This window comes from Butyricimonas muris, assembly GCF_046365375.1.
GTDB classification, from domain to species: Bacteria; Bacteroidota; Bacteroidia; order Bacteroidales; family Marinifilaceae; genus Butyricimonas; species Butyricimonas muris.
The window spans coordinates 57672-115342 of record NZ_JBKEIT010000013.1 but is presented as its reverse complement, the minus strand read 5'-3'; the positions used below and the strand labels follow the sequence as shown (position 1 = coordinate 115342).

At 44.4% G+C, this 57671-nt stretch carries 39 protein-coding genes (2 of these 39 cut by a window edge); 38 read left to right on the top strand and 1 reads right to left on the bottom strand.

Features of this window, described 5'->3' with window-relative positions; genetic code table 11:
- On the bottom strand, window positions 1-420 hold the start of the coding sequence (locus ACK8P8_RS19310; protein WP_292270182.1) for a DMT family transporter. Its footprint begins 498 nt before the window's first position; the window shows 420 of its 918 coding nt (coding positions 1-420); it begins with the start codon at window positions 418-420; the stop codon falls past the left edge of the window.
- 131 nt (window positions 421-551) lie between these two features.
- Between ACK8P8_RS19310 and ACK8P8_RS19305 the strand changes: the two genes are divergently transcribed.
- From ACK8P8_RS19305 to ACK8P8_RS19120, 38 genes are all read left to right on the top strand, one after another.
- Window positions 552-1130 (top strand): RNA polymerase sigma-70 factor, encoded by a 579-nt coding sequence (locus ACK8P8_RS19305; protein WP_099291748.1) that lies wholly within the window; start codon window positions 552-554, stop codon window positions 1128-1130.
- Window positions 1131-1219: 89 nt separating this feature from the next.
- Entirely contained in the window at window positions 1220-2386 is a 1167-nt protein-coding gene (locus ACK8P8_RS19300) for a FecR family protein (RefSeq protein WP_369860218.1), read from the top strand.
- 109 nt (window positions 2387-2495) lie between these two features.
- A complete protein-coding gene (locus tag ACK8P8_RS19295) occupies window positions 2496-5834 on the top strand; it encodes a SusC/RagA family TonB-linked outer membrane protein (RefSeq protein WP_410026154.1) in 3339 nt (1112 codons plus the stop codon).
- 16 nt (window positions 5835-5850) lie between these two features.
- The gene (locus tag ACK8P8_RS19290) at window positions 5851-7245 is read left to right on the top strand and encodes a RagB/SusD family nutrient uptake outer membrane protein (protein WP_369860216.1); all 1395 of its coding nucleotides are present in this window, start codon (window positions 5851-5853) and stop codon (window positions 7243-7245) included.
- Between the two features lie 18 nt (window positions 7246-7263).
- On the top strand, window positions 7264-8088 hold the full coding sequence (locus ACK8P8_RS19285) for a DUF4843 domain-containing protein (protein ID WP_369860215.1): 825 nt from the start codon (window positions 7264-7266) through the stop codon (window positions 8086-8088).
- 18 nt (window positions 8089-8106) lie between these two features.
- A complete protein-coding gene (locus ACK8P8_RS19280) occupies window positions 8107-9690 on the top strand; it encodes a PKD-like family lipoprotein (protein ID WP_369860214.1) in 1584 nt (527 codons plus the stop codon).
- A 61-nt stretch (window positions 9691-9751) separates the two neighbouring features.
- The gene (locus tag ACK8P8_RS19275; protein WP_369860213.1) at window positions 9752-10843 is read left to right on the top strand and encodes a thioredoxin family protein; all 1092 of its coding nucleotides are present in this window, start codon (window positions 9752-9754) and stop codon (window positions 10841-10843) included.
- 4 nt (window positions 10844-10847) lie between these two features.
- A complete protein-coding gene (locus tag ACK8P8_RS19270) occupies window positions 10848-12209 on the top strand; it encodes a trypsin-like peptidase domain-containing protein (protein ID WP_369860212.1) in 1362 nt (453 codons plus the stop codon).
- Between the two features lie 69 nt (window positions 12210-12278).
- On the top strand, window positions 12279-12908 hold the full coding sequence (locus ACK8P8_RS19265) for a class II aldolase/adducin family protein (protein ID WP_369860211.1): 630 nt from the start codon (window positions 12279-12281) through the stop codon (window positions 12906-12908).
- Between the two features lie 58 nt (window positions 12909-12966).
- On the top strand, window positions 12967-13554 hold the full coding sequence (locus ACK8P8_RS19260) for an RNA polymerase sigma factor (protein ID WP_410026153.1): 588 nt from the start codon (window positions 12967-12969) through the stop codon (window positions 13552-13554).
- Between the two features lie 17 nt (window positions 13555-13571).
- Window positions 13572-14732, top strand: coding sequence for a FecR family protein (locus tag ACK8P8_RS19255; protein ID WP_410026152.1), 1161 nt, complete (start codon window positions 13572-13574; stop codon window positions 14730-14732).
- Window positions 14733-14880: 148 nt separating this feature from the next.
- The gene (locus ACK8P8_RS19250) at window positions 14881-18381 is read left to right on the top strand and encodes a SusC/RagA family TonB-linked outer membrane protein (protein WP_255469495.1); all 3501 of its coding nucleotides are present in this window, start codon (window positions 14881-14883) and stop codon (window positions 18379-18381) included.
- Window positions 18382-18406: 25 nt separating this feature from the next.
- Window positions 18407-19843, top strand: coding sequence for a RagB/SusD family nutrient uptake outer membrane protein (locus tag ACK8P8_RS19245; protein WP_186975876.1), 1437 nt, complete (start codon window positions 18407-18409; stop codon window positions 19841-19843).
- Window positions 19844-19864: 21 nt separating this feature from the next.
- Window positions 19865-20782 carry a hypothetical protein gene (locus ACK8P8_RS19240; protein ID WP_410026151.1) on the top strand — a complete coding sequence of 306 codons (918 nt, stop codon included), beginning with the start codon at window positions 19865-19867 and terminating at the stop codon, window positions 20780-20782.
- A 124-nt stretch (window positions 20783-20906) separates the two neighbouring features.
- On the top strand, window positions 20907-21842 hold the full coding sequence (locus tag ACK8P8_RS19235) for an ABC transporter ATP-binding protein (RefSeq protein ID WP_227217078.1): 936 nt from the start codon (window positions 20907-20909) through the stop codon (window positions 21840-21842).
- A gap of 27 nt (window positions 21843-21869) precedes the next feature.
- A complete protein-coding gene (locus tag ACK8P8_RS19230; RefSeq protein WP_410026150.1) occupies window positions 21870-24176 on the top strand; it encodes a Gldg family protein in 2307 nt (768 codons plus the stop codon).
- Between the two features lie 18 nt (window positions 24177-24194).
- Entirely contained in the window at window positions 24195-25523 is a 1329-nt protein-coding gene (locus ACK8P8_RS19225) for a MutS-related protein (protein ID WP_410026149.1), read from the top strand.
- Window positions 25520-26848: a MutS-related protein gene (locus tag ACK8P8_RS19220; RefSeq protein WP_369860202.1), complete on the top strand. Its 1329-nt coding sequence runs from the start codon at window positions 25520-25522 to the stop codon at window positions 26846-26848. Before ACK8P8_RS19225 ends, ACK8P8_RS19220 begins: the two co-directional genes overlap by 4 nt.
- A gap of 135 nt (window positions 26849-26983) precedes the next feature.
- On the top strand, window positions 26984-27547 hold the full coding sequence (locus ACK8P8_RS19215) for an RNA polymerase sigma-70 factor (RefSeq protein WP_227217074.1): 564 nt from the start codon (window positions 26984-26986) through the stop codon (window positions 27545-27547).
- Window positions 27548-27643: 96 nt separating this feature from the next.
- On the top strand, window positions 27644-28795 hold the full coding sequence (locus tag ACK8P8_RS19210; protein WP_369860201.1) for a FecR family protein: 1152 nt from the start codon (window positions 27644-27646) through the stop codon (window positions 28793-28795).
- A gap of 88 nt (window positions 28796-28883) precedes the next feature.
- Window positions 28884-32531: a SusC/RagA family TonB-linked outer membrane protein gene (locus ACK8P8_RS19205; protein WP_369860200.1), complete on the top strand. Its 3648-nt coding sequence runs from the start codon at window positions 28884-28886 to the stop codon at window positions 32529-32531.
- Between the two features lie 10 nt (window positions 32532-32541).
- The gene (locus ACK8P8_RS19200) at window positions 32542-34134 is read left to right on the top strand and encodes a RagB/SusD family nutrient uptake outer membrane protein (RefSeq protein WP_369860199.1); all 1593 of its coding nucleotides are present in this window, start codon (window positions 32542-32544) and stop codon (window positions 34132-34134) included.
- 2 nt (window positions 34135-34136) lie between these two features.
- A complete protein-coding gene (locus ACK8P8_RS19195) occupies window positions 34137-35033 on the top strand; it encodes a hypothetical protein (RefSeq protein WP_099291767.1) in 897 nt (298 codons plus the stop codon).
- A gap of 119 nt (window positions 35034-35152) precedes the next feature.
- On the top strand, window positions 35153-36259 hold the full coding sequence (locus ACK8P8_RS19190) for a thioredoxin family protein (RefSeq protein ID WP_369860198.1): 1107 nt from the start codon (window positions 35153-35155) through the stop codon (window positions 36257-36259).
- Between the two features lie 18 nt (window positions 36260-36277).
- Window positions 36278-38362 carry a thioredoxin family protein gene (locus ACK8P8_RS19185; RefSeq protein WP_369860197.1) on the top strand — a complete coding sequence of 695 codons (2085 nt, stop codon included), beginning with the start codon at window positions 36278-36280 and terminating at the stop codon, window positions 38360-38362.
- Window positions 38363-38822: 460 nt separating this feature from the next.
- On the top strand, window positions 38823-40055 hold the full coding sequence (locus tag ACK8P8_RS19180; RefSeq protein ID WP_369860196.1) for an alpha/beta hydrolase: 1233 nt from the start codon (window positions 38823-38825) through the stop codon (window positions 40053-40055).
- Window positions 40056-40234: 179 nt separating this feature from the next.
- A complete protein-coding gene (locus tag ACK8P8_RS19175; RefSeq protein WP_369860195.1) occupies window positions 40235-40789 on the top strand; it encodes an RNA polymerase sigma-70 factor in 555 nt (184 codons plus the stop codon).
- 99 nt (window positions 40790-40888) lie between these two features.
- On the top strand, window positions 40889-42061 hold the full coding sequence (locus ACK8P8_RS19170) for a FecR family protein (protein WP_369860194.1): 1173 nt from the start codon (window positions 40889-40891) through the stop codon (window positions 42059-42061).
- Window positions 42062-42227: 166 nt separating this feature from the next.
- Window positions 42228-45782 carry a SusC/RagA family TonB-linked outer membrane protein gene (locus tag ACK8P8_RS19165; RefSeq protein WP_369860193.1) on the top strand — a complete coding sequence of 1185 codons (3555 nt, stop codon included), beginning with the start codon at window positions 42228-42230 and terminating at the stop codon, window positions 45780-45782.
- 19 nt (window positions 45783-45801) lie between these two features.
- Window positions 45802-47316, top strand: a complete 1515-nt coding sequence (locus ACK8P8_RS19160; protein ID WP_369860192.1) for a RagB/SusD family nutrient uptake outer membrane protein — start codon at window positions 45802-45804, stop codon at window positions 47314-47316.
- A gap of 19 nt (window positions 47317-47335) precedes the next feature.
- Window positions 47336-48247, top strand: coding sequence for a hypothetical protein (locus ACK8P8_RS19155; protein ID WP_369860191.1), 912 nt, complete (start codon window positions 47336-47338; stop codon window positions 48245-48247).
- Between the two features lie 243 nt (window positions 48248-48490).
- Window positions 48491-49411, top strand: coding sequence for an ABC transporter ATP-binding protein (locus ACK8P8_RS19150; RefSeq protein WP_369860190.1), 921 nt, complete (start codon window positions 48491-48493; stop codon window positions 49409-49411).
- A gap of 17 nt (window positions 49412-49428) precedes the next feature.
- Entirely contained in the window at window positions 49429-51720 is a 2292-nt protein-coding gene (locus ACK8P8_RS19145; RefSeq protein ID WP_369860189.1) for a Gldg family protein, read from the top strand.
- A 242-nt stretch (window positions 51721-51962) separates the two neighbouring features.
- On the top strand, window positions 51963-53663 hold the full coding sequence (locus tag ACK8P8_RS19140; RefSeq protein ID WP_369860188.1) for a TldD/PmbA family protein: 1701 nt from the start codon (window positions 51963-51965) through the stop codon (window positions 53661-53663).
- An 85-nt stretch (window positions 53664-53748) separates the two neighbouring features.
- The gene (locus ACK8P8_RS19135; protein ID WP_369860187.1) at window positions 53749-55401 is read left to right on the top strand and encodes a hypothetical protein; all 1653 of its coding nucleotides are present in this window, start codon (window positions 53749-53751) and stop codon (window positions 55399-55401) included.
- A gap of 129 nt (window positions 55402-55530) precedes the next feature.
- Window positions 55531-56685, top strand: a complete 1155-nt coding sequence (locus ACK8P8_RS19130; protein ID WP_186975863.1) for an AAA family ATPase — start codon at window positions 55531-55533, stop codon at window positions 56683-56685.
- Window positions 56686-56706: 21 nt separating this feature from the next.
- Window positions 56707-57252, top strand: coding sequence for an RNA polymerase sigma factor (locus tag ACK8P8_RS19125; protein WP_186975862.1), 546 nt, complete (start codon window positions 56707-56709; stop codon window positions 57250-57252).
- Window positions 57253-57347: 95 nt separating this feature from the next.
- On the top strand, window positions 57348-57671 hold the beginning of the coding sequence (locus ACK8P8_RS19120; RefSeq protein ID WP_186975861.1) for a FecR domain-containing protein. It continues 855 nt past the right edge of the window; 324 of the gene's 1179 nt are visible here — the first part of the coding sequence; its start codon is at window positions 57348-57350; the stop codon falls past the right edge of the window.

Sequence of the window (57671 nt, the reverse complement as noted above, 5' to 3'; positions counted from 1 at the left end):
TATTAATAACAATGCCCCGCAAGCCCCGATAAATACTCCGGTTGCTTTTTTGCCGGTGATAGGTTCTTTCAGGAACACGGCTGCCATGAGCATAACGATGACGGGAGTCATGGCGGCGATAAGGGAGATGTTGACGGGCGAGGAGTATTGCAAGGCGACGGCAAAGGACAATTGTGCCCCGATAAGCCCGAAGAGGGCGGCGAAGAAGAGTATTGTCAAATCTTTAAAACTTACTTTTTCTCGTGGCAAAAACAAGGAAATACTCCAGAAAATCAAGGTGGCACATGACATCCTGACCAGCGTGAGGGCAAACGGGTGAATCCATTCCGGGACTAATGTTTTGGCGATAGGGGTGTTCAATCCGAAGATGACGTTTGTCATTAGAATAGCGATGTGTCCTTGCCATTTTTCTCTGGTCATGTGAACTTGAATTAAATGTTCGTTACAAAAGTAGGACTAAAATCAGAGATTTGTTCCGGGATTTTATTAATTTTGAAAATCAATTTCGGATGTGGATTTTTGAGAGTGTCGAGTTTAATTGATGCAAGCGAATGGAAGAGAATTTGAAATATCGGGACATGGCGATTTTGACGAGAGATTTGAAAGCGGGAGAAGAGGCTGCTTTCGATTTTCTCTTCCGTACTCGTTACAAGAATTTGTGTCGGTTTGCCGCTACGTTTGTCGTGCATTTCGATGTGGCGGAGGATATCGTGCAGGAGATTTTCGAGAAGATATGGCAGAAGAGTGCCCGAATCGCAGAAGGTGAATCCATTGATAGTTATTTGTTTGTTGCCACGCGTAACGCTTGCTTCACGTTCTTGAAAGATAGGCGGGAACGTGTTGATTTGGAGGGGTTGAAACAGGAGTTGGAGGCTCCCGAAGAGGTTGTCGAGTTCGAAAGTGCGGAGTTGAATCGTTTGTGGGGGGAGATCGAGAAATTGCCTTTGCAGTGTAAGACCGTTTTTAAATTGGTGGTGTTGGAAGATATGAAGTACAGGGAGGTGGCTGAGGCTTTGGATATTTCGGTGAACACGGTGAAGACTCAGGTTAAGATTGCCTATAAGACTTTGAGGGAAAGTTTACAACGGGGACAGTTTACTCTTTTCTTGTTGCTTTACGGGAGGAGGTAATTATATTCGGATATTTTTTTCAAAAAAAATCATTTTTTTCTTCACCCTGTTTTCGTGTTTTGCAGTACTCTATGTAAAAACCATAGAGAATGAAAATTGAAGACAGGGTATATGAATTGATTTCCGGTAAACTCGATGACGTGTTGTCAGAAGAGGAAGAGAGGGAATTGTCGGGTTGGTTGGAAGCTGACGGGGAGCATCGGGTGATTTTCGATGAGATGCGGAGATTGCACGAGCAAGCGAAATTGTTGCGGCGGGAGTTTAACCCGGACGTGGAGGGTACGCTAAGGAGATTGAAAGTACGCGGGGGAAAACGGATCGGGTTGCACGCGTGGTGGAAGTACGCGGCGATGTTTGTTTTGCCGTTGGGTATTGCTTTTGCTTTGTGGCAGGGGTTGAAAGAAGAAAAGATTGTTTTGCATCGGCAATTCGGCGAGGTGGCTCGCCCGGGGGCGGAGCGTGCCGTGTTGAAGCTTTTTGACGGGAAAACCGTGGTGTTGGATAGTACGTCCGGGAATATGTTGATCGCACGAGGCGAGAATGTTCGTGTGGAAGTGGATTCGAATCGCTTGTTACGTTATTCCCGGGAGGATACTGTTGTGACTTCGCGGGAAGAGAGGAAGAACGAGTTGATTGTTCCGAGAGGGGGGGAGTATCAGATCGTGTTGGCTGACGGGACGCGGGTATGGTTGAATTCCGCTACCAAGTTGATATTCCCTCAAAATTTCACGGGAAAGGAGAGAAGGGTGATGCTATCGGGTGAAGCATTTTTCGATGTGGCACGGGACGAGAGTAAACCTTTTATCGTGGAGACTTCCCGAATGGACGTGAAGGTGCTGGGAACCCGGTTTAACGTGAATGCTTACACGGATAACGAGGTGGTTTCGACTACGTTGGTGGATGGTAGCGTGGAAGTGGCTTCCGGTACACAGAAACCCATTACGCTGGTTCCGGGAGAGCAGGCGTACGGGGAAGCGGGTGAGCTAGAGAAACGGGAGGTGAATATACGGTTGTACACGTCATGGATAGATGGCAGGTTCATGTTTAATAACGTGGAGTTGGAGGAGATTGCGAAACAGATTTCTCGTTGGTATGATGTGGAGATATTTTTCACGAACGAGAACGTGAAACGGACTCGTTTCACGGGTGGCATGGTGAAATTCAAGCCGTTGGATGATTTGATACGGATGATAGAGAGCACGAGTCCGGTACGTTTCAGCGTGAAGGGAAAAACGATTGTTATTTCGGAAGGATGAATAAATACCGGGAATGTATAGCGACATTCCCGGCACTTGATAAATAAGCGTCTTGTCCGACGTTTGGCGATGGAGGACAAGACAAATTATAAACCTTAAAAACAAATGTATGAAAAAAAATTGTGATTTGGGGATTAATCCCCCCAGATGGCTAAAAAAATTTTTATTGGTCATGCGAATAACAGGTATTTTATGTTTGGTGTGCGTGATGCATTTGTCGGCGGCGGTGTATTCGCAAACGGCACGCATCAACTTGAAAATGAGGGATGCCACGATCGAGCAGGTACTGAACAAAATCGCAGAGTCGACGAAGATGGATTTCTTTTACAGCAATTCCAAGATTGACGTGGCGAAACGAGTGAATGTCAATTTTTTTGATGCGACACTGGAAGAAGCTTTGCGGACAATTTTCAAGGGAAGCGACGTGAAGTTCGAGATTTCGGACAACTTCGTGGTGATTCATTACGTGCGGGCACTGGTGGCTACCGATACGCTGAAGAAAATCACGGTGACGGGTACGGTGAAGGATTCGGACGGAATGACGTTACCGGGGGTGACGATTCAGGTGAAAGGTACGATGCTTGGGTTTACTACAAATTTGGAGGGTAAGTTTAATTTTGATTTGCCGAAACGGGATTCTTTAGTTTTGATTTTCTCGTATGTCGGCTTTCAGAAGCAGGAAGTACGTGTGCGAGATAATAATAAGCCCATGAATATTACGCTGAAAAATGATTTGGCGGAGATTGACGAGGTGGTGGTGACCGGTATCTTTAATAAGCCGAAAGAGAGTTTCACGGGAGCGGTGACGCATATCACGAAGGAGGATATTATGAATTACGGGAACCGGAATTTGTTGCAGACGTTGAATAATATCGATCCGGCTTTCGTGATTCGGGAGAATAACACGTACGGGTCAAACCCGAATATCTTGCCGGAGATTCAGATCCGGGGTATTTCCGGTTTGCCGGATATCACGAATTTGCAGTCGTATGCCCGGGCAGAGTTGAACCAACCGTTGTTCGTGCTGGATGGTTTCGAGGTGACTTTGGAGCGGGTGATGGACTTGAACCCGTCGGACGTGGAGTCGGTAACGATATTGAAAGACGCTAGTTCTACGGCACTTTACGGTTCGCGGGGGGCGAACGGGGTGGTAGTGATCACTTCGACGAAACCACGTCAAGGGAAGTTGCGGGTTTCTGTTTCTGCCGGCTTGAACGTGGAGATTCCCGATTTGTCAAGTTATAATTTGTTGAACGCGGAAGAGAAGTTGGATCTGGAGGTACGCGCGGGATTGTATAATAGCGCGGCACGTATGGAATTGTACAGGCAGAACGTGCGGGCAATTGCCGAGGGTGTGGATACTTATTGGATTGGTAAACCGGTGCGTACGGGTATCGGACAGAATTATAATCTGGATTTCGGGGGTGGTGACGAGCAATTCCGTTACACGATGAATTTGTCTTACAATAGTGTGGCAGGAGCCATGAAAGGATCTTGCAGGAATAATTTCAACGGGACGTTGAGCATCAGTTATTTGCTTAAACAATTCCGTTTTATGAATACTTTTTCCTTGGGGTTGAATAATTCCGAGGAGAGTCCGTACGGGACTTTTTCTGATTACGTGACGTTGAATCCTTATTGGTATCCTTACGATGAGGAAGGGCGGCTCGTGCAATTTTTTAGTACTTTTGGTTCGGAAACGAATGTTGTCCCTCAAGCAAATCCTTTGTGGGAGGCTTCCATTAATAAATTTGATAAGACTAAATATACTAATATCCGAAATACTTTCCGTGTCGAGTGGGATGTGGTGAAGGGAGTGAAATTATCCACGAATTTCGGGTATACCAGTCAAACTGACCGTGATGACCGTTTCGTCCCGAAATCCAGTAATGATTTTATTAATACGACCGATCCTGACGCGGCGGGAAGTTACACGTGGGGATATCGCGAGATGCATTCATGGCAATTGGGATTTACGGGCAGTTACGGGAATACGTTCGGGCGGCATAGTGTATTTTTGGGTTTAGACGGGAGTTTGTTCGATACGAAAAATTTAGGTTATTCTTTGTGGGTACGGGGATTTGCCAACGATAAACTGACAGATATTTCCAACGCGGCGGGATTTGCCACGGAACGTCCGTCTGCCACGGATACTCAGAGTCGTCGGGTTGGTTTCACGATGACGGGTAATTATAATTTTGACAGTCGTTATTTTGTCGATTTCTCTTATCGTTTGGACGGATCTTCTTCTTTCGGTTCACAAAATCGTTTCGCGCCGTTCTGGTCATTGGGTTTTGGCTACACGGTCAGTCAGGAGAATTTTATTCAGGAGAATCTTCCTTGGATGAATTTGTTGCGTTTGCGTTACTCTTACGGGGTGACCAGTGCTTTGCCCAGTGATCCTTACAAGGCTTTGACGACATACGAGTATGACCGGGATCAACGATATAATGGCGATATGGGTGCCACGCTGAAAGGGATCGGAAACGCGAATTTACGTTGGCAGGATACCTACCAGCATAATATCGGCGTGGACTTGACTTTGTTCAACGAGATTTTGTCTATTCAGGGAAACTATTATCGCAAAGAAACAAAAAATTATATTTCAGACGTGGGATTGACCTATTCACATGGATTCCAGAATTATGCGGAAAATGTCGGGACTCTTCGGAATGTCGGGGGAGAATTAAATCTTTCCGTGAATTTGTTGCGTAACCAGAATATCATGTGGTCGGTGCGGGGAGCCATGTCGTGGAACGAGAACAAGATCGTGTCGCTTTCCGATGAGATGAAACGGCAGATCGAGGAGCAGGTAAATCACCAGAGTGCGGCTGATACTTATTTACAATACCGGGAAGGAGAGTCGATGGATGCCATATACGTGCATATTTCACCGGGAGTGGATGCTGCCACGGGGGAAGTACTTTACGTGGACCGTTACGGGCGGGTTTCTTCGACTTTGGATATACGTGCCAAGTATAAGGTGGGTAATGAGACGCCGAAGGTGAACGCTCGTTTCAGTACGATGTTCCGTTATAAATCCTTCTCGGTGAATACCGGTTTCGAGTTACGGTTGGGCGGACAGAAGCTTAATTCGACGTTGTTGAATAAAGTGGAGAATGCTTGTGCGCGGGTGAATGTCGATAAGCGTGTGTTGTCCGAGCGTTGGGAGAAGCCGGGTGACGTGACACGTTATAAAGGACTGGCAAATACCCGGAATACTCCGGCTATTGACCGGTTTGTGATGGATGAATCGACTTTTATCTGGAGAAATATTAATATACAATACGATTTTCCCCGGCGGATTTGTAAATACATGGGAATGGAGCGGTTAAGTTTGTCTGCCAGTATGATGGATTTGTGGTATCTTTCCACGATTGAGCAGGAGCGAGGGACAGCCTATCCGTTTTCCGTGAAACCATCGTTTTCAATATCATGTACATTCTAACTAATTTGAACGCGTTATGAAAAAAATGAGAAATTTATTAATACTGTCCTGTGTGTTATTCGGGTTGTCGGGTTGTTCGGATTGGTTGACGATTCAGCCGGAAACACAGATAACGGAGGAGGATATGTTCAAGACACAAGGGGGATTTTATGATGCCCTTATCGGATGTTATACTTTGATGCGGAATAATTATTCCCCGGACGGACCTATGGTACTGGGAGCCACGGAATATATGGCTAATTTATGGTACACGAACGCAGAGAGCGGTACGGCTTACGAGTACGTGGTGCATGACTACCGTGCTGATTTGGTGGAGAATACATTGTCGAGGCTGTTTCTGAATCAATACGAGATTATAGCTAATTTGAATAATTTGTTGAGGCATATAGACGGGCAAGATAACGTGTTGTCGAGCGGAGAGCGGGATTTATACCGGGGAGAGGCTTTGGGAATGCGGGCTTTTATTCACTTTGATCTGATCCGCCTGTGGGGACCGATGCCGGGGCAGGTGAACGAGAATTATTTGTATTTGCCTTACGTGTTGAACGTGCAACTGGAGAACTATTCGTATTCGAATTACCGGAATTATATGGCTCAACTTCGCACGGATTTGGATTCCGCCGAGTTATTATTGCAACGAGTGGATCCCGCGGTTGCCGGGAACGCGTATCAGTCTACTTACGGTGCTAATCGTAAAAATCGGATGAATTATTATGCCGTGTTGGGTTTGCAGGCCCGGGTGCATTTGTGGTTGGGTGAACGGGAGGAAGCTTTGCGTTATGCCCGGTTGGTTCGGGATGCTGTCAACGAGAGTGGCGTGGGCGTGTTTGTTTTAGGTACGCAAGAGGATTTTAACCGGTATGACCGCGTGTTGTATTCTTCGGAACAGTTATTCGGGTTGAGTCTTGAAGAATTTGCCGATAATATGATCGCGGACGGAAATAGTCCGGCTTTTTCACAGACTTCGGCTAGAATAGCAGCTTTGTATTCCTCGTCGGATATTCGTTCTCAATTGTGGTACGCCGCGAGGGGGGATTATCGCTCGCCGAATAAATACGGTAATATGGCTTCTTACGACACGGAAAATCCTGCCCCGTATTCGAGTGTACCGTTGCTTCGTCTGGCTGAAATGTATCTGATTATTGCCGAGTGTGCCGACTTGACGGAAGCGAACACGATGTACACGGATTTTTTGGCGTCCAGAGGGGTGGAAACAACCGAGTTGACGGAGGCTAACCGGGGAGAGGTTATTCAATTGGAATATTTGAAAGAGTTCTTGGCCGAGGGACAGATGTTTTTCGTGTATAAACGTTTGGGGGCTGTGACTATGCGTTGGTCAAACCGGGAGAACGGGGTAGATGATTACGTTTTGCCTTTGCCTTTGCGTGAGTTAAGTACGACCGAAAATTAATAAAGAAAGGAGTAATTTATGATACGTGTATTAATATTATCCTTGTGTGTGGCTTTTTGTTGTGTTGCCTGCGAGGAGACGTTGCCCGGTTACGGTAGTGGCTGGAGGGGAGTGCAGTTTGTTTTGAATGAAAGTTCTCTTAATCCTAATGTTTACAGTTATTCGTTCGTCGGGAAAGACGAGAATCTGGCGTTGGATACGGTGTGGTTTACCGTGCGTCCGCAGGGGATGTTGCCAAAGGAGAGTAGCCGGATTAAATTGGAACAGTACGAGGGGCAGGAATGGGTATATATTTATGGAAATGATGGTTTGGTAACAGACTCTGTTTTACGGGTACTTCCTCGTCAGGCGGAAGCAGGCGTGCATTATGTTTCTTTTGATGACGAGCGAATGGCTGAACATTTGGTTTTAGAACCGGGGCAATTGGAAGCCCGGATTCCGGTGATTGTGTTGCGGGACGAGTCTTTGCGCGACACGACGTACACGCTTTTTTTCCGTATCGCGGATTCCGAGGATTTGACGGCGGGAGACGAGGCGCATAGTAATATCGTGTTACGGATAGCGGATTGTATATCAAGACCGAGCGCGTGGGATGATTGGTTTTTTGCCGGGTCGTGGAGTCGTGTGAGGCATGAGTTTATGATTCGAGTGACCGGAGAAAATTGGGATAATACATTCATCGAGTCGTTGACTAGAGAAGATCGGAATTATTATTTGTATGTTTTTAACCGGGAGTTGAGGTTGGAAAATGCCGAGCGGGCAGAACAGGGATTGCCGCCTTTGAGGGAAGATCCCGATGATCCCGATTCGGAATTGGTATTCCCTACTGTGGCTTATTGGTAAATGATAAAAAGAAAAGATATGAAATATATATATATTCTGGTGATAGTCTTGATGGCGGGACTCTTGTTGACGGGTTGTTATGACAAGGAAAACACCATTCATCGTTTGCCGAATCTGGCGATCGGAAATATAGCTAACGGTTCAGTGAAAACCGGGGAGCCGATTCGTGTTTCTCCCACGTGTACGATGGGAGGAGAGGAGGTCGAGTGTACTTATAACTGGTATCGTTATCACGGTTCGGAGGCGGAATTGATTTCGGAGGATTCCCGGTTGGAGTGGCGGGTAGATACGATCGGTTCTGTCACATTGCAAGTGGAAGCGACTCACGTGGAAACGGGGATTCAAGCGCTTCTTTCGTTTTCGTACACGATTGTTCCCCGAATTGACAGGGGATGGTTGATTCTGAAGGAAACTGTCGACGGGAACACGGATATGGATCTTTCGCTGGTACAAGCGGATGGGACAGAGTTCGCCACGGATGTGTTGTCGTTGGCTTTGGGCGAGCCGATGCGGGGGCGTCCGGTATCGTTGCTCAGTACGGATAATTACCTGTGGTATAACCCGGAAACGGGAAGTGCGGAAAGGAATCAAGTGTGTTTGACTCCCGTGAGCGAAAAGGAGATTTTGATGTATCGGGTAGCTGACGAGAATATATTGGCGAGGAACGAGGATTTGTTTTACGAAGTTCCGGATTTTACATCCGGAAATATGGAGGCTTATATGAAATTGTCCGGTTCGGCGAGTTTAATATATGGCGGTCAGGCTTATTTGATGCAGGGGGGGGCGGCTGCTTTTATGCCCTCACTTTTGGGGAATTACCATCTTGCTCCTTATCTGGTGTGTTATGGATATAGTAATCCGATGTTGGTGTATGATGAATTGAGTTCTTCTTTCGGGTTACTTCAGGCTTCCGGTAATATGTCGACGACGATGGAGATAAAATATTTCGATAATGCTTATCGTGATCTTGATGAATTACGAATTTCCCCGAGCGGAATGAATGCCGATTTGATTTATATGGGGCAGACGGACGGGAGTGTAGACCCGGAACACTTGACAAATTATGGAACGGCTTACGCTTTGATGCGGAAGAAGGATGATCGAGAAAATTTGTTGTTGTACGGATTGACTTCCTATGAGTGGTATAGTGGGACTCACGGACCTATTCGATTTGCCCGGGAGATACCGGTATCCCGTTGCGAGGCTTTTGCCTCGGCTGATTTTTACACGATGCATCAGACAAGAAATCAAATCTATTTTATCAAGGATAACCGACTTTCTTACTATGATATTGATAATGATTCGTTCGTGATGGATGTGCATACTTTCGAGGGAGAGGTGACTTATTGCAAGTATATCGCTAATAATTATGACTACAATGAATCTACGTGGAGTCCGCCCGTGTATGATAGCCGTTTTGACCGATTGGTAGTGGCAACCTCTTCGGGGACGGGCTACACGATATATTCATTCAATTGGTCAGTGAACGGCGGTTTGACCTTAGTGCCGGATTTGGAGATGAGGGGCGAGGGGAAGGTACGTTTTATGTTCTGGTATACTTCCAATTGGAGGCTTTTTAATAATATTTACAGGTATAGTTAATCTTGTCAAGACGGTTCCCGCGGGTGCGTGCGGGTGCCGTTTTTATTTAATTTTTACGGTAATGAAAAAGATTTTATATGTCATTGCAGCATGTTTTATGCTGCAAACGGGGGCTTTTGCCCAAACGAATTTTGAGGAGTTGGCGCTGGATAAGGCTTTGGAGAAAGCGAAAACGGAGAAAAAGTTGGTGTTTGTAGATATGTACACCTCGTGGTGTATGCCCTGCAAGTATATGGCGAACACGATATTCCCGAAGGTGGAAATGGGGGAGTATTTGAATCCCCGTTTCGTGTGTTTAAAGATAAATGCAGAGGAAGGGGAAGGCGTGGATGTTGCTAAGAGATACGAGATTGCGGCTTTCCCGACATTTTTGATTTTGAATACAGGTGGGGAGGTGCAACACCGGATTGTCGGGGGAAGTGAAACGGCTGCCGATTTTATCAAACGGGTTGCCGAGGGGTTGGATGAGGATACGGCTATCGGGGTGCTTGCCAAGAAATACGAGGCAGGAGATCGGGAGTCGATGTTTTTGGCAAAGTACGCTAAGGCTTTACTGGCGGTAGATGATCAGAAGGTGTTTGAGGTAGCGGATTTGTTGCTTAAAAATTTGAGTGATGCTCAGCGGGTGGATACGGCTTATTGGTTCGTGTACGAGCATCCGGCATTGACCCCGGTAGGTTCCCCGAACATGGAGTATTTGTTGGCGAATGCCGTTCGTTTCCAAAAGAGCGTGGGAGAGGAACGGGTGAACGAGAAGATCGCGACAGCTTTTGATGTAAAGTTGACAAATATGATTACGGGACGGGACAAACAGAGCGGAGTGGAGGCTATTGACGCTATCGAGAAAGAGATGGAAGGGTATAAGTTCCCGAGTAAACCCCGTTTGAAGATGTTTGCCGAGATTGCCCGGGCCCAGCGGAGCGGGGATATAGAGAAGTTGTTGACAACTTGCGAGAAGAATCTTCCGCGGATTGAACATGAACATTTATTGGCGGCTTTTTTCCCGTTAGCATTGACGATCAAAGGTAAAGGGGATGCCGGGCAGCAGGAACGAATGCTGGCGTTGGCTAAAAAGCTTTTGGCGGAAACGACGAATGATAAGTTTAAGTTTGCACTAGGGAATTTTATCCCGTATGCATTAGAGAAAAAGTAATCGGATGGAAAGACGTTATTTTAAATGGTTAGGCTTTAGTTTGTTTGTCCTTTTTTGGGGAATGAGTGGAAGTCAGGCGCAAAAGGTGGTTTACCGGGATTATGGCCGGTTGGGGTGGACGATACTCGATTCGTTGAAACGCCCGGGGGCAACTTCTTTGTTCAAGGGGATGAGTACGTTAAAGCAGGAGTGTCAAACGTTGGCGGAGGGCACACCGGTGGATATGAAGGCTTGTCCTGCCGGGAAACGGGAATTGAAGCCGGGGGAGATTGTCGAGAAGAGGCGGGAGAGTGTGTTGATGATGTTCAAGTATTTGCGTGCCACGACACGTCCGGAGGCGATTGAGCCGTGGGCAACAGCGGTGGTGTTGTCGGAAGACGGGGTGTGCGTGACGAATTGGCACGTGTTTTGGCAATTGATTGATACTGCGGCACGGTTGGATTTGCGGGATAGTCTTCTTTTCGTGGCGACGGAGGCGGGAAAAGTATATTCGATAACCTCGATTCTCAGTTATAGCCGGAGCGGGGATTTGGCTTTTTTCAAGATTGATACCCGGGGTGACAGATTGGTGCCGATGCCGATAGGACAGGATATCGCGGTAGGGGAGAACGTGCATGCTTTAACGAATCCGGCAGGGTATCCCTACGTGTACACGACCGGGGTAGTATCCCGCACGTTTACAAAGGAGGCGGGCAATCCCTTTGGAAACCGGGTGGAGATTACGGCGGATTTTGCAAAGGGTTCCAGCGGGGGACCGATTATGGATGACCGGGGAAATATGATTGCCATAGTGTCGTGCCTTCATCCGATATATTATGTAGACCAACAGCCGACGGATAGACAGATGGGGATAAAGGAGTGTATCCCGGTGAGTTCGATCGTGCGGTTGATGGGAAAAGAGCAAGTTGTGAAAGCCGGGAATGGAGTGGATACGACAGAATTGAAAAAAGGGGATAAATGTCCGGAGTTCGTGTTTAAGGATGCTCAAGGGAAAGAGCATACGTTGTCGGAGTTGAAGGGGAAGTATGTTTTTATAGACGTGTGGGCGTCGTGGTGTTACCCGTGTCGGAAGGAGTATCCCTATTTGCAGGAGTTGGAGAAAAAGATGGAGGGGAAGAATATTGTCTTTATCGGAATCTCTTGTGATCATATAGAATGGCGTTGGACGGGGGCTTTGGAAATGGGAAAGATGGGAGGTGTACAGTGGTGGATTGCCGGTAATGAGTCGTTTTTAAAGGCGTTCAGGGCAGACCGGATTCCCCGCTTTATATTGTTGGATCCCAAGGGACGGGTGTTGGAGTTGAATATGACACGTCCTTCGGATTCGGAAACGGAAAAGTATTTGTTGAAATTAAAAAAGATATAACGCGTGCTTTTTTGACACCTTCTCCCTTGCTTGTTTTTTTTGAATTAATTCACGTTATTTGCGCTTGTTATGATCACAGAAGAGAATATAGAGTACTTTGTGACCCAAGCGCACCGGTATGGTGAGGCAGGGTTGATGCTTTGCAGTAGCGGGAATTTGTCATGGAGAGTCGGGGAGAAGGCTCTCGTTTCGGGGACGGGTTCATGGTTGCCTGTTTTGACGGGGGAGCGGGTGGCAGTATGTGATGTGGTGAGCGGGCTGTCGGAAAACGGGGTAAGACCTTCCATGGAGAGTGTTTTTCATTTGGGGGTTATGCGGGAGCGGGCGGACGTGAACGTGGTGTTGCATTTCCAATCGGAGTACGCGACTGTTGTGGCGTGCATGAAGGAGAAACCGGAAAGTTTTAACGTGACATTGGAGGTGCCTTATCACGTGGGGGAGATTGCTGTTATTCCTTATTATTGTCCCGGCTCACCGGAATTGGCGCAAGCGGTGATTGACGGTATGCGGGAACACGATGCGGTGCTGATGAGTAATCACGGGCAGGTGGTGTGCGGGAAGGATTTTGACGATGTGCTTCAACGGGCGTTATTTTTCGAGATGGCGTGCCGGATTATCGTTCAAAGTAGAGGTAGATATGAGGTACTTGGAAAAAAAGATGTCGAGAATTTGAAGAGATTACGTTTAAATTCTCGATAATTATTTGCATCTTTGTATTAAGGTGATGGGATCTGAATTAGAATTGGATATTGTAATTATGGATCATTTTATTGAAAATGTGAACAAGAAGCGAGAGGGAGCGTGGAGAGAGTTGTACAGGAGATTTTATCCTGCACTCTGTAACTATGCCTTGAAAATCGTGAAAGATACGGATGTTGCGGAGGATGTTGTTCAGGATTGTTTCATTAAAATATGGGATTCATCTATCCGGTTTGAAGATGGGTCTTCATTAACAGCTTATTTGTACCGGGCGGTATATACCCGTTCATTAAATCTGGTACGGGATCAAGGGTACGCTCAAGGACTTTACGAGAAATGGGGAGAGAAAGTGCTGGAGGAGCAGGAAGAGTTTGATCCAGTGATCGAGATTGCGGTGGAGGAAGATGTCGTGAACAGGTTCTACGCGATAGTGGACGAGTTGTCCGGGCAGCAGAAGGATGTGCTGTTGATGAGTATGAATGGCGATAAAGTGAAAGAGATTGCCGAAAAATTGCAGATAAGCGAAAATTCCGTTAAGACGCAGAAAAAGAGGGCGTATGCTTATGTTCGTGAACGTTTGGGTGAGGGGTGGTTCATTTTTTTGATTTTTTTTGTCACCCGTTTTTTAAAGTCATGTGTTCTTTAAATGAGAAGAAACATGAAATGATACGAGATTGGAAAAATATAGCGAATAGATCCAAGCGGGTTACGGATTATCTAAAAGGACTTTTTTTAGAAGAGGAAAGTTCTGACAGAGAATTTGTCGGTGATTCGATGGAGGAACGGATCGCCGGGAGGCTTTCCCGACCGGATTATCTAAAACAAAAGTATGAGGAACAGCGACGTTTTGATGCTGACGCGGCTTTCGGGAAATTGAGAAGGCGTAATCGTCGCCGGGTGATGATTCGGGTAAGTTCGGTAGCGGCTTCGGTAGCTGTTCTTTTAGGGGTGGTTTGGATGTTCCAAGTGGAACCGGAGCAACGGGGGAATGTGCCTTCAGTGAAAAAGGTGATTACTCCCGGGGAACGGAAAGCGGTGCTCGTGTTGAATGACGGGCGGACGCTTGACCTGAAAGAGGCTCGTTCCTCGAGGATAGAAACCACGGAAGGAGTTATCCATATTGATTCCGCGGGAGTGATACGCGGAGAGGAGGCAAGTGAAGTTGTCATGACGGAAAAGAGTTATAATAAATTGATTATTCCCCGTGGAGGAGAGTATCATCTGGTTTTGTCGGACGGTACGAACGTGTGGTTAAATTCCGAGACGGAGTTACATTTCCCGCTTCAGTTCAAGGGGGATTCCCGGCAGGTTTATTTGAAGGGGGAGGCTTATTTTGACGTGAAAAGTAATCCGGATAAACCTTTTATCGTGAACACGGCTGCCGGTGACGTGAAAGTATTGGGTACGGGATTCGACGTGGCTGTCTACGACTCGACCACGATGATCGCGACTTTGGAACGAGGGGCAATCAGTTACGTGCATGAGTCGCAACCGGAAATCGTGTTGCGTCCCGGGGAACAATTAACTTACAAGATAGGGAATGAATTACCTCGGGTCTGTAAGGTGAATACAAGATTGTACACGGCATGGAAAGATCATCTTTTCTGTTTCGAGGAACAGCGTTTATCGGAGATTATGGTCGTTTTAGCGCGTTGGTACGATTTGAAAGTGCAGTTTGATTCGGAGGATTTGAAAAACGTGGAGTTATCCGGAACGCTGGATAAATATTCGGATGTAAGACCGTTATTGAATTTATTCGAGTTAGGAACAAACGTGAAATTTGAAATAGAAGATAATGTTGTGATAGTGAGAAAAGCAAAATAAAAAAAGGGCTCGAAACAGAGCGACCAAACCATGTATCGAATCCCTTTTTGTTCTAAGTGTTAAACTTATAAAATCAAACAAAGTTATGAAAAAAAATCCACCCGAAGTGTGGGTACGACCACATTGTGTCAAAAAAATTTTTCAAGTGATGAAACTGACGTTATTTTTTGTGATGTTTTTCTTTATTTCAGCCAGTGCATTTACCCAAAAGGTGAATATCTCGGTAAAGTCCGATATGAATTTGAACGAGGTGCTGAAGCAAATAAAGAATCAGTCGGGAATCCGTATTCTGTATGATGCGGGTAAGACGAAACAAGTGCAGTGCCGTGAGATGAAAATCACGGAAATGGATGTAGTCGAAGCGTTGCGACAAGTGCTGAAAGATACTCGTTTCGAGTTTTTCGAAGAGGGAGGAGTGTATATTGTTCGGGAACTTGCCGTGCAACAGGCAAAGGTTATTCGTATTGTCGGAAAAGTGACGGACGCGAAGAAGCAACCTCTACCCGGTGTTACCGTTCAATTGAAGGGATTCCCGATAGGAACGGCAACGAATAGCACGGGAGATTATCAACTTTCGATACCGAATGCCCCGGAGAAGTTTTCTCTCGTGTTTTCTTTTATCGGTATGGAAGCGCAAGAGATTGTCTATGCCGGGAAGGATACGATCAACGTGGTGATGAAGGAGGATGTGGCGACATTGGATGATGTTGTCGTGACGGGATATATGACAGTAAATAGAGGTAGTTACGTGGGAGCCGTGACCACGGTAAAAGTGGACGATATCAAAATTGCGGGTATGACTTCTATTGATCAAATGTTGCAAGGTGTGGTTCCCGGTATGACAGTTCGGATGAGTACCGGGCAGGTCGGTGCTTCTCCGAAAATTAGGGTAAGAGGAACTTCCACGTTGTTAGGAAATAAGGAACCTGTCTGGGTGGTCGACGGCGTGATTCAGCGTGAGCCGATTCCAATGCAGGATGAGTTGTCCGGGGATATCGAGGATTTACGTTTGATTGTATCGAATGCTATCTCTTGGTTGAATCCGAATGATATTGAGACTTTGACAGTGTTAAAAGACGCTTCCGCCACGGCAATTTACGGCTCGCAAGCAGCAAACGGCGTGATCGTGATAACCACGAAAAAAGCAGAAACGGGAAGACTTTCCGTGTCTTACAGTGGGAGTGTGACTGTAGGTCAACGTCCTAAATACGGGATGTACGACCGGATGACTTCACAAGAAAGAATGCAATTATCCCAAGAAATCTACGAGGAACGGGTATCGTTCCCTAATTCGATATTGCCTATCGGGTACGAGGGACTTGTAGAGAAATTGAACAATAAGGAAATCACGGAGAGTGAAATGAAAGAGGAGTTCCGGAAAATGGAGCGGATGAATACGGATTGGTTTAGTATTTTATTCCGTAATTCTGTCAGTCACCAGCATTCGCTTAGCGTGACCGGAGGGTCGGAGAAAATTTCAAACCGGACTTCAATCAATATCTCCGAAACGCTCGGAGAGGCTATCGGGAATGAAATGTCGAATTTTTCCGTGAGTTCAAATACAACGATGAAGTTCCTGCCTACTTTACAAGCCAGTTTTTTGGTTAACGGGAGTTTGCGGAACACGGAGGGATTTGCTTATAATGTTAGTCCGTTTGATTATGCTTATAATACATCTCGGGTGATTCCTGCTTATAATGAGGACGGAACGTTGTTTTATCATGAAAAGGTAGGTGCCTCGAGTAATTCTATACCTTTGAAAAATCGGTATAATTATAATATTCTTAATGAACGGAATAATACGGGGAATGAAAACACGACGAAAAAGCTTTCTACTTCTTTGGATTTGAATTGGACGATTCTTCCGGGATTACAGTATCAAGGCGTGTTCTCCTATGGGCTGTCTTCTTCCAATATTAAATCGTGGGCTACGGAACAATCATTCTATATCACGAGTATGAGGGGATATGAGTTTGGTTCCGTGTTGGCGAATCAGGCGGAAGAGAAAGGTTCTCGTTTGCCTTGGGGGGGATTGTTGTACACGGAGGAATCATCTGTAAGGGATTATACTTTCCGGAATAGTTTGGTGTATGACAAGACGTTTAAGGATGTTCATCGTATGACTCTGCAAGCTGGAATCGAGATCGCATCGGCAAAAACGACAGGAACGAGAAACAAGAATTACGGTTACTTGAAATACCGGGGAGAGTCGTTTGCAAGTGTTCCGCTGATGTATACTCCTGTTGGGGCGTCGGCTAAAAATAATGAGCTTTATGAAGAGATGCGAACGAACCGGAAAGTGGTAAATCGTAAATCAAATTCTTTGAGTGAATATTTCACGGGTATATACTCGTATGATAATCGTTATGTGGTGAATTTTAACGCTCGTTTGGATGCTTCTAACCGATTCGGACAGGATCCGGATAAGAAATTCAGACCTACTTGGTCAGTCGGGGCTAAATGGAGAGTTGCTAATGAGCCTTTCACCCGGGGATGGAATTGGATTGATGGGTTGGATATATCGGCTTCATATGGTTATCAAGGGAATGCCGTGGAAAATGTTTCTCCTTATCTGATAGCGTCAGATGGTGGTTTCCATGAACAATATAAACAATATACGTTGAATATTAAAGGCTTGCCTTACGATAATCTGGGTTGGGAGAAGACGAAGAGTTGGAATTTCAGCGTGGATTTAGCTTTCTTGAATGGACGGTTGAACGTGTTGGCAAATGTTTTCGGTAAGAATAGCGACGTGCTTTCTTCCCGGGATGTACCGGCGGAGAATGGTATGTTGAATTCCGTGATTTTCGGTTCTAAAATGGAAAATAAGGGGTACGAATTAACAGTCAATGTCGTGCCTGTCCGGACAAAGGATTTCTTGTGGCAATTTTCCGTGAATACGGGTGTTACGAAAAATAAACAGACGAATAACGAGCGGGTGAATACCGTGGACGATTTTCTGAACGGAACTTGTATTGTCAACGGTGAGGCTTACTCGGCATTTTATTCATTTGAATTTGACGGGCTTGACCCGGAGAACGGAACACCGTTGTTTAAAAATCTGGATATAGATGACACGGAAGATTTCACGAAATTTTTGGTGTTGAGCGGTAAGGATGAACCGGACTTCAGTGGTGGTCTTTCCACTTCGTTCAGGTATAAGAATTTCCGTTTCCAAGCTAATTTCTCCATGCAGTTCGGGGGACAGGGGCGTATTCCGGACTTCTATAATACTTCCAGCCAGAAGGGACTTCCTTCTCCGGAACAAAATGCTTCCCGAAAATTGTTGAACCGTTGGAGAAATCCCGGGGATGAAACAATATATCCTTCTTTACCCGGGCGAGGCAGTACCACGGAACTGCGTTTGCCGACAAGCGGAGGAACATATAAGTCTCCTTATCAAATGTATAATATGGCGAATATTCGGGTAGCCGATACGGACTTGATCCGGTGTACTCAATTGTCGTTGTCTTATCAGTTTGGTGAGCAAGTGTTACGGGTGCTTCACGTGAGGAACTTGAACCTGAGCGCAAGTATGGCAAATCCGTTTATGATCGTGTTCGATAAAAAATGGAAAGGCATTGATCCGGAAACGGGAGGATGGCCTACCCGGCGTACGATGTCACTCTCGTTGAGTGCTGCATTCTGATGTTGAAATTGAAAAAAAAGAAGATATGAAGAAAAGAGATATATTAAGATTGGCTGTTGTTACAGTGGGATTATTTTTGAGCGGGGGATGTTCCGATTTTTTGGAAGAAGAATCCCAAGATGAAGTTATCCCGAAAACAGTGACGGATTTTAGTGAATTGCTCATGGGATCCGGTTATCCTTCCACGGCATATTATCCGGGCTCGATACTTGCCCAATTGGATGATGACAAGATGCTTGACAGGGATGGAGAAAATGTGCTTGGAAGTACTGGTGCCGAGGAGTGGTTTCCTGCCTTTACATGGCAACCGGATTTGTACCGGAGAGATGAGGGGACGCCTTTGGCCTCAACGGAATACTATATGTGGTACGAGCGGATCAAGGGATGTAATGCCGTGCTGGATTATATTGACGATGCTATCGGTACGCAGTCAGAACGTGAGCAAGTGAAAGCGGAGGCTTTGGCGTTAAGGGCTTATTATTATTTCTGGTTGGTAAACCTGTACGGGGAACCGTATAATTATAATAAAGAAGCGTTGGGAGTTCCTTTGAAATTAACTTCTACGGTGCAGGAGGAAGTCGGGGGAGTCCGCAACACGGTGAAAGAGGTGTACGAACAGATATTGAAAGACTTGGATGCTTCTGCCAAGTTGTTTGAAAAATATAACGTGGTGATTGGGAATTACCGGATGAATCTCCCTGCCGTGAAGATTTTGTTGTCCCGGGTATATCTTTACATGGAGGAATGGCAGAATGCGGTTAACGCGGCAAATGATGCGATAGAATTAGGACGGGGATTAACGGATCTTACTTTAGTGGATGAAAACGTGAACTATTGCATGAACAGTTATGATGTGAATGAGACGGTTTGTATTTTCGGTGCAAGAATAGATAATTATAGCATGGCTTACGTGGTTAGTTCAGATTTATTGAAGTTGTTTAATAGTAAAGACAGAAGGATAGGGATTTATATTATTGCTCAATATTCTGGGGGTGGAGATTTTACGGGTTGGCTAATAAATAAAAATGCTGCAGCCGGAGAGCCGGGACAGTGTTTGCGTCTGGCGGAAGCTTATTTAAACCGTGCAGAAGCTTATTCGCGGTTGACCGGAAAGCAATCCGATGCGTTGGCTGATTTGAATACGCTTCGTAAGCATCGTATTATGGATTACAGGGATGTATCGATTGCCGATCCGACGGCTTTGTTGGATACCATCCGGAAAGAACGCCGTTTGGAACTTTGTTACGAGGGACACCGCTGGTTTGATTTGCGTCGTTACGGGATGCCGGAGATTACGCATATTTATCAAGAGAGTACAACCAGTCCGGCTATGGTGTACACGTTGAAGGAGAAAGATCCGATGTACACGTTGCCATTACCGAGTAGCGTGATGGATAAAAATAAGGAATTGGTACAGAATGCTTCCGACAAGGAACCGCTGAGAGTGGGTGTTAGTATGTAATGATTTTAAAAATAAGACGTTATGCGAAAGATATTTATATTTGTGATTGTAGCTTTGAGTTCGTGGACTGCCTGCACGGACAATGATAATGACTTGGGACCGGATATCCCGTTTGGCGAGAGTTATAAATTGCCGCAGGGGAAATCTCCGGCAGACGATCGGGTGGTGGCTTTGTTCGAGAAGTATGGTTCTTATTTCTTGTACGAATATTCGCAAAAGGATTTTAACTGGACGCAGGTTGCGGTCTCTACCGGTAATAATATATTCGGGACGATATTGGGGGATCCGCAGTATTTGGGAGGGATGTTGGATTTGCTGGAAGAAGTTTGGTTGAATTATTATCCGGATGATTTTTTAGAAAAGAATCTTCCTTACCGGATACTTCTTGCTGATTCCGTGAAACAGACCTATACTTACGAGAGGCCTGCAACTTACCTTAAGTTATATCTGACGACGAATACGTTGGCTATTGCGGGATTAAATGAAGATGTGGGTTCTATGTCGCTTGCTGACAAAAAGTCGACAAAGAATTGGATACAACAGGCTTTCTTGGATCATTTATTAAATATTAATGCTATTGAAGCTCCCAATGAATTTTATCAAGTTAGCGATTACACGAAAGCTACTGAACGAGATCCGACGAATGCCCGGGAGCGAGGTTTTATTCCTAATATAGACAGTGAGGAGCAATACGGATACGCGAGTGAATGGTGTTATTTCGTGGATTATTACACGAAGATGTTATCAAAAGACACTGATTTCAAGCAGTACGTGAAAAATATGATTAGTCATGCCGTGACAGAGGAGAATTCATGGGCAACTTATCTGACTTTTCCGTTGGTAAAGAAGAAACATGACATTTTGCAAGCGTATTTCCTCGAAAAGTACGGCATTGATTTACAAGCGATCGGGAATGCCAACTCCGGTTATGTCGAGTAGTTTTTATTAGTTTATAAATTATACTGAAAGTCACTTGTGCTATCGCCGAAAGGCGATAGCATGGGACGACTATGTCTTTTGAATTTGGTGTTCGTTGTATGGAATAATTTAAATAAATCACTAAATGGAAAATTCAATTGTAAAAGTAGAGCATTTATCTCATCGTTACAGTGTCCAATGGGCTATCCGGGATATTAATTTCGAGATTAATCAACGGGGTATCATGGGACTTCTCGGCTCCAACGGGGCGGGAAAATCAACGACGATGAATATTATATGCGGGGTGTTAAAGCAGACAGAAGGAAATGTGTTTATTGACGGGATTAACCTGCGGGAGAATCCGGTGGAGGCGAAGAAGAATATCGGATTCTTGCCTCAAAAGGCTCCCTTGCATTTAGATTTCACGGTAGACGAGTATCTGACGTATTGTGCGGATCTTCACATGGTGGATAAGAAGCAGATTAAGGCGGCGGTGGATGAGGCGAAGGCTCGTTGCGGGATTACACATTTCAGCAAACGGGTGTTGCGGAATCTTTCCGGGGGATACCAGCAACGTGTGGGTATCGCGCAGGCTATCGTGCATAAGCCGAAATTCGTCGTGTTGGATGAACCGACGAATGGATTGGATCCGAACCAAATCACTGAAGTACGCCATTTGATAAAGGAAATAGCGGAAGAGCGTTCGGTGTTGTTGTCTACCCATATTCTTTCCGAAGTACAGGCTACTTGCCGGGATATTAAGATGATCGAGAACGGACAGATGATATTTTCGGGCAGTATCGAGGAATTTGATAATTATATCCAACCGAATACCCTGCTAGTGGAATTGGATACGCCGCCGATGGAGTGCGATCTGCTTATGCCGGGAATCTCCAAGGTGGAAACCTTGTCGGAAAGACGATTCCGTTTGCGGTATGACGGTGATCAGGATACGGCTAAGCGTGTGGCTGAAACTTGTGTCACGAGAGGATGGGGATTGATCGAGCTGGTGATCGAGAAGAGTTCGCTGGACGCGATATTTGCCCAATTATCAAAAAGTGCTTCCAAGGGGAGAAAGTAGTATGTGAATTTATACGAGAAGAATATTATGAGAAGAATATATAAAATTGCAAAAGCGGAGTTGGCTACCTTGTTTTATTCTCCGGTAGCATGGTTTATTTTGGTCGTGTTTGCGTTTCAAGTAGGGATGACGTTTGTCGGGTTGATGGAAGAAAAGGCGCAGGCGAATACCTTAGGTTACGCGTGGGGGATGCAAACGGCTTCGTTATTAGGTGGTATGCGCGGCTTGTACACGATCGTGCAACAATATCTTTACCTGTATATGCCTTTGTTGACGATGTCGTTGATGAGCCGGGAATATAGCAGTGGTTCCATTAAGTTGCTTTACGCGTCGCCGGTGACTTCTACCCATATCATTCTGGGAAAATTCCTTTCCATGATGCTTTACGGGTTGGTGTTGATGGGAGTGTTGTTTATCATGGTGTTGTTTGCCGGTTGTGTTATTGATAATTTCGGATTCAAGGAAGCTTTGGTCGGTTTGCTGGGACTTTACTTGTTACTGTGTGCTTACGCGTCTATCGGTCTGTTCGTATCTTCGCTGACTTCCTATCAGGTAGTTGCCGGTATCGGGACCTTGGTGATTCTGGCCGCGTTAAACTACGTGAACCAAGTAGGACAGAGTTATGATTTTGTGCGTGATATTACCTATTGGCTTTGTATTTCAGGACGTTCGGGAGAGATGATTGCCGGATTGATTTGCAGCGAGGATATAATCTATTTTATCGTGGTGTCGGCAATGTTCTTGTCACTAGCTATTTTGAGATTGAATTCAACCCGTCAGTACGCCCCGAAGGGTGTCATGTGGGGAAAGTATCTGGGAGTGATTGCGGGAACTTGTCTGATCGGTTATATCACTTCCCGCCCGATGATGATGTGTTTCTATGATTCGACGGAAACGAAACGGATGACACTGACGCCTGTAAGTCAGGAAATCATGAACTCGCTGGAGGATGGAATGACGATAACGACTTATGTGAATTATTTGGATCGAGATGCTTATTACGGGTGGCCCGAGATGGTGAACGATGATAAAAGGCGTTTCAAGCAATATCTTCGCTTCAAGCCGGATATTAAGATGAAATATGTTTATTATTATGATACGGTGACTACTAATCCTTGGCTGATGAGTCGCTATCCGGGAAAAACAATTGACGAAATCGCAAAAGAGGAGTCTGAAAAAAGGGACTGGGATATCAAAAAAATGCTGACACCGAAACAGATTAAAAAGATAATCGATTTGGAACCGGAAGGGAATGCTTTTGTGCGGTTGGTAGAACGGAAAAACGGACAAAAGGCTTTCCTGCGGCTGTTTAACGATATGGAAAAACACCCGAGTGAGGCGGAAATCGGAGTAATGTTCAAACGTTTTGTAATGGATATGCCCAAAGTGGGATTCCTTACCGGACACGGGGAACCTTCCATCACCGGAGAGCGGAAACGGGATTATTTGTTGTTTGCCGGGGAGAAAACATTCCGCCATTCATTGCTGAATCAAGGATTCGATACGGAAGAGGTTTCTATTTCGGGTGATGCTGATATTCCCGGTTATATAAATATTTTGGTTATTGCCGATATGTCAGAACTTTTGACTCCGGGAGAGATGACGAAATTGAACAAGTATATCGAGCGTGGCGGCAATTTGTTGATTGCGGGGGGAGCCGGGAAACAGAGCGTGATGAACCCGATCGTGGAACCGTTAGGTGTACGTTTGTTACCGGGAACATTGGTACAGAAAAAGGTGGATATTCTTCCGAATTCCATGATGGTGAATGCCGTGCCCGAAACGGTGAAAGAGCTTTCGTATCATTACGAGTTCATGTGGCTGGTACGTAGGTTTAAAGTGAACATGAAGGATGCCGTGGGACTGGATTACACGACGGATAAGGGCTTTACCGTGCGGGAGTTATTGCGAACCGATTCTACCGGATGTTGGAATGAGATGGAAACACGGGATTTCGTGAATGATTCCGTGGTATTGAATCCCGCGGCGGGAGAGATCGAACGAATGTACCCGACGGCTTTGGCTCTATCCCGTAAAATAGGTGATCGCGAACAACGAATCATGATCTTGGGAAATGCCAGTTGTATCAGTAATGACGGGGTAGCTGGAGAACGAGGGGTAGCCGTGGCGAATTATCCGTTGGTAACCGGGACGTTCCATTGGTTCTCTTACGGGGAGGCGCCTTTGGATGTACGCCGTCCGAATGGGTCGGATGTCGGGATTCATCTGAAACGTCCGGATATGCCGTACGTGAAGATTGCCTTCATGGGTGTTGTTCCCGTGATTCTGTTGTTGTGGGGTACGATATTGTGGATTCGTAGAAAGAGAAATTAATAAAAAGAAATTGAAATAATGGGATTTCGGATAGATAAACAAACTTTGAACGACTTGGTGATATTGAGCGCCGGGGCTAACAAATCGGTGTACGAAATCTTCAACAGGACGCATACGCGAGGAGGGGCAAAAGTACTGGAAGAGATGTTCCAGTACCCCCTTTCCGAATACGATTTGATTGCTAACCGGAGTGCGGCGATACGTTACTATCAAGAGTGCGGGATGGAATTTCCGTTTAGAGCGGCTATTTTCGATGCCATCGAGTTTTATCTGGATAACACGGATACCCGTAGTCAATTGATGAGTCAGAATAATACGCTGGAATGGAAAGTGAAAAATCTGATGGGAGCCGAAACGGGATATACATGGATACAAAACGGTATTCTGGGATGTCTTGAATTGTTGAATACCTTGAATGATTTTCTGAATAAAACCGGAAGCACGGACAGTAAAGACGTGACCGAGGTAAATGTGAACTTGAAGAATTTGTTGGACAATGAAAAGTGGGCATGGTATGCGGGTAAGAAAAAGATAAATTACGAGGAAGCCGTCGTCTATGACCGGATTCTTCGGTTCGAGGAACGGGAGAATTTCCGAAAGATACTTCATTACGTTTATTTGATGGATGTATATATCGCCGTGGCACGGGTCGCTAAGGAACGAGGGTTTGCTTTTGCTTCCGTGCTTCCTGCCGAGCGCAACGTGTTGAAGATAAAAGGTGCTTTCCATCCGTTTTTGGCGAAACCGATAGGCAACACGATCGATGTGGACGAGAATAGCAATATCATTTTTCTCACGGGAGCCAATATGGCGGGGAAATCCACGTTTATGAAAACTTTTTCCATCGCGATATTCCTTGCGCACGTGGGGTTCCCCGTTCCGGCGGAAGCGATGGAGTTCTCCGTGCGCAACGGGATGTTCACGACTATTAATCTGCCCGATAACCTAAGCATGGGATATAGCCATTTTTACGCGGAGGTATTACGTTTGAAGAAAGTCGTGATGCAATTGCAACAGACCAAGAATCTCGTGATCGTGTTCGACGAACTTTTCCGGGGTACGAATGTCAAGGATGCTTATGATGCCACGCTTGCCGTGACGGAAGCCTTCGCGGGTGTTCCCAATTGCTTGTTTTTGATTTCTACACATATCATAGAAGTCGGTTTAGTTTTGAAAGAACGGTGTAAGAATATTCGTTTTGTTTATCTTCCGACTAAAATGGAGGGGAGCAAACCGGTTTATACTTATCGGCTGGCAGAGGGGATCACGAATGACCGACACGGAATGATTATCATCAATAACGAGAGAATCATTGATATTATAAACGGGGAAGGAGGAAAATCATGAGTTTTGAAACGGATAAACAGACTTTGGACGATTTGAACATATTGGGTAAGTATAGCAGTAATTCGGTTTATAGCTTGTTTGGCGGATTGGTAACCAGAGGGGCGGAACGATTGATGGATCAGATGTTTGCCCACCCCTTGACGGATGCTGATGAGATAAACCGGAGAACAGCGATTTTCCGTTATTTTAAAACGCATGCCCTTGAATTTCCCGGTGATTCCGAGGAACTGGAAGAGATCGACCAGTACATAGGGAATGCCGATCGTACATCTTGGTTTGTCAATTTGTTGTTGCTGTGCAAAATGAAGTCTTTGGAGTTGATTAGTAAAGACGAGCATTTTGGCATCTGGCGTGCCGGCATGGAAGCGACTATTCATTTCTTGCGTGAAAGCAAAGCGTTTCTCGAGCGGGTGAATGAAGATATAGCGGACAATCCATTGGAAGAACGAGTGAAGTGGGGATTGGATTTGTTGGATAATAAGGCTTTTGCCCGGTTGTTGGAAGATACGACACGACCTTTGAGTTTCGGTCAGATGTTTTCTGTCGACCGTTTGTTGCGGAGCGTATGGCTCAAGCCGTTGCAGGAGTTACTCGGCCTTTTCTGCGAGATAGACCTTTACATAGTGGTCGGACGAGTGGCTCGTGAATATGACTTCTGTTTCGCGGAAGCCATGAAAGAGGGAGAGGTATCTATCGAGATAAAAGGTTTGCATCATCCCTGCATCCGTAAGGCTGTTTCCAACGATCTTTCCATAACCCGCCAGAAGAATATCTTTTTCCTGACAGGAGCGAATATGGCGGGGAAGTCCACGCTGATGAAATCTTTCGGTATCGCGGTGTATATGGCACACATGGGATTCCCCGTGGCTGCCCGTGAAATGCGTTTTGCCGTGCAGGACGGGATGTATACCTCTATCAATGTGCCGGATAATATAAACATGGGATACAGTCATTTTTACGCGGAAGTGCTTCGGGTGAAGAAAGTAGCTATCGAGGTGAGCCTTTCCAAACGACTCGTGGTGATCTTCGATGAACTTTTCAAGGGTACGAATGTCAAGGATGCTTATGATGCCACGTATGCCGTGACCTCGGCTTTGGCAAAGCGCCACGCTTGTTCCTTTATGATCTCGACGCATATCATCGAGGTCGGTCATGAGTTGGGTAAAAATTGCGATAATGCAACCTTTGCTTACTTGCCCACGGTGATGAACGGGAGTGTACCGACTTACACCTATAAGTTGGAACCGGGAATAACCAATGATAAGCACGGTATGATTATCATTAATAATGAGCGGATTGTCGAGCTGATTCGGGAAGTGAAGTAAAGGGGATATTCCGGATGATATAATTACCTCGTCGATGATTAATTGTCGATGAGGTAATTTGTTTTATAGCTAATTACTGGTGTGGTTGTTTTTCTCGATTATATCGTTTATTTTTGCTGTGATAGTAATATGTACATGGAAGATAAGGAAATCGATATTTTAATTCGTCTGCAGAAGCGTGACCGGGAAGCGTTTCGGTTTCTTTACGAGCAGTATTTTGCTAAAATGGTTTTATTTGCCGAGAGTTACTTGTATGACGAGGAGGAGGCGAAAGATCTGGTACAGGATTTATTTTTTTATATCTGGGATCACGCGAAGACCTTGCAGGTGATGACCTCTTTGAAAGCATATCTTTATACCTCTTTGCGGAATCGCTGTCTGAATGTGTTGCGTGATCGTAAAATCCGGGATGAGCATAACGATAAGTTATTTGAAGCACAATTGTTTTCCGGGACGGAAGATGTTGTGATTGATGAAGAAGTACAGCGGCGTCTGCAAGAAGCCTTAGACTCATTGCCGGATCGGTGCAAAGAGATTATCTTGTTGAAGGTGGTGGAAGGAAAGAAGAATCGGGAAATAGCCGAGCAATTGGATATTGCCGAAACGACGGTAAAGACTCAGGTACAACGGGCATACCGGATGTTGCGTGAGAAGTTGGTGCCGATTCTATTGTTGATAGAATGGCTCCAGCAGGGGTAATGCGTTCGTGAGCTTAAAAATCTTTTGTTAAAATCATTTTTTTTGTACTCCGTTTTTTATTCCTGTGTGTCTTAGGTGTGTAATTGTGATGAAACTATGACAGACAGGATGCATATAAATTGGGATATCATTGTGCGACGGCTATTGCATGAATCTTCGGAAGAGGAGAATCAGCTAGTGGAGAAATGGCTTGCGGAGGATGAAGCGAACCGGGAATATTACCGGAAGGCGAAGCATTACTTTGACGTGTACTACACGGGAGAGGAGTCCCGGAAAGTAGATTCGGAAGGTGCGTGGGCGGAGTTCGTTACTTATACCGATAAGTCTTCCCGTAAATTTTTATGGAAGAAAGTCATCGGGTATGCAGCAGCGGTGCTTATACTTTTTGGGGTGGGATTCACGTATTGGATGTCGGATAGTCGGGTAAAACAGCCGGAGGCGGTAGCCGTGAATAAACCGTTGAAACCGGGTACGATGAAAGCGTTTTTAGTATTTAATTCGGGAGAACAAATTGCATTGACCGATTCGTCCGTCTTGGAACGGGTGGTTGAGGAGTACAAGCAAAAAATGGTGACCTCTCGAGATATGCAACAGGAAAAAGAGGAATATAATACACTTGTTATTCCAAGAGGAGGTGAGTACAATTTGGTATTGGCAGATGGGACAAGTGTGAAACTGAATTCCGATTCGAAATTGAGTTTCCCGGAGAGGTTTATCGGGAAAGAGAGAAGGGTACGATTGGAAGGTGAGGCTTTATTTCAAGTGGTAAAGGACACGGGGCATCCTTTTATCGTGGAAACGGAAAATGGAGAGGTCGAAGTTTTGGGAACGGTGTTTAACGTGAATGCGTATCCCGATGAAGAATTCGTGCAAACCACGCTGGTAGAGGGGAAGGTAGCATTCCAAGGAACAGGAATGCCGGATGCATTGGTAATTACTCCCGGAGAACAAGTAACCTACGATAAAGAAACCCGAGAAGCGGATGTCGTGAAAGTAGACACGGAAATCTACACGGCATGGGCTGAGGGGAAATGGATTATCGAGGGCGAGAGATTGGAAAATATCATGAAACAACTGGCTCGTTGGTATGATGTGAAAGTTTTTTATCAAAACCCGCGAGTCAAGGATTTAGTTTTCACGGGTGACTTGGAAAAATACAATAACTGCGAGGTCATATTGAATATTATATCCATGACGACAAACGTGGTTTTTGAAGTAAAGGATAATACTATAACTGTAAAAATGTAATAAATAAAAACCGGAAGGTGTTGCGACCACCTGCCGGCTGAAAATGTGTTAATCTTTGTATCAATCTTAACATTAACAAGACAAATGTATGAAAAAAAATCGAAACGAGGGCTACCCCGCTAAGTGGGTATGTCTAAAAAAAATGATTTTAGTGATGAAACTGACGTGTTTTTTTACGGTGCTCTTACTATTACAAGTTTCGGCGGCAACTTACTCGCAGAAGCGGGTGAACTTGGATGTCGAGAATGTAAGTATGTTGGATGTAATTCAAGAATTACGCCAGCAGACGGGTTATAAATTCTTTTTTAATCACAACGAATTAGAAAAGGTGAAAGATGTTTCCGCGAAGTTCGAGAACGAGGAGTTGGAGAAGGTATTGGATGCGATTCTCGGGAAAGTGAATTTGGCTTATCGCGTGGAGCAAGGTGTGATTATTATTGTATCGGGCAAAGGGAATGACGAGAAAAAGGAAGTCGTACGTATCACGGGAAAAGTGACGGACGAGAAAAAACAGCCGCTTCCCGGGGTAACTGTTATCGTGAAAGGTTTGACGCTGGGGACAGCTACCGATACAAAGGGAGCGTTCTCGTTGACTTTACCGAAAGCAGAGAATATATCGTTGCTTTTTTCATTTATCGGGATGGAAACACAAGAAGTGAAATACACGGGGCAGGATACTCTTCGTGTTGTCATGAAAGAATCAGCCGAACAATTGGATGAAGTGATCGTGCGAACCGGGTATCAGAATATTGATAAGCGTAAATTGACCAGTGCCGTGCAAACCATCAAGATGGATGATATAAGGGTTGCGGGAGTGAACACCATCGACCAGATGTTGGAAGGACGTATTCCGGGTATGATTTTCATGCAGAACTCCGGTCAGGTGGGTGCCGCACCGAAATTGAGGATACGGGGTACTTCGACTGTTCTGGGCAATAGGGAGCCGTTGTGGGTGCTGGACGGGGTGGTTTTGACCGATCCGGTGAACGTGGATCCGGCACAAATCAATGACTTGGACTTCGTGAATCTGTTGGGGAATGCCATTTCGGGATTGAATCCTAACGATATAGAACAAATCGACGTGTTGAAGGATGCTTCGGCAACGGCTCTCTACGGTGCTAAAGCAGGTAACGGGGTGATTGTGATCACGACGAAAAAAGGGAAGGCTGGTCCTCCCAGCGTGACTTATTCCGGGACGGCTTCTTTTACACGGCGTCCGCGTTACAGTGACCGGGCTATATATCTGATGAATTCAAAGGAGCGGGTAGATGTTTCCCGGGAGTTGGTAGAGCGTGGTGTTTATTATAACAATGTGGATAGCTGGGTAGGATACGAGGCTGTGGTACAAGATTATTACAATGGTGCGATTGATTATAAGGAGTATAACCGGTTGGTTTCGTATTACGAGACATTGAACACGGATTGGTTTGATATTGTGTGTCAAGATGTGTTTTCACATAACCATACGTTAAGCCTGTCGGGTGGTTCTACCAATATCCGCTATTATGCTTCTCTCGGGATGAGCGATGAGAACGGGGCTATAAAAGGCGAGAATAACAAACGCTATTCAACGACGTTGAACTTGACGGCTAATTACGAGCGTTTTACTGCACGCTTCCAACTTCAGGGAAATGTATCGAGCCGTGATTACAATCCTTCGGAATTAGGCGTTTTGGATTATGCTTATAATATGAGTCGTGCCGTTCCGGCTTTTAATCCCGATGGTTCCCGTTATTTTTATCAGCGGACAGGTAGCACTATGCCGGTGTTTAATTTCAACGTGTTGAACGAAATGGATAATTCCGGGGATAAAACCAAGGGAAGCGCTATTAATATGCAGGCACATATCGGTTACAACGTTATCGATGATTTAAAACTGGAGGGAACATTATCTTACGCGGTAAGCAACACGAATCAAGAGATTTATTTCACGGAGGATACCTATTACGTGCACAAGTTACGTGCCGACCAGACGGAACGGAATGACTTGTGTCCTATCGGTGGTGAATTGCGGAAAAGTGAGGTGCGCAATACCAGCTGGATGGCCCGGGTGCAAGCAAATTACGTCAAGAACGTGGGAAAAGAGGGTAAGCATAACGTGAGTGGTTCTGCCGGTTTGGAATTGAATTCTCAAAGATACGATGGTTTCAATATTACACGTCGTGGGTATCATAGAGATCGGGGTAAATTGTTTTCTTCTATTCCCCAGACTTACACGGGATATTATAACCAATTTATGGCAAGTGCCAATGCTTTAGGGGTTATCACGGAAAATTTGACGAATTCGGTAGCGTGGTACGCGATGGCCGGGTACGATTATGACAACCGCTATATGTTGAATTTGCATATTCGAGGGGAGGCGTCCAATTTGTTCGGGTCACGGGCAAATGATCGAATGATGCCGATTTGGGCGTTGTCCGGTCGTTGGAACGTGAAGCAGGATATTTTGAAATCTGTTGATTGGGTGGATGACATCGCATTAAGGGGTTCTTTCGGTTATCAGGGGAATATGTTGAGTAACCAGACCCCGAATATGATTATTAGGCAAGATATTGACTATTCAGGGAAATACGGTGAGTTTAATTCGAAGGTAGCCCATTACCCGAATCCTGATTTAAGATGGGAAAAGACAGCCTCCACGAACGTTACATTGGATTTTTCGCTTTTGAAAAACAAGATTAACGGTTCGGTTTCATACTATTATAAAAAGACACGGGATGCATTTTTGACCAAGACTATTTCCGAAATCAATGGAACCAAGCAATACGTGGTAAATAGCGGGACGCTTGTAAATAAGGGAATAGAGGTGAGTTTGAATTTTACCCCGATCAATCGTGCCGGGCTGGATGGCGGGAAGAGAGGGTTTGTTTGGCGCATAGATCCTCAGTTGGGGCAGGTGTTGAATGAATTGGTAAATAGTGCGATAAATAACCGGAATAACGTGTTGCGGGATGAGATCGAGTATACTGATATGTTGACCGGTGACGTGGATATTGCCGGGGAGCCTTTGAATACATTCTATTCATATCGCTTTAAAGGATTGAGTCCGGTAGACGGTTCTCCTATTTTTTACGGGGCGGAGGATGAATTGCAGGATGAGCTGAGCAAGAAATATAACAATATGGAACGGGAAGATGTCTTTTTGGAGGTAATGGAGAGATCAGGACGGCGTGAGCCTTACCTGCAAGGGGGAATCTCGAATTATTTCGGGTATCGGAATTTCGGTTTATCGTTTAATCTGGCTTATAGTTTGGGTAATAAAATTCGTTTGTTGAAATTGTGTACCGAATACGGGACAACCAACCCCAATCCGTCAAGCAATTTGCGGCGTGAATTTGTAAATCGTTGGAGAAAGCCGGGTGACGAGAATTATACCAATATTCCTGCGTTGAATACAGTTGCGGGAGCCCATACTAATCCATGGTGGAATAGCGGACCGAATGTGACACATACAATTGCATCTAATATTTACGAGATGTATGACAATTCGGACATCCGGGTGGTAAGTGGAAATTACTTGCGCTTATCGTCGCTTTCTTTCCGTTACAACGTGGATGATCGGTTTTGCAAGAAATTAGGTCTTAAGTCTGCCTATATCAACTTGACGGGAACGAACTTGTTCACGATAGCCCATAAAAAATTGCGGGGACAGGATCCTACCCAGTCCGGTTCGTCGCCGAGTGTAAATCTTTCGGTACGTCCGACTTACTCGTGTAATCTTAGTATCACTTTCTAAAATTTGAGCGATGAAAAAAAGAGTTTTAATTTATATATTCGGGGTGCTTGCCCTTGGTCTTGGCTCTTGCGGTGATTTTTTGGAAGAATATTCGCAGAATCAACGATATGCAACCACGGCGCAGGATTTGGACGAGTTGCTTAGAGGTGAATGTTTTATGCAAACGCCGAACCTTACTTCCAGTACTCAGGAAACGATGAGTTTCAGTAGCGGGCTTACCATGAATTACCCGTGGTTGCACGTGATGGATGATGATGCGGAGGAATTCGTGGAGGGGGTATTCCCTTACACTTCGAATTACCCGCGTAATGTACTGGGTTCTTTCTATCATTGGGGTTCCGACCCGTTTTTGACTTTGGAGAACGACCAGTACAGGGATAATGATTGGGAACGGTTTTACAAGAGTATAGGGGTATTGAATTCCATCATTTACATGGCGGACGAATTTCGTTCGAAAGAAGAGGATATCGAGTTGTTGAACAGGGTGGAAGGCGAGGCGCGTTTTCTTCGGGCAGGTTATTATTTCCTGTTGGTAAATATCTACGGGATGCCTTATAGCAAAGCTACCGCGTCCCGTGATGCCGGAGTGCCTTTAAAAATCACGGAACATATAGAGGATAAATATTTTAGCCGTAGTTCGGTGGAAGCGGTGTATTCGCAGATAGTCACGGATCTTAAACGTGCAACTGTTTGTCTGGAAGGTATAATACCTTCTTCGACATTGCGGGTTGGGGAAGTTGCCGCCAACGCGCTGTTGTCGAGAGTGTATTTGTATATGGAAGAATATGAGGCATGTATTGCCGCCGCAGACGAGGCAATGTCGGGGGCTTATTCGGTGATGGATTTGAACAGTTGGACAGATGGGAAAAACGTGATTTCATGGACATCGCCCGAAACGATTTTCACGCAGGGGGGGAATGCTGTTGTTTCGACATTCTTGAATTCTTCGACCGATTGGAATAATCCGAATCCGGATTATACATATCCGGAGCAAGCGTTTTCGTACCAAGTGTCCGAGGAGCTGTTGAGATGTTATGGCGATGGGGATTTGCGCAGAACCGCTTTTTTCAAGAATTCTTTGTACGCGGCTATTCCCGATAAGTATAAGACGTGGACGGATTATAATGATAATGACGAGATTGGGGCGGATTTTTTGATTCGTTTGCCGGAAGTGATTTTGAATAAGGCAGAGGCATTGGCGATGTTGAACCGGGATGGGGACGCGAAAACCGAGTTGGAAAAATTGCGTTCCAAACGATTCGCGGTAGCTCCGTCGGTAACGGAAACGGGTGGGTCATTGATTGACTTTATCCGCGATGAACGTCGTCGGGAGCTTTGCTTCGAGGGACATCGTTGGTTTGATTTGCGACGCTATGCCGTGAACAGTATTCACCCTCTGCCGGATAATTTCACTATTCGTCACCGGAATAATGCTTATGAAGCAAATTCACGAACTTGGTATGAAAACGGTTATTACGAGTTGAATGCTTACACGCGAGATCGTGCGGCTTGGATGATTCCGATTCCGAACTATGCTATTGAATTTAACCGGGGAGAACTCCAGAACGAGATTCGCCCGAATAGAGAACTTCAAAGAGATTGATTATGAGAAAGAATAAATTCCTTTATGTATTGCTTTTGTCCGTGTTATTCACGGCGTGTGACAAGGAAGATAATTTGACGCCTTCCAACCTCGGTAAAGATTGGTTCACGATTGAAAATTCGGATGATCCTGTCGACCGGGCGATTTATCAATTCTACGTGGAAACGGGGATTCCCGTGTTCTATAACGATACGATCGGGCAAGAAACCCGCGTCGACAACTGGGGTAATTCTTATACACATTACGAAATTTTACAGTTCGGTGCATCAGCGTTGGGGGGAACGGAAACTCCTAATCCGTTTTCGGCTTACGAGTTATGTCCGAGAGAAAATGTTGTCGACGGGCTTGAATTCCTGCGTGAAGAAATCGTGCCTGTTCTGCCCGAGAGTATTAAAATTCGCAGTTTCTTGTTGTTGAAATCTTTAACGCCCTATAATCCGGCAACAAGCAAGGAGGCTTTCAAAGGATTGAACACCGTGCTGATTTCCCGTGTTACCGAATTTGGGGACATGAGCGATGCGGAACGGCTGAACATGAAAGGAGCTGTTCTTAATGCAGTCCTTGCCACGCCGATCGCTGCTTATGCTGAAGAACTGGCAGTGTTCTATCAGACGACACGCGGCTGCTACACGCAGGCAGATTTGTATGGTTGTAATGGGTGGCGTTTTTATAATACTTACGGGTTCTCTGATCCGAGAACTGTCGGTTTCTTGAAAGACCCGAATCCTTATGATTATGGTAATATGCCCACGGAAACTCAGGATGTCGGAATGTATATCAGTGCGATATTTACTTCTACGCCGGAAGAGTTCGAAGCGTCGTACGGTGCATTTGATGCCGTGATGACCAAATATAGAATTATAGTGTCGGTATTGAAGGAAATAGGGGTTTCTATATAGATTATTCGTTTATTCATAGAGTGTTACTATTAATGGAAGAGAGTCAAACTCTCTTCCGTTGAGGAACACATTGCCGTAATTGAAAAAAGTATGTTTTGTATTGTATAAAATGAACTGAAATGAAAAAAATTCTATTGATTTATGTCGGGATTTTGTGTTCTGTACTGGCTTTCGGGCAGACAAATTTCCAGAAATTGACATTAAACGAAGCCTGTGAAAAGGCGAAAGCGGAAGGGAAAATGGTTTTTGTAGATCTTTACACGTCGTGGTGTGGACCTTGTAAAGTGATGGCTGCCGATGTATTCCCGAACGTACAGTTGGGTGAGTTTATGAACAAGCATTTCGTGTGCGTGAAATATGACACGGGTGCGGAGGAAGATGGCAAAGTCCTTGCGCAAAAGTTCAACGTTCAGGCATACCCGACATTCCTGTTACTGAATACCGCTCAAGGGTTAGAAAATCAAATTGTCGGCGCCACGATTGACCCGTCAGAGTTTAAAAAAATGGTGGAAGAGGCCATGTCGGCTTCAATTGCCAGTTTGGGAAAACAGTACGCGGAGGGTAACCGGGATGCTTCTTTCTTGACAAATTATTTGCAGGAATTGTTGAAAGCCCAAATGATAGCGGAAGCACAAGAAGTACGCGCGGAATTGTTTAAGGTGGTTCCGGACGCCCAAAAGTCGAATAGAGAGTATTGGTACATTTATGATAATCAGGTATTATCCCCGATTTGTTCGGAACCGATGGATTTCCTGTTTGCACATTTCGACCAATTTCGCGAGAGCATGGGAGAGGAAAAAGTGTTGGAGAGAATCTCGATGGCTTTTGAGATAAAATTGAGGGATATGATTCGCGGTCGGGAAAAGATGGATGACTTGGATAAAGTGATAAAGCAGATGAAACCTCATCACTTTAACTCGCGGTCACGCCTTGATGTTTATGCCTCTTTGGCGCAAGCGTTGCGTGCCGCTTGGGCGGATAACAAGAACAAAGAAAAAATAGAAAAAGTACTCGTGTTATGTGAAAAAGAATTCCCGAAAATCGATGGAGAGGATTTGGTTTGGTTTTATTTTCCCGTGACAATTTTCATCTCGGGTTCCGGGACGGAGGAACAATACGCTCGCGTGGTGAAATTACACGAGTACACTTACGAGCATACTGGGCATCAACCTTTGCAAATCGGACTGGGAAATATGCTCAATGCTAGGAATCAAAAACAGAATTAATATTACAAGTAAAAGAAAATGAAAAAGTTATTATTGGTATTTGTGGGACTCTTGTGTTCCGTGGTTATCTTCGCTCAAACCAACTTTCAGGAATTGTCGTTAGAGAAAGCTCGCGAGCAAGCGAAGACAGAGAATAAACCCATATTTTTGGATTGTTATACTTCTTGGTGCGGTCCGTGCAAGATGATGGCGAATGATGTCTTCACGCTTGAAGCTGCCGGTGAGTATTTCAACAAGAACTTTGTTTGCGTGAAAATCGATATGGAAAAAGGTGAAGGTCCGGCTATCGGGAAACAGTACGGGGTTGACGCGTATCCTACCTTTTTGATTATTAATGCTGATGGAAAATTGATGCATAAACTTGTCGGGGCGATGTCGCTCGAGGAGTTGATTGAAAACGTCGAGTGTGGTCTAAAGGCAAGCAGCATTGCGGAGTATGAAACGTTGTATCAGTCGGGGAAGCTGGATAAAACGGAACAAATGGCATATTGGAAATTGCTCTCTATCTCCGGAGAGGTGGTGAAAGCTCAAACCGTGGGTGATGACCTTTGGGGAAAACTTTCAGAAAAGGATAAGCTAAACCCGACTTATTGGGCATTGTTACGCTCGCGGGCAACGACCATAGAGGGCGAGGAGATGAAGTTCGTTTGCACCAATAGGGAATATTTTGAAAAAGAAGTCGGGAAAGAAGAGGTTGGTAAGTTGATTTATAATTCGTTTATAACCGAATTGAACATGATGATCGTGTACCAGTTACCAGCGAAAAAATACGAGAAGGTTCCGGTTATTAAGGATTTGCTTAAAAATAACGATGTACCTCGTAAAGAGGCTCTTTTGAAGATAACCGAATTGGCTGAAGCCCGGGGAAATTATGATGAAAGGGCTTATCTGGATATTCTTGATGCCAATTTGGATATATGGGATGATTCGGAAAAAAGAACGATATTCGAGGCGGCAAAATTATTTATCTCGCTTGCCAATGGTAAAGAACACACGAGAATGCTGGGAGATATAGCCTTACGGGCACAAGAAGCCGTGAAAGATGAGGTGGTTAAAGAGGGGATTATTAAAATAGGGCTCACTTCCAGAAGAGTGTCGGGGAAGGACGGCGTGTATTGGGAAGATTTGGCATCACTGAAAGAGGTCATGGAGCGAGCTTTGCTCGAGAGTAGGTATGTATTTTTGTATTTCCACAACGACGGTCAAACTTCAAAACTTATCAATGAAAAACTCTTCTCTAGCAAAGAGGTGGGGGATTACTTGAATAAGTTCTTTATAAATTATAAAATACACGTTGGAGAAGGGGAGGGAGCTAGAATTGCCAGAAAATATGGTGTCATTGTTCCCAACGTGGTGGTTATGATCGATAAATACGGGGATGTTCGTCACCGGGTGTCCAATCTCATGCAAGGTGATTTCATCGAACGGATGAGCGAAACCTTTGATGATAATAAAGCCGTGGGAGAACTTGAAACACGATATGCAATGGGTGAGCGTTCGCCCGAATTTATGGTGAAATATTTGATGGCACTGGCTAAGATATCTAGCCCGAGAACTTCGCTTGTTGCCGTGGAGCTATTCGCTTTGCTTGATGACGAGCAGAGAGTTTCTCCCGAATTTTGGATGCTGTATCACCCTCAATTTTCCATGATTAGTTCGGATATGAAGAATTATTTGTTTTCGAATATTCAGGAATTTCGTGAGAAATCAGGTGTCGAGAAAGTGGATGAGTTGGTCGCGTATCAAATTAATTCCGACCTAAATCAAGTTCTTTATAATGCGAAAGCAAGAACTACTGCCGAAGATATAGATAGGACGATACAATTTATTAAACAAAATAAGTTACAGAACTCGGGTCAATTAATAGGGTTGGCAAATATTGTCAAACTGTTCAAGAACAAGGTTTGTAGCGTTAAGGAATACAAGAAAGCAAGTAAAGGTATGAAGCCGGAAGAGATTCCGTTCGCGGATTTATACGCGAATGTCCTCGCGATGGAGCCGGGGAGAACGGAAGAGTGGAACGTGTGGGGGAAAGAGATAGTTGATTCTCTTTCTGACCCTAAATATATACAGTGGTATAAACAATTTCTTAACTTGAAGTAAAGTATATTTTTTACTTGGTTTGGAATTTTGAACAGCCTTTTGAAAGTTGAATAATGAACTTTCAAAGGGCTGTTTAAGTTTAAAATGGAGTCGATTTTCTTCCCCGTTTCTGATAAAATAAGTTAAATAATATATATGTAAATTGTATATTATTTATAGTTGATTTATATCATCTCCCATTCAACTCCCATTCATCTCCTATTCAAAGCCTATTTTAAAGGTAAAGAAATAGTAATTTAATTGAATTTGAATGAAATTTAATACCATGAAAATATATAGTATATTCATGATTGATTCAGGTGGGATATTTGAATATGCTAGAAACCCACCTTTTATTTTTTTGCTTTAATGATAATTGTGTCGCAAGTGTAATTTCATTATTTTTAGGGCGAAAATTTCTCTTCAACCCAGAGGGGTAGAGGAGAAATAAGTTGTGTTTTGTGTTATTTTAGTGATTTTGATGATGATGAGAATTGTTTGTGTTTTGTTTTTTGTAAGCGTGTGGTTATCACCGTCCTGTGTATCCGCGCAAGTGAAAGCCGTGAAAACATGGGTGGCAAGAAAAGCGGAGGAACGAAAACCGTTGAATAAATTTGCTTTTTACGAGAAGGCGTTGAATAAGGAGGAGGCAAGGGAAATCGCGACTTTGTTGTTTGACGAGAAGCTGAAAGAGGTGAAGAAGAAAAACGAGCGGATGTGGGGAGGGAAATGTTTTAGTAGGGAGGGGTTGCGGATGCCTTTTGATTATAAGGTGTTCGGAGTGAAACCGGCAGACGGGAGGAGTCTTTATATTTCCATGCATGGCGGGGGAAGCGCCCCGGAGGCTTTGAATACGCAACAATGGAAGAATCAGATTCAGTTGTATCAACCGACGGAGGGTGTGTACGTGGCACCCCGGGCGCCTTGGGATGATTGGAATATGTGGTTTAAGCCGGGGTTGGACGAGTTTTTCGACGAGTTGATCCGGACGGCGGTCGTGATGATGGACGTGAACCCGGATAAGGTGTATCTGTTGGGTTATTCGGCAGGGGGTGACGGCGTGTGGCGTATGGCTCCCCGTATGGCGGATCGTTGGGCTGCAGCTTCCATGATGGCAGGGCATCCCGGTGAGGCTTCTCAGGTTAATTTGCGTAACGTTCCTTTCATGATTTGGATGGGGGAACGGGATGCGGCTTATAACCGGAATACTTTGGCTGCCGAGAAAGGAGTGGTGATGGATTCTTTGCACGCTTCCGACCCGGAAGGGTATATTCACGAAACGCATATCGTGAAGGGGAAAGGGCATTGGATGGATCGGGAAGATCGTGCGGCAATCCCTTGGATGGCGAAATATCAACGAGAGCCAAACCCGACAAAGGTCGTGTGGAGACAGGAAGAGGTGGTGATGCCTTCTTTATATTGGCTGCGTGTTGATACGGATGAGGCGAAACACGGCATGGAGGTCGTCGTGGAACGGAACGGGAACACGTTCACGATTCTGAAAAATGATTACAAGCGATTGATAATTCGGTTGAATGATGAGATGATTGATTTCGAGCAGCCCGTGGAGATATTTTATCAAGGGAATAAACTCTTTAGCGGAAAAGTGAAGCGGACGTTGAAGAATATAGCCGAATCGATAGACGAGAGGGTGGATAGGCGTTTGATATTTAATGCAGAATTGACAATTATTGGTAATGCGGAAGTAGAATAAGGTGAAGAATAATCTGTATAGGTTGTCAATCTGGTACTTGTCTGGTATTACGAGTAGAAATACGTTGCTATCTCGGTTAATTTGCGTTTGTTTATGGCGTGTTATTTTTGTTTATTGAATTAAAAGTCATAATTTTGTTACTCGCAAGTGGTGGATAAGACAATCGGAGTTTAAAAAGAATGGCACCAGAGGAATTTATAAAACAAATAAATGGAAAACATATCGCGGCTTTTCGTGAATTGTTCAGTGTGTTCTATCGTTATCTGGTGCTGTATGCCATGCGTCTCGTGCGACAGCAGGAGGTGGCGGAAGATATGGTGCAAGAGGTTTTCGTGGCGATATGGGAAAGTGATAAGGAGTATAACTCTTATCACGGTTTCCGAGCATTCTTGTACGATTCCGTGAAAAATAAATGTTTGAATTACTTGAAGCACGAGGAGGTAGAAAGGCGTCATGCGGAGTTGATGATGCGGTACGTGGAGGAAGATGACGAGGATTACCGGGTGATGCGGGAAGAGATGTACCGGGAGTTACATCGGGCGGTGGATGAGTTGCCGGATCGTTGTCGGGCAGTGTTTGAATTGCATTTGCAGAGGAAGAAGAACGAGGAGATTGCACAATTACTGAAACTTTCCGTGGAAACCGTGAAAACTCAGAAAAAGAAGGCAATGCATACCTTGCGGGAAAGGCTGGGCAAATTGTTTGATATCTTGGTTGCTTTAAATATCGTTTGATTATCAAAAAAGCGGTTTTCAGTATTTTTTCGAAAAATAAATCAAAATCGGATACCCCGTTTTTGCACCTCGGTTGTATATGGTGCAAAATAAATTGGAATGGATGATTATTATAATGATGGAATAGTCCGATTGATTCAATTGTATCAAATTGGCGAGATTTCGGAAAGAGAAAGGCACGAGTTGGAAGAATGGTGTCGGCAGAAGAAAGAGAACCGGCAATTCTTTGAACGGGTTTGCCGGGAAAGGCTGTTTGCCGAGGAACGTCCCGTTTACAATAAAATTAATGATAAAAAGGCTTTGCGTGTTTTCGAGAGAAAAGTGGGACAGGCGCCTCGGCGTATTGGTACATGGTGGAAGTATGTGGCGATATTGATATTCGTCATTTCTATTGCCGGGGTATGGATGTGGGGATATGATGAAGGGGAAGAACCTCTTGTGGTCGCCTCGTCCGTTGGTGAAATTCATCCCGGTTCTTCCCAAGCCGTGTTGATCTTGGATGACGGGCAGAAGGTGGTATTGAAAGATCGTGAAGAAGGTGAAATACTCGCGGGTAAAGGTGTGAAAGCTACCCGGGAAAAAGATATGCTAGTGTATATGCCGATGGATGCAAAGAGGGAGAATCCGGTTCGGTTTAACGAACTGGAAATCCCTCGCGGTGGCGAGTATAAAGTGATTCTTGCCGATGGGACGGTCGTGTACCTGAACTCCGCGACTCGTCTGAAATATCCGGTGGTTTTTAACGGGAAAGAACGGAAGGTGTATTTGTCGGGAGAGGCTTATTTTGAAGTGATGAAAGATTCGGAACGTCCTTTTTTGGTCGAAGTGGGTGGTATCGAAGTGAAAGTGTACGGAACGTCTTTCAATATCAGTTCACGTCCGAACGGGGACGTTAGGACTATATTGGTTCATGGAAAGGTCAGTGTGAGAGTGGTAGGTTCGACTGAAGAAAATATGATAAAGCCGGGGCAAATGGCCGAGTATAACCGGAAAGATCAGAACGTGGACGTGAAAGAGGTGGATGTGGCACTTTACACGGATTGGAAGGACGGGATTTTCCGTTTCGAGAATCAGCGACTGGAGGATATCTTGACAACCTTGTCCAATTGGTACGATGTGGATATATTCTACCAAACACCGTCCGTGAAAGATTTACATTTTTCCGGTTATATGGAAAGATATAAAGAGATCGATACCATTTTAAAAGCGATTACTTTATCGACTGACGTGCAGTTTACTATTCGAGGCAGAACGATTGTCGTGTCAAAATAGAACGGAAGGTGTTTGGCGCACCTTCCATGTTTTTAAGTAAATACAACAAGAACTGTTTGGCGCAGTTGCTTGTTGGAGTATTAATAACTTAGAATGCAAATTTATGGAAAAAAAACGATTATGTCATCGTCTTTTAAAAAGGCGTTGGCGAAAAATTTTGATGATTATGAGATTATTTGTTTTATTCATGTGCTGTTTTACTCTCTCGTTATCGGCTAAAAGCCTTGCACAACAAGAGAAGGTGAATCTTAGTATGAAAAATGTTTCCGTGCAGAAACTTTTTAATGAAATTCAACGCCAGACTAATCTTTATTTTCTTTTTAATATCGAGCAGATCAGTCGTCTGGGGAAAGTTTCCGTGGAAGCGAGAGGGGAGACTGTAGAAACGGTGTTGACGTCTGTTTTTAAGGATTCCGAGCTGACTTATGTTTTCGATAAGAACATGATTATTGTCCGCCTTCAGAATACAAAAGACGACAAGAAAGTGAAAACGGTCACGATAAGGGGAAAAGTATGTGACGAGAAGAAACAGCCGCTCCCGGGGGTTACCGTGATGCTGAAGGGATTTACTCTGGGGACGGCTACGACCAAGGAAGGGACCTATTTGTTGCAAATACCGAATGCACCGGAAAAGTTCTCTTTGTTGTTTTCTTTTATAGGGATGGAATCCCGGGAAATCGAGTACGTGGGGCAGGACACGATCAACGTGATCATGAAAGAGGACGTGAAGGTGGTGGATGAAGTTGTGGTGACGGGTTACCAGACCGTGAACCGGAAAGATATGGTAGGTTCGTACGCGACGGTCAAGATGTCGGATATTATGATGCCTGCCTATACTTCATTAGACCAAATGCTACAAGGGCGTATCGCCGGGATGGTCGTAATGAACACGAGCTCCCGGGTGGGTACAAATCCGAATATCCGCATCCGGGGTACAGCTACTCTCTTGGGAAATAAAGATCCACTTTGGGTGGTTGACGGGGTGATTCAACCGGACCCGATTTCGATGGATGTCAATACTCTGATGACGGATGACCTGAAGAATATTTTGGGGAACCAGATTTCTTGGTTGAATCCGAATGATATAGAGATGGTGACGGTGTTGAAAGATGCTTCCGCCACGGCAATATACGGTTCAAAGGCGTCGAACGGGGTGATCGTGATTACGACGAAAAAGGGGAAAAATGACCGTTTGAGTATCAATTACAACATGAATTTCTCTTTCCGGGCCCGACCGATGTATGATGATTTTAATTTGATGGATTCCCGGGAGCGGGTGCATTTTAGTCAGGAAGTTTTCAACGCCGGAGCCAAGTATCAAGAATCTCCGCTGGCACAGGAATATACTTACGAGGGATTGATGCAGATGTATATGAACCGGGATATTTCAGAGGATGATCTGAAAACGAAGGTCGAGAAACTGGAAAGCCTAAACACGAATTGGTTAAAATTATTGACTCGTAATTCTTTTAGCCATAATCACAGTTTGAGTATGACGGGAGGAAATGAGAAGGCTTCTTATAGCGCTTCGTTCGGGTTCTCGGATAACAAGGGAATCGAGGTCGGGAATAATTCCAAGAGTCTGAGCGGAAGGATTCGCTTGGGGGTTGCGTTACATCCAAAGGTATACGCTGATTTGAGTATTGTAGGGCAATTGAACAAGAATATGGGATATGGACCTAACGTGAATCCCTTGGGATATGCCACAAACACAAGCCGTGCTATTGCGGCGTATGACGAAGATGGAAATTATTCATTCTACAAGAAAAGAGACAATTATAAATATATTAATGGACCTTTGGAGTTCGGGTACAATATATTAAACGAGTTGGCGAACAGTTATTCGCAGTCTAAGAACCAAAGTCTTAACGCTACGTTGAATTTTAGTTGGGATGTGTTGTCTTGGCTGAAATACGAGTTCGTGGGAGGTGTAAGTAGTTCGGCGAATGATTCGGAATCGTATGCAGGGGAAAGAACTTATTATATCACGAAGAATTACAGGGGGTATGATTATGGAAGTGTCGAGCCGCAGAGCGATAGGGCTAAGGCTGCCATGTTGCCTTTCGGGGGAGAATATTTTACTCAACACAGGAATGTGTTGAATTATAATATCCAGAATAAATTATTATTTTCCAAGACCTTTGACGATACTCACCGGGTGAATGTGATGCTCGGGGCGGAAGTCCGTTCCACTGAAAACAAAAGTGTCAGTAACACGGTTTGGGGGTATGTACCGGAAAGAGGAGAGAAAATAATGAACCCCACTCCCCCGAATGATATATATTTTACCGCGGGGAATACTCCCGGTAAAGATTTGGGAATTTTTCAAAAATTGTATAACGGGGCTTGGGGAAAAACTTCTCAAACGGATAATTACTTTTCCTTGTTTGCCACTATTGCTTATTCTTGGAATGACCGTTATGTTTTTAACATGAATGTTCGTAATGATGTTTCCAATCGTTTCGGTCAGGACGTGAATAAGCGCGTGGACCCTACTTATTCTTTTGGTGTATCCTGGAGGGTGGCAGAAGAGGAATTTATTAAGAGTTATGTCGGTTGGCTAGACCAATTGAATATTCGAGCTTCGTATGGAATACAAGGGAACGTGGTGAACTCGTTGAGTCCGGAATTGATAGCAACCGTGCGAGGTGTACTTCCCGTTTACAATCAATATTATTCGATGGTTTATAGTTTACCTAATCCGCATTTGAAATGGGAACGCACGAAGACGTGGAATCTGGGGTTGGACGTGGAGTTATTCCATGCTGTTACTATGACTTTGGAGTATTACGGGCGTACGTCTAACGCAATTATCGAACAGGATATACCGCAGGAATACGGGAAGGACCAGATGTCCTTGAACGGGGGGCATATCACGAATGAAGGCGTGGAGTACACGATCAATCTGACGCCTTTCAAGGGAAAGAATTTTGCTTGGACTATCGGGCTGAACTCTTCAAAAAACTGGAACAAGGCGAAGAAAGCGGATATAAAGCAACCTTATAGGGGAGACTATCTTGACGGACGTAATAACCGGATTCTAAAGGAAGGATACCCGTTGTCCGCTTTCTGGTCTTATTCTTTTAAAGGTCTGAATAAGGAAACCGGTTATCCGGAATTTAACCTAATGGATCAGGAAGGGATTTACAATGTTATGGATCCCGCGGATTATTTGGTGTATTCCGGTCAGAAAGAACCTAATTTTACCGGAGGTTTAACTACCCGGGTACGTTACAAGGGTATTTCGTTCGGGGCGAGTTTCTCTCTCTTGTTGGGTGCAAAGAAACGTTTGTCAACTCCCTTTAAAGGGAATGACGGGATAAATATTCCTGATCCTTACACGAATTTGGACAAGGAGTTGTTGAAACGGTGGAAAAAAACGGGGGACGAGGAAAGGACGACAATCCCGGCTGTATACACGGGAGGCGAATATGTAATAAAGTTGCCCGACACGGCAAAAGAATCGATGTACGAAATGTGGAGACAATCGGATTTACGGGTGGTGAACGCTTCGTTCTTGCGTTGCAGGCAACTCTCGCTATCTTGGAATATCGACCGGGAATGGGTTAAACGTTTCGGGTTGACGAACTTATCCTTAAGCGCTGTTGCGAATAATATTTTCGTGATTTGCAGTAAGAAATTTAATGGTTTTGATCCCGAGTTAGATGATAATAGTGTGATGCCTCGGACTTATTCGTTCGGGATAAATATAGGGCTTTAATATTTTTAATTTGACGAAGATGAAAAAGAATTTAGCAGGTGTATTTATATATATACTTTTAGTCTCGTGTGGAGATTTCCTTGAACCGAAGTCCACGAGTGAGTTTGTACCTAAGGATGCGACATCTTTGAACGAGATTATTTTAGGTGATGCTTATCCCCGACCGGACGACCGGATAGCAATCAATACTTTCCTTGGTCTTTTTGAAGATGACGTGACCTGTTCGGATTGGGCGCCGGATCCCAATAACGAGGATAAAGTGCCGGCAATTGAAGCGGCTTATGCTTGGCAGCCGGATATGTTTGAACGTTTTCAGAAAGCGGATATTTTTGCTAATACTTATAATATATGGCAGAATATTTATAGGAAGCTATTGGGAGCAAATGCTGTGTTGGATTATATCGATGATGCTTCCGGTACGGCGCACGAAAAAAATAACGTGAAAGCTCAGGGGCTCGCGTTAAGAGCGTATTATCATTTTTATTTAGTGAATATTTTCGGGGTTCCTTATAACTATGACAAAAACGGGCTTGGAGTGCCTATACGGACATCCAGCGGAATGGAGGATAAGGAATTGAAGCGGAACACGGTGGAAGAGGTTTACAAGCAAATTGTCGCAGATCTACTGGAAGCCGAAAAGTGTTATAAAACTTTACCTGTCGAGAAACAATGGCAGATGGATTTCAGAACGAATTTGCCGATGGTGCAATTACTTTTGTCCCGGGTTTACCTTTACATGGAAGAGTGGGAGAATGCGGCTACATACGCGAAGAAGGTGATTGATGATTGGGCATTCCGTTTGGAGAATTTTAATTCTTTGCCTGCACCGACGACGATGGAGCCCTATTATAATTTTATTTCCAGTAAATGTTCCGAGTGCATCTGGTTGTTCGGTTCTTCTGACGATGTAAACTATTTTATAGATGAAGAGTGGAACGTGTGGGATGATGAACGTTGTATTCTTTGTGTTTCTGACGATTTACTGAATAGTTATATTCCCGGGGACTTGAGGAAGGAAAAGTATATGGTGAAAGAACGGCGGTATGATGAATATTATAAACCGTTTTCTAAAGTAAAAATCAGCTATAGGCATTACCCGGAATCGGATACGGAATTTGCCCGGGCTTTTCGTTTGCCTGAGGCTTATTTGAATCTGGCAGAAGCGAAAGCCATGTTGTATAAAATAAATAGCGATGCCCCGGCTGGAACGGAATCCCTCAAGTATTTGAATATACTTCGGTCTTATCGTTTCGAGACAGAGAAATATAAAGAAGTCAATCTTTCCGATGCGAATGATTTGTTGCAGTTTGTTAGGGAAGAACGCCGGAGGGAATTGTGCTTCGAGAATCACCGCTGGTTTGACCTGCGCCGCTACGGGATGCCCGAGATTAAGCATAAATGGGCTCAGGATGAGAATGTGATTGTTGAATATATTTTGAAGGAAAAGGATCCCGGGTATACTATACCGATTCCACCCGAAGCATTGGAAAAAAATAGAGCTTTGAAACAAAATGTACTTGCTCCTGTTCGTTAATTATTAAATACGTGTAGCGATGAAAAAGAAATTATTATTATATGTAACCTTGGGAATAAGTTTATTAACCGTGTCTTGTTCCGATGACGGGGAATTGCCCTTGAAAGATGATTTCGTGTCTTGTCGGTTTGAATTCCCGCAAGGTACAACTGCGGCAGACAAAGAAATTCAGCGGATTCACGAGGAAGCGGGTGTTTACCTCATTTATAAAAAAATTACTTCCCGGGATTTGAACCGAAATTGGATTGACCCGGGAGAAACTTCTTACATGGGGACAATGATCAAGGAAGAGAATGTCACTTTTTATTTGGAATTTTTGAACGATAATTTATTGAAATACGTGGATGGGCAATATTTGAAAAATGCATTGCCGGTTTATTTCTATTTTTTGAAACATCTTGAGTCTACTAAAGGTTCGAGACCGACTGTCGTGGATTTGAGAACAGATGGGTTGGATTTTTGGGCATTGGCATTAAGTAAAGAGGAAATAGAAGATTTTTCTGTTCAAGAACGTGCGATACTAAGAAATCGTCTTATGTATCCTATTTTGAAAAAGTTGGTGAGTAAAGGAATAATCTCTGCTCCGGATAATTTTTTTGTAGGGATTGATTACGAGACTGCTATATCGAAGAAATCAACGACTTCCACGGGTAGTCGTGATAGGAATTATTATTGCTACAGGGGATTCGTGGACTTTGTTGATGAGTCTGATTTCCGGTATACAAACATTCCCTCGATTTCAATGGTGAAAGCGATAAATGCAGATTTATTGAGTTATATAAGGATTGCTTTAATGTACACGGAAGAAGAATTTCAAGAGGAGTACCCGCAACAGGAGTTCTCTCTGGTAAATGAACGTTATCAAATTTTGACGTCTCATTTGAAAAAAGATTATGGTGTTGATCTGAAGGCGATTGCTAAAGGAAATTGATCGTGTGTTGTGAATGATGTTTTTTGAACGATGTCTTAACCCCGAAGAAATGAATACTTTTTTCGGGGTTAATTCTTTTAGAGAAATTAGGTATTTTCTTGGGTAATTGTTCGATTGATTATGAAACCTTAAAATTTTCATAAAATCGATTTTGGGATAGTATGAATTTCATTTTGGCAAGTCTTCCTATAAAAGTTTGTAAAAATGTTGTTGTAAAACCATATTAATTTTAATAACGGACTTATGGAAGAGCCAATTGTGAAAGTGGAAAACTTATCCCATCGTTATAGCGTGCAGTGGGCGATCAGGGATATTAATTTTGAGATTACTAAAAATGGAGTCTATGGTTTACTCGGTTCTAACGGAGCGGGTAAATCGACCACCATGAATATCATGTGTGGTATACTGAAACAGACGGAGGGGAATGTTCTTATCAAAGGGATTAATATTAGCGAGAATCCCGTGGAAGCGAAACGTCATATCGGGTTCCTTCCCCAGAAACCGCCTTTGCAACCGGATTTGAACGTGACGGAGTATTTGGAATATTGCGCGGATTTGCGGCATATTCCGGGCAAGGAAGTGAAGAAAGCGGTTCAGGAGGTGATGGAGAAATGTGGTATCAGCCATTTCAAAAAGCGGTTGATCCGTAATTTATCGGGAGGATACCAACAACGTTTGGGAATAGCACAAGCTATTATCCACCATCCGGAATTTGTGGTACTTGACGAACCGACCAACGGGTTAGACCCGAACCAGATTATAGAAATCAGACACCTGATCAAGGAAATCGCAGAAGAACGTACTGTAATTCTTTCCACGCATATTTTGAGCGAGGTGCAGGCCACGTGTGATTATATCCGGATGATCGAGCAGGGGCATGTCGTTTTCTCGGGAACGGTAGACGAGTTTGATAATTATATTATGCCGAACACGTTGTTGGTGACGTTGATGGCCGCACCATCGGTAGAGGAACTAAATTCTTTGCCGGGGATATTGAAAGTGGAGGAATTGGGTGGTCCCAATTTCCGTTTGCATTTTACCGATACGCGGGAAGCGGCGGAACAACTTGTAGAAATAAGCGTCACGAAAGGGTGGAGGCTGATGGAAATTCATTTGGAAAAGAGCTCTTTGAACGAGATTTTCGCGGAATTGTCGAAAAAGTAATCTAAAATCAATTTATTATGAAAACAATATACAAGATTGCCCTAACAGAGTTAAGGACGTTATTCTACTCTCCGGTAGCATGGTTTATTCTTATAATTTTTACTTTTCAAGTCAGTTTGTCTTTTTCGGATTCATTCGGTAATCTGGTTCGGATCAAAATGATGGGGTACGGGAGTTGGGATGTGACTTACCGGACATTTGCGGGAATGAGTGGATTATTCTCGACAGTACAAGGATATCTTTACCTGTACCTTCCGCTTTTAACCATGGGATTGATGAGCCGTGAATTGGGGAGCGGTTCGATAAATTTACTCTATTCCTCTCCGGTAACGAACATGCAAATTATACTGGGGAAATTTTTCTCCATGATGATTTACGGGTTTATTTTGATTTTAATATTAGCGATATTTGCAATTTTTGTAGCTTTCAGTATCAATGATGTCGATACCCCGTTGATTCTTTCCGGGTTATTAGGATTGTATTTATTGATTTGTGCTTACGCCGCTATCGGGTTATTTATGTCCAGCCAAACCTCTTATCAAGTTGTGGCTGCCATGGGGACTTTGGCAATACTGGCTTTCCTTAGTTTCGTGGGACGGATGTGGCAGGATATCGAATTCGTGCGGGATATTACTTATTGGTTATCCATTAACGGGCGTGCTAGTAATTTTGTCGACGGATTGATTTGTAGTGAAGATATCTTGTATTTTATACTGGTGGTTACCCTGTTCCTCGTTTTGACAATTATCCGGTTACAATCCAGACGGCAACGTTCTTCCGCGACAATCACGTGGGGAAAATATGTTGGTGTCTGCGTGGTGGCTATGTTGATCGGTTATTTCTCGACACTCCCGAAACTCATGTCATTTCACGATGCCACCCGGACGAAAAGGAACACGTTGACGGAAAACAGTCAGGATATCGTGGCGCAAATGAAAGGTGGGTTGACTATTACGAGTTATTTGAATCTTTTGGGAAGTCATTCTTGGATTGCGATGCCCGTGTCTGTAAAAAATGATTTGAAGCGATTCCAACAATATACCCGTTTCAAGCCGGAGATTAAAATGAAATATGTCTATTACTATGACACGATGCCGAATTCGGATGTGCATGCCCGTTTCCCGAACATGACTTTGAAAGAACAGGCTCAGAAAGTAGCGGAGATTAATGATGTCAATTTCAAGCTATTCTTGACCCCCGAACAGATTCGGCAGAAGATAGATCTTTCGGCAGAAGGAAATAGTTTCGTGCGTTTACTTGAGCGGGATAACGGGGAAAAGACATTCTTGCGCGTGTTTAACGATATAGAAGTTTTGCCTAAAGAAACAGAGATTTCTGCGGCTTTCAAACGTTTGGTAATGAAGTTGCCGAAAGTGGGATTCCTTGTCGGGCATGGCGAGCGGGATAATAAAAAAACAGGCGAACGGGATTATAATACTTTCGCGCAACAGAGAAATTTCCGTTATGCCTTGATAAATCAAGGTTTTGACATTACGGATGTGACCTTGACCAAAGAAATTCCGGAAGATGTGACGATCGTGTTGGTTGCGGAAATGAGGAGTCCTTTATCCTTGATGGAACAGGAAAATCTGGACAAATATGTTGCACGGGGCGGTAATCTGGTGATCGTGGGTGAACCCCGTCGGCAGGAGGTCATGAATCCGGTCGTGGAACGATTCGGGGTGAGATTCACGGATGGTTATCTGGTGCGTCCCACTGAAAACTTTCAAGCTGATTTGATTTTTTCACGAACGACGAAGAGAGCCGTGGAGATGTCTTACCCGTTCGAGGATATGTATCGTTTTAGACAAGTGGTTGCGATGCAGGGATGCGTGGGGCTGGAATACAAGACTGACCGGGGCTACACGGTGGATCGATGGTTCGAGACGGACACGTTGGCATGGAATGAGCTGGAAACGACGAACTTTGTGGATGACACCGTGAAGTTGAATCCGAAAATCGGGGAAGTACAGAAATCCTATGCTACCGGATTGGCTTTGTCCCGGAAGGTCGGGGAGAAAAATCAAAAGATTCTAATCCTTGGGGATGCGGATTGTATCAGTAACGGGGAGTTCGGCCGGAGTCGAAGAGAGGTACAAGCGGCTAACTATACCGTGATTACCGGCGGGTTTTATTGGTTATCTGATGGAGAAGTGCCTATTGACGTACGCCGCCCGCCTATCCCGGATAAAGAGATTTATCTTGATAAAGATGATATGAAAATTGTAAAAATCATGTTTATGGGAGTATTGCCCGGACTGTTATTGTTGTTGGCTTTGTTTATTTGGATCAGAAGAAGAGGTAAATAAAAGGATGGCACATTAAAATGAAATGAACCCTAAAAGTTAGACAAAAGCTTTTAGGGTTCATTTTTTTTTGATTATGGAAATGTTAAAATGAATCGTTTCAAATATAGGTAGGAAGCCGAAGAATTAACAAAGAATTAATGTAGAATCATTTTGAATAGAGAAATAAGAAGCATAATTTTGTTGTTATAATTAGTGCGTGTTCTTCAAAGAACTTTAAAGGAAATGATTAAAACAATTTAAAGATGAAAAAATTAGGATTGATTTTTGTTAGTTGCGTCCTCTCGCTGTTTGCCGTCCAAAAGACGTACGCGCAGGCGCAGGACAAGTTATTGCAACTATTGAAGGAAGAGTTGGCAGCCGATATGAAAGAGCTGCAGAAGCAGGAGAATCCTCCTTACCACATGAATTTTCGGGTAATGGATGATCGTACCGTGAATATCTCGAGTGCTTTCGGGGCGACGATGCGGGCACAGGAGCAACATGTACGTTCTTTGGTGCCGCAGATTCGGGTGGGAGACACGATTCTGGATAACTTTAAATATAACGCCATGGGGGCTCAGCCTGACCGGAACGGGAATTACCGGATGGCTTATATCGGGTTGGATGACGAGAACGGGACTGATGCAACGCGTCAGGCAATCTGGTACGAGGTGATGCAACGTTATAATTTTGCCACGGAAGCTTACGAGCAGGCGAAGACGCAGAGTAAGGTAAGCGTTGCCGACGAGGATAAAGCTCCTTCTTTCTCTGCAGCCCCGGTAGAGAAATATTACGAGGCCCCGATTCCTGCCGAGAAGCAGGCTATCGATATCGCGGCGTGGGAAAAGAAACTGAATGAGGTTTCCGCCGTGTTCAAAAGTGAACCTTTATTACAGAGCGGGGAAACAAGCCTGACCTTCCGGGTATTGCGTACCTATTTCGTGAATACCGAGGGCACGGAAGTGGTGCAGAACCGCACGTATGCCCGTGTCATGATGAGTGCTTCGATGAAAGCGGATGACGGGATGGAATTGCCTTTGAATATGTCTTATTTCGCTTACGAATTGAAAGACCTTCCTGATGCAGGCATCATGATTGCCGACGCGAAAAAAATGATAGAGCGTTTGAAAGTATTGCGTGTTGCCCCGGTCGTTGATCCTTACACGGGTCCGGCATTGTTGTCGGGTCCTGCAAGCGGTGTTTTCTTCCATGAAATCTTTGGTCACCGTATCGAGGGACATCGTTTGAAATCGGGTGGACAGACCTTCAAGAAAATGGTGGGTGAATACGTGTTGCCGAAAGAGTTCCAAGTGTATTGCGATCCGACTTTACGTAGTTATGCAGGGGAGGAATTGAACGGGTTCTACCTGTATGATGATCAAGGTGCAAAAGCACGTCGTGTAGATGTAGTGAAAGACGGTATATTAAGGGAGTTCCTGATGAGTCGTGTGCCTCTGGACGGATTTCCCCGCACGAACGGACACGCTCGTACTTCCGGTGGTGGTGATCCTGTTTCCCGTCAGTCTAACTTGGTGGTGGAAACGACAGCCCCGAAAACGGAGGCGGAATTACGTCAGATGTTGCTGGAAGAAGCTAAAAAGCAAGGAAAAGAATACGGTTATTATTTCAAAGAAGTAACGAGCGGTTTCACGTTGACCGGTGAAGGCGGTAGCTTGAACTCCTTTAACGTGACCCCGTTGGAAGTGTATCGGATATATGTTGACGGTCGTCCGGACGAATTGGTTCGCGGAGTGGATTTGATCGGAACCCCGTTATCCATGTTCTCCAATATCGTGTGCGGTGGTGATACCCCAAGCGTGTTCACGGGCGAGTGTGGTGCTGAATCCGGTTGGGTGCCTGTTACGGCTAGTTCCCCGATGATTCTGGTAAATAAGATTGAAACGCAGCGTCGTCAGAAATCAATGGATTTACCTCCTATTTTACCGGCACCGACGAACAATTGAAAATGGAGAATTGAAAATTGAAAATGATGATTTACGAGAGAGGGGAATGGAATCGTAAATCTAAAATCTAAAATCTTAAATTGAAATGAAATATATATTATCGATATTATTGTTTTTCCTGCTTGTGGCGCCGCTTGCCGCCCAGAATAATCAAGATCAGGTGATCTTTAAAGCTATGCAGGATGAGATGCAACGCAGCAAGGAACAGTTGATGTTGCCGGGGATGCAACCTCCTTACTATATTTCTTATACCTTGGGACGTTCTCGTCAATTTCAGGTGAGAGCCTCGTTAGGCGGTATCGTTAATTTCACGGAAACGCCGTGGTCTTCCCGCGGGGCGGTACAAATGTTTTTAGGGAATGATGATAATAATAACGATTTCGCGTATAGCTGTGTTGCGGCTCAATTGCCGATGCCGGCAGAGCCCGATTATGACGGCATGCGCAGGAATTATTGGATGGGGTCGGATATGATGTACAAGTGGTCGTTACAGGCTGCCAACATGAAAGAATCTTACTTGAAGGCGAACCCGAGAACGCCCGAAGAGGTGAATTTGAAAGATCGTCAGAGAGTGGAGCCTGTCACGAAAATCGAGGAAGCGAAAAACGCTTACACGATAGATCGTGCCGCGTTGGAGAAAACGGCAAACGAATTATCTGCCATCTTCAAGGATTACAAGGATATATACAATTCATCGGTAAATATCAGCGGTGCGGATATTGAGATTTATAAAATGACGACCGATGGTGTTGTGTTGAAACAACCGATGAGATATACCAACTTGTATGCCACGGCTTACGTGGTGACCGAGGATGGTGTACGTATCGATGATACTTATTCCGTGATTGTAGACCGTCCGGAAGATTTACCTTCGCTTGATGAGTTGAAAAAAGGCGTGAAAGCGTTTGCCGATAATTTGATCAAGTTGAAGAATGCCCCGGTTATCACGGAGTATTACGGTGGTCCGGTTTTATTTGAAGGAGGAGCGAGTTCTTCTGTTTTGACCTCTAATTTATTGAGGAGAGGTGCTCTTTACGCTTATCGTAAACCTGCTTCAGACCGTATGCAACCGATCAAGACTTTGGATGATCGTCTGGATATGAAGATCATCGATACCCGTCTGACGGTGAAGAATTATTCTTCTTTGGAAAAATACAATGGTGTCACTTTATTGGGAGCTTATGATATTGACGCCGACGGTATCGTGCCGCCCAAGGAAATCACCTTGGTGGAGAACGGTATTTTCAAGGCGATGTTGAACGGAACCGTTCCGACACTACATGCGCCCCAATCGACAGGTAGTTCCCGGTTCACGCTTTCTTCTATGGATGGAACCTATACATTGGCTCCCGGTACAATTCATATTAAAGCCGACAAGGGTACCAAGCCGGAAAAGATGAAAGCCGCTTTGATCAAGGCTGCCAAGGAGGAAGGTTTGAAATACGCTTATATCGTGCGTGGCTTGGCAGGAAAAGCTTCCCGCATCTACCGGGTGGATTTGAAAGACGGAAGCGAAACGCAAGTACGTTTCGGTGATGTTTCCGGATTCACGTTACCTAACTTGAAACGTATGTTGAATATTTCCAACAAGGAGAATGTAAGCAATTATCTTTCAAACGGAGAGGTGTTGTCTTCAATCATTTATCCTTCTTCTATTCTGGTGGAAAATATAGAAATCAACAAGTCTGACGTGAAGAAAGACAAAGAACAGGTATTGACTTTCCCGTTGCAGAAATAGTCATTATAGAAAATAGAACACAGGGAACTTGGCTCGCTTTTACGGTGAGCCAAGTTTTTTTATGATACTTGTGATTATTTGATTTGCAATTATTATATTTGCAATAATTGCAATTTAAATAATCTAATGATGATAGCAAAGGTTAGGAATCCTTTTATAATTAGCGGGTATGTTTCTGCCGAATATTTTTGTGACCGGGAGATGGAAAGTGATGAACTTACGCGGGCTTTTTTTAACGAGCGTAATACGGTGATTGTTTCTCCCCGGCGTATGGGTAAAACAGGGTTAATAGAACATTGTTTTCATCGTAAGCAGGTGCAAGAAGAGTTCTACACGTTCTTTATCGATATTTATGCCACGGGTACGTTAAGGGAATTCGTGTTCGCTCTAGGCAAGCATATTTTTGAAACCTTGAAGCCCAAGGGGAAGAAGTTTATAGAGCAATTCTTTGCCATTATCAGTTCACTGCGTCCGGCATTTAAGTTAGACTCAATGAGTGGACAGCCTGTTTTTGATATCGGGATTGGAGATATCAAGCAACCGGAATTATCTCTTGAAGAGATTTTCATGTATTTGGAAAGAGCCGATAAACGTTGTATCGTGGCTATTGATGAGTTTCAGCAGATTGCCAAGTACCCGGAGAAAAACGTGGAGGCAATGTTGCGCACGTGTATTCAAAGATGTAAGAATGCTAATTTTGTGTTTTCCGGTAGCCAACGCCACATGATGCAAAATATGTTTTTTTCGGCATCAAGACCGTTTTACCAGAGTGCTTCTCTTCTGAATCTGGAAGCCATTCGGCCGGAACGGTATAAGGAGTTCGTGTATCATCATTTTCGTGAAGCGGGTAAAAAGATTACGGAGGAGTGTATCACGCGCGTGTATAATTTGTTGGAGGGGCATACTTGGTATATGCAGATGTTGTTTAATCGTTTTTATGAACAGGTGGAGGCAGGAGAAGAGATGACGGTAAACCTTGCTGACCAGATATTGCATTTAACGGTGGAAGCGAATAAAACTGTTTATCAAAGTATGGTTGCCATGTTGCCCGAAAGGCAGAAAGAGGTATTGTTTGCAATAGCTAAAGAAGGGAAAGCCATGGAGATAACCTCGACGCAATTTGTCAAAAGGCATGGATTGCATTCGCCGAGTTCCGTGCAATCCGCGATAAAACAATTGCTCGAGAGAGAGTTTATAACTAAGGATGGAGGGGTGTATCACGTTTATGACCGGTTTTTCGGTTTTTGGTTGGCAGAAACGTATGGAACAGGATATAAGCTTTAATTCAAAATAGTAGTGGGGAGCATGGAAGAGTCTGTGAATAAAATGAATCTGGCGGATAGGTTTGAGCAGGTCTATAGAGAATACTCGAAGCCGATGTTTTTGTATGCCCTTAGTTTTTTGATTTCGGAGGAGGAAGCGGAGGATGTTATACAAGAGGTTTTTATAAATTTCTGGAAGGACAAAACGTATCAAAAAATCCGGAGTGAGGTCACGAAGACTTACTTGTTCCGTTCGGTAAAGAATAGTTGCCTGAATCGATTAAAAAAGAAAGATATATTGCGTGATCGACTGGATGTGTTGCGGGAAGAAGTGGTTGAGGAGGAGATGGTGAAGTGGAACGACACGTTGATTCAGGAGGTGGAGGCTGAAATAGAGCGAATGCCTGAACAGACACGGGAAATTATTAGAAGCGTGTTTTTTCATGAAATGAAATATCAAGAGGTCGCGGATGCGTTGGGAATATCTATAAATTCCGTGAAAACGTTGTTGAAAAACGGGATGAGGCATTTGCGGGAGCGTTTTGCCGAACGGATGGATTTGTTTCTTGTTATGGTGCTGATAAATTGATGGTTATGCTTGGTGCTTGATTTTTTTTGAATTTTTTCTCTTTTTGATTCACCCGATTTTCTTTTTTATTGTCTATACGGAAAAGAAAATAGGTCATGGATACATGGAATGAAATAGACGAGTGGATTGCCCGATACCTGCAAGGGGAGCTTCCGGAACAAGACAAGAGTAGTTTGATTCGGTGGTTGGAAGCTTCCCCCGAGCATGAAAAGTATTTTCGGGAGATACTTCGGACAAAGGTGCATGTGGATGCTGTCGGAAAACGGAGTAGATTGGAGCGGATGCAAGAAGATGTGTGGAAGCGTATAACCCCGATTTTGGAGAGGCGAAGGAGATTGTGGTACGCGTGGGGAAGTAGTGTCGCTGCCGTGGTAATGGTGTTGGTAGGGGCGTTTTTCGTTTGGAGAGGACAACGGGAA

Bases quoted from the DNA above. Each gene is read 5' to 3' on its own strand.
- ACK8P8_RS19305 (WP_099291748.1), top strand. From the start codon at position 552: ATGGAAGAGAATTTGAAATATCGGGACATGGCGATTTTGACGAGAGAT.
- ACK8P8_RS19300 (WP_369860218.1), top strand. From the start codon at position 1,220: ATGAAAATTGAAGACAGGGTATATGAATTGATTTCCGGTAAACTCGAT.
- ACK8P8_RS19295 (WP_410026154.1), top strand. From the start codon at position 2,496: ATGAAAAAAAATTGTGATTTGGGGATTAATCCCCCCAGATGGCTAAAA.
- ACK8P8_RS19290 (WP_369860216.1), top strand. From the start codon at position 5,851: ATGAAAAAAATGAGAAATTTATTAATACTGTCCTGTGTGTTATTCGGG.
- ACK8P8_RS19285 (WP_369860215.1), top strand. From the start codon at position 7,264: ATGATACGTGTATTAATATTATCCTTGTGTGTGGCTTTTTGTTGTGTT.
- ACK8P8_RS19280 (WP_369860214.1), top strand. From the start codon at position 8,107: ATGAAATATATATATATTCTGGTGATAGTCTTGATGGCGGGACTCTTG.
- ACK8P8_RS19275 (WP_369860213.1), top strand. From the start codon at position 9,752: ATGAAAAAGATTTTATATGTCATTGCAGCATGTTTTATGCTGCAAACG.
- ACK8P8_RS19270 (WP_369860212.1), top strand. From the start codon at position 10,848: ATGGAAAGACGTTATTTTAAATGGTTAGGCTTTAGTTTGTTTGTCCTT.
- ACK8P8_RS19265 (WP_369860211.1), top strand. From the start codon at position 12,279: ATGATCACAGAAGAGAATATAGAGTACTTTGTGACCCAAGCGCACCGG.
- ACK8P8_RS19260 (WP_410026153.1), top strand. From the start codon at position 12,967: ATGGATCATTTTATTGAAAATGTGAACAAGAAGCGAGAGGGAGCGTGG.
- ACK8P8_RS19255 (WP_410026152.1), top strand. From the start codon at position 13,572: ATGATACGAGATTGGAAAAATATAGCGAATAGATCCAAGCGGGTTACG.
- ACK8P8_RS19250 (WP_255469495.1), top strand. From the start codon at position 14,881: ATGAAACTGACGTTATTTTTTGTGATGTTTTTCTTTATTTCAGCCAGT.
- ACK8P8_RS19245 (WP_186975876.1), top strand. From the start codon at position 18,407: ATGAAGAAAAGAGATATATTAAGATTGGCTGTTGTTACAGTGGGATTA.
- ACK8P8_RS19240 (WP_410026151.1), top strand. From the start codon at position 19,865: ATGCGAAAGATATTTATATTTGTGATTGTAGCTTTGAGTTCGTGGACT.
- ACK8P8_RS19235 (WP_227217078.1), top strand. From the start codon at position 20,907: ATGGAAAATTCAATTGTAAAAGTAGAGCATTTATCTCATCGTTACAGT.
- ACK8P8_RS19230 (WP_410026150.1), top strand. From the start codon at position 21,870: ATGAGAAGAATATATAAAATTGCAAAAGCGGAGTTGGCTACCTTGTTT.
- ACK8P8_RS19225 (WP_410026149.1), top strand. From the start codon at position 24,195: ATGGGATTTCGGATAGATAAACAAACTTTGAACGACTTGGTGATATTG.
- ACK8P8_RS19220 (WP_369860202.1), top strand. From the start codon at position 25,520: ATGAGTTTTGAAACGGATAAACAGACTTTGGACGATTTGAACATATTG.
- ACK8P8_RS19215 (WP_227217074.1), top strand. From the start codon at position 26,984: ATGGAAGATAAGGAAATCGATATTTTAATTCGTCTGCAGAAGCGTGAC.
- ACK8P8_RS19210 (WP_369860201.1), top strand. From the start codon at position 27,644: ATGACAGACAGGATGCATATAAATTGGGATATCATTGTGCGACGGCTA.
- ACK8P8_RS19205 (WP_369860200.1), top strand. From the start codon at position 28,884: ATGAAAAAAAATCGAAACGAGGGCTACCCCGCTAAGTGGGTATGTCTA.
- ACK8P8_RS19200 (WP_369860199.1), top strand. From the start codon at position 32,542: ATGAAAAAAAGAGTTTTAATTTATATATTCGGGGTGCTTGCCCTTGGT.
- ACK8P8_RS19195 (WP_099291767.1), top strand. From the start codon at position 34,137: ATGAGAAAGAATAAATTCCTTTATGTATTGCTTTTGTCCGTGTTATTC.
- ACK8P8_RS19190 (WP_369860198.1), top strand. From the start codon at position 35,153: ATGAAAAAAATTCTATTGATTTATGTCGGGATTTTGTGTTCTGTACTG.
- ACK8P8_RS19185 (WP_369860197.1), top strand. From the start codon at position 36,278: ATGAAAAAGTTATTATTGGTATTTGTGGGACTCTTGTGTTCCGTGGTT.
- ACK8P8_RS19180 (WP_369860196.1), top strand. From the start codon at position 38,823: ATGATGATGAGAATTGTTTGTGTTTTGTTTTTTGTAAGCGTGTGGTTA.
- ACK8P8_RS19175 (WP_369860195.1), top strand. From the start codon at position 40,235: ATGGCACCAGAGGAATTTATAAAACAAATAAATGGAAAACATATCGCG.
- ACK8P8_RS19170 (WP_369860194.1), top strand. From the start codon at position 40,889: ATGGATGATTATTATAATGATGGAATAGTCCGATTGATTCAATTGTAT.
- ACK8P8_RS19165 (WP_369860193.1), top strand. From the start codon at position 42,228: ATGAGATTATTTGTTTTATTCATGTGCTGTTTTACTCTCTCGTTATCG.
- ACK8P8_RS19160 (WP_369860192.1), top strand. From the start codon at position 45,802: ATGAAAAAGAATTTAGCAGGTGTATTTATATATATACTTTTAGTCTCG.
- ACK8P8_RS19155 (WP_369860191.1), top strand. From the start codon at position 47,336: ATGAAAAAGAAATTATTATTATATGTAACCTTGGGAATAAGTTTATTA.
- ACK8P8_RS19150 (WP_369860190.1), top strand. From the start codon at position 48,491: ATGGAAGAGCCAATTGTGAAAGTGGAAAACTTATCCCATCGTTATAGC.
- ACK8P8_RS19145 (WP_369860189.1), top strand. From the start codon at position 49,429: ATGAAAACAATATACAAGATTGCCCTAACAGAGTTAAGGACGTTATTC.
- ACK8P8_RS19140 (WP_369860188.1), top strand. From the start codon at position 51,963: ATGAAAAAATTAGGATTGATTTTTGTTAGTTGCGTCCTCTCGCTGTTT.
- ACK8P8_RS19135 (WP_369860187.1), top strand. From the start codon at position 53,749: ATGAAATATATATTATCGATATTATTGTTTTTCCTGCTTGTGGCGCCG.
- ACK8P8_RS19130 (WP_186975863.1), top strand. From the start codon at position 55,531: ATGATAGCAAAGGTTAGGAATCCTTTTATAATTAGCGGGTATGTTTCT.
- ACK8P8_RS19125 (WP_186975862.1), top strand. From the start codon at position 56,707: ATGGAAGAGTCTGTGAATAAAATGAATCTGGCGGATAGGTTTGAGCAG.